Source organism: Mycobacteriales bacterium, assembly GCA_030697205.1.
Lineage (GTDB): Bacteria > Actinomycetota > Actinomycetes > Mycobacteriales > SCTD01 > JAUYQP01.
Genome location: JAUYQP010000049.1, coordinates 115343 through 170306, shown reverse-complemented (window position 1 = coordinate 170306; position 54964 = coordinate 115343). Strand labels below are relative to the sequence as shown.

Sequence of the window (54964 nt, the reverse complement as noted above, 5' to 3'; positions counted from 1 at the left end):
TCGGTCTCGCCCGCCTCGACCTTGCCGCCGGGGAACTCCCACATCCCGGCCAGCCTCGGCGGAGCGGTCCGCCGCGAGGCCAGGACCCGCCCGTCGCGCAACAGCGCGCCACCCACGACCGAGACCCTCACCCGGGTGACGCTAATTGCCGGGACCGCCGTCCTGGGGCACGCTGGGCCCGACGGGGCGACGGGAAGGCGGCACACGTGCGCGATCTCCTCGACGGCGAGGGCCTGGCAGCCGCGCTCTCCCTGCTCCCGGACTGGCACGGCGACACCGGACACATCAGCCGCACGATCCACCTCAAGCCCCACGACGACGAGGTGCTGCGCACGCAGATCGACCTGGTCGCGGCCGAGATCGACCACCACCCCGTCGTCGAGGACACCGCCGAGGGGACCCGCTTCGTGCTGTGGACCCACAGCCGCGGTGGCGTCACCGAGATGGACGTCGCCCTCGCGGCCCGCATCGACGCCCTCCACGCGGAGCTGCACTGAGCGAGCACCGGGCCCTCGAGGACCTCGGGGGCCGCGGCCTTGCCCACCGGGTCCTGCGGCACGGGCCCGTCCGCTCGCTCGCGGAGGCCGCAGCAGCCCGTGGGGTCGAGCCCGTCGACGTGGTCAAGACCATGCTCCTACGCCGGGGGCAGGGCGACCACCTGCTCGTCCTGGTGCCCGGTGACCGCGTCATCTCCTGGCCCAAGCTGCGGGCGCTGCTCGGCGTGACGCGGCTGTCGATGCCCGACGCGTCGACGGCCCGCGACGTCACCGGCTACGAGCGCGGCACCATCACACCGCTCGGCCTCGCCCTCGAGGTGGTCGCCGACGAACGGGTCGTCGGCCGCGAGATCACCCTCGGCGCAGGCGCCCACGGGGTCGCCGTGGCGGTCGACGCCGACGCGGTCCTGGCGAGCTTCGCGGCCACCGTCGCCGACGTCACCGACCCCGAACCGACCCCCGAGCCCGAGCCGCAGCCGTGAGCGACCTCGAGCCCGATCCCGCAGACCCGGCGGCGGGCGACGTGAGGCCCACCGACGGACCGGTCCTCGAGCTCCTGCGCGGCCGCGACGTGCGCCTCGGCGACGACACCGTCGTACGACGACTGCTGCCCACCCGCCTGCGCCGCACCGTCGGCGCGTGGTGCTTCGTGGACCACTACGGCCCCGACGACGTCACCGGCCGCCCGGGGATGCAGGTGCCGCCGCACCCGCACATCGGGCTGCAGACCGTGAGCTGGCTGCTCGAGGGCGAGATCGTGCACCGCGACAGCCTGGGCAGCCACGCCCGCGTCGGCCCCGGCGAGCTGTCGCTGATGACCGCCGGGCACGGCATCAGCCACTCCGAGGAGTCACCCCCTGATCGCCCGGCGACCCTGCACGGCGTGCAGCTGTGGGTCGCCCTGCCCGACGAGGTGCGTGACGGCGAGGCGTCCTACGCGCACCACCGCGACCTGCCGGTCGTCAGCCACGACGGCCTCACCGTCACCGTCGTCCTCGGCAGCCACGACGGGGTCACCAGCCCCGGCACCACCCACACGCCGCTGACCTGCCTCGACGTGCGCGGCACAGGTCGGCTCCCCCTCGACGCGACCCACGAGCACGCCGCCCTGGCTCTCACCGGCACCGCCACCGTCGAGGGCACCGAGGTCGAGGTCGGCTCCCTGCTCCTCCTGGGCCGTGGCCGCGACTCCGTCGACGTCGACGGGCACCTCCTGGTGCTCGGCGGCGAGCCGCTCGACGCGCCGCTGCTGATGTGGTGGAACTTCGTCGCGCGGACCTACGAAGAGGTCGTGCAGGCCCGCGCCGACTGGCAGGACGGCGACCGCTTCGGCACCGTCGTCGGCTACGACGGACCGCCGCTGCCCGCCCCGGCGCTCGGGCCGACGCGGCTGCTGCCGCGCAGCTGAGGTGGGCGCGCAGGCCGCGGAGCTGCTGTCCCGCGGTGGACCGATCGGCGACGTCCCCGACGAGTGGCGACCCGTCGACGGGCTGCGACTCGAGGCACCCCGGCCCTACGAGCTGCGCCGCGTCGCGCTCTCGCACGGCGCGGTCGGGCTGTCCCCCACGGGCTTCGACGGCCGGAGCCTCCACCTGCGCCTGCGCGGACCGCGCGGCCGGCCCACGCGCGTCGTCGTACACCCCTCTCTCGAGGTCGAGGCCGACGCCCCGCTCAGCCCGGCGACCGTCCGCGACCTGCGGGTCGTGCTCGACCTCGACACCGACCTCAGCGCGCTGTGGGAGACCACCGACACCGACCCGCGCTGGCGGTGGGTCCGCGCGTCGGGCGCGGGCCGCCTGCTGCGCTCGCCGACCGTGTGGCAGGACGCCGTCGGCGTCCTCGCGTCGACCAACACGTCGTACGCCGCGACACGCGCGATGGTCGGCGCGCTCGTCGGCGCGGGCGCCTTCCCCGCCCCCGAGGAGGTCCTGGCCCTGGGCCAGCCCGAGCTGCGCCGCCGCGGCTGGGGCTACCGCGCGCCGCACCTGCTGGCGCTCGCCGAGCGCGTCGACGAGTCGTGGCGCGACCTCGCGCGACCCGACGACGAGGTGGTGCGGGAGGTCGCGACGCTGCCCGGGTTCGGGCCGTTCGCCACGGCGCAGCTGCTGCCGCTGCTCGGCCGACCCCGCCCGCTCGTCACCGACGGCTGGCTGGCCGGACTGGTCGACGTCGACGACTACCGGCCACTCGGCCGCTGGGCCGGGTCGGTGCTGTGGCTCGACGTGAGCGCGCGCTGGCTCGGCCGGACCTGACCGGTCAGTCCGGGAGCGCGGCTGCCTCGGCCTCGTAGGCCCGCGCCGCGGCGTCGGCCATCGCGGTCCGGAAGGACGCCAGCAGCGCCTGGGCCGCGAGCGGCTGCAGGCGCTCGACCGCCTCGGTGACGCGGTCCCACTCCTCGGCGGGCACCCCGCGGGAGACGAAGTCGGCCCACAACGTCGACTGGAACATCTCGACGTAGATGTGCGCGGCCTCCTCGACCAGCTCGATGACCTTGCGCTGCGCGTGGACGACGGCGGCCGGGTCGATGCCGAGCCTCATCACCTGCAGGCCGGCCGCGACCAGCGCCGGGTCGAGGACCCGCACCCGCTCGTCGTCGAGCAGCTCGACCACACCCATGTCGGCGAGCTCGGCGAGCAGGCCCGGGCCGGTCTCGACCCCGACCCGTGCGGCCAGTGCTGCGACCGTCGTCTCCTCCGGCTGCTCGGGCAGGAAGGGCGTCAGCAGCGACTTGTGCAGCGCGAGGACGGTCGGGGACGCGGCGTGCGCGGCACCGGCGAGGGAGCGCTCGACGGCGGCCAGGGTGTAGCCCTCGGCGAGCATCTCGCGCACCAGCTTGAGCCGGGCGACGTGGTCGGGGCCGTAGAAGCCGGTGCGGCCGACGAGACGTGGTGGCGGCAGCAGGCCGCGCGCGGAGTAGGCGCGCACGTTGCGGACCGTCATGCCCACCTCGGCGGCCAGCTGGTCGACGGTGAGCTCCACCGCCCCATCCTCGCGGGTGCGGGAGAGCAGCGGCAGCCTCACCCCTCGTCGGAGGGGTGAGTGCGCCGGTCGCGCACCACGATGCCGACGAGCAGCAGCGCCATGACGACCGCCGGGATGACCAGCGGGAGGGCGGTGACGAGGGGGTGGTGGGCGAGGATCACCGGGCGACCAGCTCGCTGTCGGCGACGCGGTCCGACGCCACGGCAGCGCGGGCCCGGCTGACCCGAGAGACGCCCCAGGCGAGCGCGAGCACCAGCACCAAGGTGCACACCAGGACGATCGACGAGGACGCAGCCCAGACCCAGCCGGGGACGTCGAGCTTGCGCTCGCGCTGCAGCAGGACGTTCTCGGCGATGAAGGTCCGCGTCGCATCGACGGCGGGCACCTCCTCGGCGCTGATCCCGGGGTCGGCCGCCATGTAGACCGGCAGGGCCGCGAGGGTCCGGCCGTCGTGCAGGCGCAGCAGCGTCTTCCACTGGCCGGCGACCGGCACCGGCTCCTCCGACGCCCAGCTCCCGTCGGCCTGCTCGACCAGCGGCACGACCTTCAGACCGTCGGGGACGGCCCCCTGCCAGGCCGTGACCTGCAGCCACGACGGGTCGTCGACCGCCTCGGAGAAGCGGGCCGTCACGACCGCCCTGCCGTCGGTGACCGGGCCGAGTGCGAGGTCGGCGGTCATCCCCGACGGCACGGTGGCGATCAGTCCGTTGCCGACCACGACGGCGATCGCCACCAGCGACGCGGCGAACAACGGCCGTGCGGTCCGCGGCGACGGCAGCTCGCCGCGCAGGCCGAGCGCCAGCAGCGCGCCGATGACACCACCGGCGAGGCCGACGACCGCGCTGCCCAGCACGCCCTCGACGAGCATGTCGGAGCCCCAGGGCAGCGTCATGGCGACCTGCGACCAGGCGTACTCCGTGGCGGTGCCGACCGTGCCCACCAGCACGCCCGCGACGGCGCCGAGCAGCAGCGGGCGCCGGGCGAGCAGGACCGCGACGACCTCGACGACGAGCGCCGAGCCGAGGTAGAGCGGCAGGCTCGGCATCGGCTCGTCGAGGCCCACGCCCACGATGAGGCCGACGACACCGCGGATGGCGAGAAAGAAGCCGACCGCGCCCAGAGCGGCACCGCGACCGGACCACATCCGGGTCGCGACGAGGGTGATGGCGGCGGCGCCCGCGATGAGCGCCGGCTGCTCGACGAGGCGGAACTGCGGGACGCCGAAGTCGAACTCGCCCTGGAAGACCGACAGCCCGATGAGCATGCCGCCGGCGGCGGAGGCCCGGCGCAGCTTGGCGATGAGCAGCTGGCGCCCCGCGGGCGAGCCACCCCGGTGGCGGGCCTCCTGCTCGAGCACCAGCAGGCCGATGAGCGACAGGCCCGCCCCGCCGATGAGCATGAGGTGGGTCGGGCCCCACAGCGTGACGTCCTGCCCGAAGATGCGGTGCCAGACGTCGTCGAGCGGGAAGCCCATCAGCGCGTAGAGCCCGGCGCCCGCGAGGAGAAGCCCACCGACGGGCGCGTGCCAGTCGCGGGTGATCCGGACGCTCGCCGACCCGGGTTTCTCGTCGAGCGGCATGACGATCGCGAGCACGCCGGCGGCGAAGACGCCGAACAGCCCGAACAGGATGAAGTAGTGCGCCGGGTTGGCCAGCGGGCCCTCGTCACGCCCCTGGCCGATGTGCAGGCTGATGTCCCAGTACATCCCGAACAGCGCCGTGAGCAGGCTGGTCGTGCAGAACAGCGTCGGCAGGGCCACCCAGCCGGGCACGCCGGTCGAGCGGCCGAGCGCCGTGCCGGCGCGGGTCAGCAGCGTCGTACGCCGGGTGCGGTGCGCCCAGGCGACCGCCAGCAGTGCGGCGGTGAGCCCGCCACCGAGGGCGGACGCGACGGCGACCTCACCGAGGGCGGCACCGCCGCCCTCCTCGGCAGCGGTCACGACCGCGAGCACGGAGTTCGTCATGGACGTATGAGACACCATGAGATGTCACATGGCAAGTGTCACGCACGTCACGTCTAGGGTTCCCGCGCATGACGCCCGACGCGCTCGCCGCCCGCTTCGCCGACCTGTGCTCGCGCGCCGGGGAGGTCGTCATGGCGGTCTACGCCACCGACTTCGAGGTCCGCGCCAAGGGCGACACCTCGCCGGTCACCGAGGCCGACGAGCGCGCCGAGGCCGTCCTGCTCGCCGGCCTCGCCGAGCTCCTCCCCGGGGTCACCGTCGTCGCCGAGGAGGCCGTTGCCGCCGGCGGCCTGCCCGAGGTGCCCAGCGAGTTCCTGCTCGTCGACCCGCTCGACGGCACCCGCGAGTTCACCTCCCGCAACGGCGACTTCACCGTCAACGTCGCCCTCGTCCGCGACGGCTCCCCCGTGGCCGGCGCGGTCTACGCCCCCGCCCGCTCCCGCGCGTTCTTCGGGGGTACGACGGCCAAGCAGGCCCCGTGCGAGCCCGGCGCGGCCCTGGGCGAGGCGACCGCGATCCGGACGCGGGCCTACCCCGCCGACGGCCTCGTCGCCGTCGCCAGCAAGAGCCACCTCGACGCCGACACCGCCGCCTTCCTCGACCGGCTCCCGCTGGCCGACCGGCGCAGCGCCGGCTCCTCGCTCAAGCTCTGCCTGGTGGCCGCCGGGGAGGCCGACGTCTACCCGCGCTTCGGCCCGACCATGGAGTGGGACATCGCCGCCGGCCACGCCGTCCTGTCGGCCGCCGGCGGGCAGGTCCTCACCCCGGCCGGCGACCCGTTCCGCTACGGCAAGGTCGAGTCCGGTCTGCGTAACGGCCCCTTCGTCGCCTGGGGCCGCACCCCCCTGCTCTGACCCACCACCCCACAGCGACCCCGCCGCCCGCCCACCCCGCCCCGCCGCGCCCGCCCCGCCCCGCCGCGCCCGCCCCGCCACACCCCTCCCTGTCGCGCTGATCTTCGCCCCGTTGCGATTCCCCACGCTCAACCGCCCGCAAGAGGGCGAAGATCGTCGGGGGTAGGGGTGCGCCGGGAGGGCGGGCGGGGAGCGGGTCAGGTGCCACGGAGCGGGACGGGAGCCTTCCCGTCGTACCCGCTCTGGTGGTAGAACACGTTCCACTCACGGCGGCGTGGGGCGGGAGGTGGGCATGGACGCGGAGAACCAGGCGGCACAGGCGGTCCTCACCGGGCAGGCGTGGCACGACTTCTGCCAGGCCCTCGAGAAGGCCGGCGAGGTGGTCCTGCGCGAGACCGCCCCCGCGACGCCGCTCGACCGCGCCGAGGGGTTCCGCTACCTCGCGCGACTGACCCGCAACGCGCTCTACTCGACCATCGAGAACTCCGACCCGACCCGCCCTCGGATGCAGGGCCTCGACCTCGTCAAGATCGGCGCGGACAACCCGGACAACGTCTACCACTCGGCGCCGGTCACAGGGCGCGAGTCCTACGTCATCACCGGCACCCGCGGGTCGATCGCGCAGACGACCTTCGGCAGCAAGGCCAACCGCTACGCCAAGGACGGCACGATGGCGTCCACCGGCGAGCTGCGCAACGACGACCTCGTGGTCGAGGCCGACGGGACGCTCACGATCCACGTCGCGACCGACAAGCCCGAAGGGGCGGTCAACTGGCTGCCGCTGGCCGACGACTCCACGATGATCGTGCTGCGCGAGAGCTACCTCGACCGCACGTCGGAGGTCGCCGGGGCCTACCGCATCGAGCGGGTCGGCGGCCATGCCCAGCCCGAGCCGCTCGACCCGAAGCACCTGGTGCGCTCGCTGCAGCGCGCGGCGCTCGGAGTGCACGGGACCGCGGCGACCTTCGCGGCCTGGACCGAGTTGTTCATGACGCGCCCCAACGAGCTGCCCGACTGGGGCCAGGAGATGTTCCAGAAGGCCGGCGGCGACCCCGAGATCTTCTACCTGCACGGCTACTGGACCCTCGAGCCCGGCCAGGCCTGGGTGATCGAGACCGATGTGCCGGACGCGCCCTACTGGAACTTCCAGCTCTCCAACTGGTGGATGGAGTCGCTCGATTGGGAGCGCCGCATCACCGTCAACAAGCACACCGCGCGGCTCGACGACGACGGCCGGCTCGTCCTCGTCGTCGCGGGCGAGGACCCGGGCTGGGGCAACTGGATCGACACCGCCGGCCACACCACCGGCACCGCGCTGCTGCGCTGGGTCGGCACCGACCACCACCCCCTGCCGTCCTGCCGCGTCGTGGAGCTCTAGATGACCCTGAAGGTCGACGACCTGCTCGCCGCGGCCCGCGCCAAGGCCGGCCGGGCGGACTTCGGGGACACCTGGTTCCTCGAGCCGCTGGGGGTCCTCGTCGACGCCCTCAACGACGAGGCGCAGCTGTCGGAGATGGGCCACTCGATGACCGAGCGGCGGCTCACCGCGCTGCTCGTCGACCGGCTCCGGCTCCGCGACTACCAGGACGCCCACCCCGAGGCGCTCTCGATCCAGCCCGTCGTCGCCGCCGAGATCTGCGGGCTCCCCCGCACCGGGAGCACGCTGCTGCACCGGCTCCTCGCGGCCTCGCCGCAGCTGACCAGCACGCTGTCGTGGGAGTGCTCCTACCCGCTGCCCTTCCCCAGCGAGTCACCCGACGCCGAGGTCCGCAAGGGCAAGGCCAAGAAGATGATGGAGATGTTCCTCGAGCTCTCCCCCGACTTCGGCGACATCCACACCGTCGTCTGGGACGGGCCGGAGGAGGACGTCCTGCTGCTCGACCGGTCCTTCACCGCGATGAGCTGGGACAGCTTCTACTGGGTGCCGTCCTACGGCGTGTGGCTGCGCTCCTTCGACCAGAGCAAGGCGTACGACGAGCTGCGCCAGTGGCTGCAGGTGCTCGAGCACCAGGACGCCTCCCGGGCCGGGCGCCAGTGGGTGCTGAAGTCGCCGCACCACCTCACCGCGGCCGACACCGTCCTCGACGCCTTCCCCGAGTGCAAGATCGTCATGACGCACCGCTCGCCCACGGCCGCCGTCCCGTCGTACGCCTCGATGGTGTCGGCGATGACCGCGCAGTACAGCGACAACGGCGACCCCGTGCAGATCGGGCGCTACTGGAGCGAGCGGTTCCGCGAGTGCCTGCAGGGCTTCGACGAGGTGCGCGCGCGCCGGCCGGAGCGCTTCGTCGACGTGCCCTTCCGCGACTCCGTCGCGCAGCCGCTCGAGACCGCGACCCGCGTGCTCGGCGAGCTCGGGCTGACGGTGACGGAGTCCGACACCGCGGCCTTCGAGGACTACCTCCGGGTCAACCGCGAGGAGAAGCACGGCGCACACAGCTACACCGCAGAGGAGTTCGGGCTCTCGGAGGAGCAGCTCGCGACAGACTTCGACTTCTACGAGAGGGCCTACCTGTGATCCTGACCGACGAGGTCGTCGTCATCACCGGCGTCGGTGCCGGGCTCGGCGCCAAGCTCGCCCAGCGCGCCGTCGCGGAGGGCGCGAAGGTCGTCATGGCCGCGCGCTCCGACACCGTGACCTCGGTCATCGAGAAGGAGACCGACGGCGCCGCGGTGGCCGTGCAGTGCGACGTGCGCAAGGAGGAGGACTGCGCGCGCGTCATCGACACCGCCGTCGAGCGCTTCGGCAAGGTCACCGGCCTGGTCAACAGCGCCTACGCGCACCCCGGTTTCCACGACCTGCTCGAGACCCCCGACAAGGGCCTGCGCCGCTCGATGGACGTCATCCTGTTCGGTGCGCTGCAGATGGCCCGCCTCGCGGTGCCGCACATGAAGGCGGCAGGCGGCGGCTCGATCGTCAACGTCGGCACGATGACGACCCGCAAGCCGATGCAGGGCGAGGGCGGCTACGCCGTCGCGAAGGCCGCGATGACGTGCGCGACGCAGTTCCTCGCGCTCGAGCTCGGCGGCTCCGGCATCCGCGTCAACCAGGCCATCATGGGCTGGCTCGACGGCCCGGGCGTGCGCTTCTACCTCGAGATGACCTCCCAGCAGAAGGGCATCACCGAGCAGGAGGTCTACGACGACATCGCCGGTCGCAACCCACTCGGTCGGATCCCCACCGACGAGGCCTGCGCCGGGGCGATCCTCATGCTGCTGTCGTCCTACACCTCCGAGGTCACCGGCGCGATCCTCGACGTCAACGGCGGGGAGTACATGCCGGCATGACCGCCGACACCACCATCCGGTCCCTGCTCGTCGAGATCGACGCGCCGGCCCACGTCGTCTGGGCGGTCGTCACGGACTTCGCGTCGTACGCCTCCTGGAACCCCTTCACCGTCCGGGTCGACACCGGCGGCGAGGTCGGCGACGAGGTGCTACTGCACCTGCCCGACCCGGCTGACGCGGACAAGACCTTCACGACGCTCGAGCACCTGCGGGTCACGCGGCCGCCGACCGACGAGGTGCCGGGTCTGCTGCAGTACGACACCGGGGACTCGATCCCCGGGATGCTCGCGGTCCGCGACCAGGTCGTCACCTCGCTCGGCGCCGAGCGGTCGTCCTACGCGACCACCGACGCCTTCACCGGCGACATCGCCGCGGTCGTCTACGAGATGCAGGCGGAGTGGGTGAAGGCCGGCTTCGACGCGACCGCGCTGGCGCTCAAGGACCGTGCCGAGAAGCTCTGGGCCGACCAGTCGTGATGGACCTGCAGGAGATGAGCGACCGGCTCGAGGTCTACGACCTGCTGGCCCGCTACTCCTGGTGCATCGACAGCCGCGACTGGGACGGGCTCACCGCGCTGTTCACCGACGACGCGTTCCTCGACTACACCTCGACCGGCGGCATCGCGGGCACGCTGCCCGAGCAGCAGGCCTACTTCGCCAAGGTGCTGCCGATGTTCAAGGGGTCCCAGCACCTGTCCGGGACGACGACCTTCGACGTCAGCGACGGGCCTGACCTGCTGCGCACCCGCACCATCTGCCTCAACCCGATGGTCTGCGACGACGCCGACACCTACTTCGTCGGGCTCTGGTACGTCGACGAGCTCCGTCGGGTGGACGGCTCCTGGCGCTTCGCGCGCCGCGTGGAGGAGCAGTCCTGGACCTTCCACACCGCCCACCGCTGACCCAGCGCTCCGCCCCCCTGACCTCCGCCCCCCCTCACCGCGCTGATCTTCGCCTCCTTGCGATTCCGCACGCTCAACGAGCCGAACGAGGGCGAAGATCACCGCCAGTGAGGCGCGGGCGCGCGGGCGGGTAGGTGCTCCGGGCGGGCGGACGCGACGACGGCCCGCTCCCCCCTGCAGGAGCGGGCCGTCGTCGTGCGGTGCGCGGGTGTGGCCGCGCGGCGTACTAGTCCTTGTTCTTGCCCTTGCCCTTGCCCTTGCCGGGGTTCTCCTTCTTGGCCTTCTTCTCCTTGGCGGGCTTGGCCTCGTCGGCGTCCTCGGCCTCCGGCGCCTCGGTCTCCTCGACCTCGGCGGTCTCGGCGGTCTCGGCGGCCTCGTCGGCGGCGACCTCCTCGGGGGTGGAGATGCCCGGGCGCAGCGGGCCGCCCTTGACCGGCTTGACCTTCACCCGCACCGAGTCGCCGTGGACCTTCACCTTGACGGTCTCGCCGGTCTCGAGGACCAGGAAGATCGTGTGCGGGGTGGACTTCACCAGCGTGGCCGCGCCGGCGGCGACGACCGCGTCGGTGACCTTGCCCTGCTCGTCGAGGGTGTAGCCGACGGAGACGCCGGTGCCGGCGACCTCGATGGCGACCGTCGTCGCGCCCGCCTCACCGGTGGTCAGCACGAACGGGTAGCTGTAGGCGCCGTTGCCACCGATGGTCGGGGTCGCGCTGGGGGTCGCGGTGTCCACCGACTCCGCGGCGGGCAGCTCGCTCGCGGTGGCGGTCGTCGCGGACTCGGTTGGGGTCACCGACGCGCTCGGGTCCACGACGACCTCCTCAGCGACGGTGGTGGAGGCCTCCACCGGGGCAGTGGGGTCGGCCGGCGGCAGCGTCTCCGCGGCGACGGTGGTCTCGCTCGCGGACGGGGTCGGCGTCGCGTCGTCGGCGAGGCCGGGCGCGGCCGCGGACAGCGAGAGCGCGACGGCGGCGACGCCGCCGACAGCGAGGCGGGAGAGCGCGGGACGACGCATGCGGGCTGCTCCTGGGTTGAGGGGATCAGGTCGGGGGCCGACCGGTTCCCCTGTGATGTCGGCGGCGGAGACCCCGATCTGGTGGGCCGAACGGGTGAGACCGGCCAACCACCCTGTTGGGCCGAGCCGACGCGGCGCCTTCAGGCGGGGCTCGCGGGTGCCGACCCTCTCGTCGTACTCGCCCTGCCCTGGAAGGACCTCCTGTGCTCCGCACCGCCGCCGCCCTGCTCCCCCTGGCGCTCGTCGCCGGCTGCGCGAGCGGCGGGAGCGCGACGCCCGAAGCCACCGCGCAGGACCGGCTGGCCGACGCGCGGGCGCAGGCGGCGGCGCTGTCGAGCTTCGCCTTCCGGTCCGTCACCGAGCTGCCGGGGAAGACTGCGCTGCAGCGCACCGTGATCGACGGACGCGCGGCCGTGCCGGACCGGGTCGCCTACACCGTGACGATCGGCGGCACGAAGGCCGACGTGGTGCGCATCGCGGACAAGGGCTACAGCCGCACGCTGCCCAACGGGCGCTGGGCACCCGAGACGGGCACAGCGAAGGCCGCCGTCCCCGCCGTCGTCCTGCAGAGGGTGCTCGCGGCCGCCGACGACCCGGTCGACAAGGGCGATGTCGTCTTCGACGGGCGCACCGGCCGCATGGTCGAGGTCACCCTCACCGCCGAGGAGGTCCGCACGACCGGGCTGCTCGACGCCCAGGGCGGCAGCGACGTCCCCGTGACGCTGGCGCTCGACCCGCAGGGCCGGGTGCTGCGCCTCGCCGTCGAGCTGCCGCTGCAGGCTGGCGCCACGCAGGGGGTGCTGCGTCAGGTCACGACCTACGGCAGCTTCGGCACCGCGCCGGAGATCACTGCGCCGGTCTAGCGCCGGTCTAGCGCCGGTCTAGCGCAGGACGTGCCGCCACAGCGGGCGGCTGCTCATGTCGGCCTGGTCGCCGTAGAGCGGCAGCTCGTCCATCGTCACCTGCAACGCCTCGCGCGAGCCGAACAGCCGGGCCGGGTCGGTGTAGTCCTCGACCTCGGGAAAGTGCTCCGACACGATCGCCCGCACCGGCGGCGCACCAGGCGTCAGGGCCCGGGCGACGGCGTCGCGGACGTAGCCGTCGCGGCGCGGGTGCAGCGCGAACGACGACGGCGTGTGCACGTCGTGCCAGCCGTGGAAGAACTCCTCGTCGGTGAGCCGCGCGGGCTTCGGGAACCACGTCAGGTGGGTGAGGCCCGGGCTGCGCACCCCCACCGGTGCGGCGACCGGCTCGGCCTGCGGCACGGACTCGGTGACGAGGTAGCCGTCCGCCTCGCCGAGCAGTGCCTCGACCGCTGCCCGCTCGTCGACGGAGTCGAGCCACACCTCGACCAGGGCCGCGAGCTCGTCGCCCCGGCCCATCAGCAGCAGCGGTCGCGGTACCTCGCCGGACGTGTCCGCCGTCGAGACCGTCAGGCGGCGTACGACGGGCAGCAGCAGCGAGCCGTCGAGCAGCGCCGCGACCTGCGCATCGAGGTCGCCGGACCGCCAGACCAGGTAGTCGAGCTTCTCCACCTCGCGGACGCTACTGGAGCAGCTCGAACAGCTCCGCCGGGCCGTAGGTCAGGCACACCCCGCCGGCCGTCACGGTGACGAGCATGACGAGCAGCACCACTGCCGACACCCGTCGCCAGCGCGACTGCGGCCCGCCCATCGTCGGGGGGAGATAGGCCAGGGGTACGCCGGAGGGCGACTGCTGCAGCTCCGACCAGTGGGGGTCGAGCTCGGCGTCGCGCGGTGCCGCAGGGATGTCGTCGTACACGTGGTGAAGCGTCGCACGGCAGCGCGCCCGAGCAGGTGACGGAGCGGTGACTACTCCCGCGCGAGGACCGAGCGCAGCACCGGTCGGGTCTCGATGCCGGTGACGCCCTCGACCATCCGCAGCGCGTTGACGGTGTCGACGAGCTCGCGCTGCGTGGAGTAGCGCACCCGCACCTGGTAGTCGACGTTGCCGGCGAGGTCGAGGACCTCGGTGACCGACGGGATCGCGGCGATGGCCGACTCGAAGGCGGCCGCGTCGACGTCGGGGGCGGCCCGCAGGTGGACGAGCGCGGTGAGGCCCTCGTCGTCGAGGCCCGGGTCGAGCACGGTGGTGTACCCGAGGACCCACCCGTCGGTCTCGAGCCGCTTGACCCGCTGCGCCACGGCGTTGGCCGACAGCCCCACCTCGTCGCCCACGTCACGCCACGACAGACGGGCGTTCCTCACGAGCAGACGGAGGATCCGCTCGTCCGTGGCGTCCGGACGGCGCTTGCTCATCCTTGCGGCTCCGATCTTTGAAGTCCCTCCGAGCCGTCCCGAGACTCGGTGACGTGACTCTGACAGACCGCACCTCCGTGACCCCGTCCACCCTCGCCCTGGCCGGGCTGCTCGCCGTGACCGCAGCCTGGGGCTCGACCTTCTTCATGCTCAAGGGCGTGCTGGAGCGGGTGCCCGCCGCCGACTTCCTCGCGGTCCGCTTCGCCATCGCGACCCTCGTGCTCGCCGCGATCGCGCCGCACGCCGTGCGCCGGCTGACCCCGCGCGCCCGTCGCCAGGGCGTCGCGCTCGGCCTCGTCTTCGGCGCCGGCCAGCTGCTGCAGACCGTCGGCCTCGAGACGACCAGCGCGTCGGTGTCGGGCTTCGTCACGGGCATGTACGTCGTCTTCACCCCCCTGCTCGGCGCCCTGCTGCTCGGCGCCCGGCTGCCCGCCAGCGCCTGGAGCGCCGTCGGCCTCGCCACCGTCGGCCTGGGTGTGCTGTCCCTGCAGGGGCTCGCGGTCGGCACCGGCGAGGCGCTCACCCTGCTCGGGGCCCTGGCCTACGCCGCTCACATCGTCGGCCTCGGCCGCTGGAGCTCGGCCGGCGACACCGTCGGGCTCGCCATCGTGCAGCTCGCGACGACCGCTGTCGTCTGCACGGTTGGCGCCCTGCCCGGCGGCGTCGTCGTCCCGTCGACCACCGGTGACTGGATGGTGCTGCTCCACATGGCGCTCGTCGCCGGCGCGCTCGCGATGATCGTGCAGACCTGGGCGCAGGCCCGCCTCGCACCGACCCGCGCGGCCGTCGTCATGACGATGGAGCCGGTCTGGGCCGCGGGCTTCGCGGTCGCCTTCGGTGGCGAGCACCTCGGCCCGCGGGTCGCGGTCGGCGGCGTCCTCGTGATGGTCGCGATGTGGCTCGTCGAGCGCGGCGCGGCCGAGTCGGTCGAGGACCTCCAGGACCTCCAGGAGCTCCAGGACCTCCGGGCGTACGACGCCGACGTCCCCGTCCCGCGCCACCCCGTCCTCGAGCCCGTCTGAGCCCGACCGCCTCGTGGGATGTGGCGATCACGCGCGCTCACCCTCGCGACCGTGATCGCCACTTCTCCGCGGGAGCCGGGCGGGCGGCGGGCGGGCGGCGGGCGGGACGGGGCGGGGCGGTCAGTACCAGGGGACCTTGCGGGTGGACTTCCGGAAGGGCCCGCGTACCTCGAAGGTGACGCCCCCGGTCGAGCGGCCCGTCGTGCCGCGCTGCGAGGAGAAGTAGAGCCGGGTCCCGTCGGGACTGAACGCCGGCCCGGTGATCTCCGAGCCGTCGTGGCCGACGACCTGCAGGAACGGTGCGACAGTGCCCTCCGGGGTGAGCACGCAGACCTGCATGTCGCCGCCGTCCTCCGCGACGAACAGGTCGTCCGACCTCGACCCGACGACGTTGTCGACGCCGGTGAGGGGCTGTCCGCCCGACCAGGCGACGTCGAGGCGGCCGGCTGTCACGTCGTACCTCCAGACCCTGCCGTCGCCCTTCGTCGTGAACCAGCAGACGCCCCGCGCCCACCAGCAGCCCTCGCCGCCGCGGAAGACCCGCGCCCCCGGGACCTGCATCCGGGTCGGCGTCGAGGCCGCTGAGGGATCGGGGACGCGCAACCACGCGACGCCGGTGCCGGAGCCGGCCATCACCTCGAGGACGCCGGCGGAGAGGTCCGGCCAGCGGGTGGGGCGGAAGCGGTAGAAGCAGCCGTCGGTGGCGTCCTCGGTGAGGTAGACCACCTGACGGGCGGTGTCGACGGCGGCGGCCTCGTGGACGAAGCGACCCATCGCGGGCCGCACGACCGCGGCCCGGCTGCCGGTCGGGTCGCACTCCCAGACCCGGCCGCGGGCGGTCTCCTCGCACGACAGCCAGGTCCCCCACGGGGTCGCGCCCCCGGCGCAGTTGCTGCTCGTGCCCGACAGGATCCGGCGGCCGCCCAGGATCCGCCCCTCGCTGTCGAAGCGGACGACCCCGGCGCCACCACCGGAGACCAGCTCGGAGTTGGAGGCGTAGACCCAGCCGCCGTCACCGGTGCTGAAGCAGGCACCGCCGTCGGGCGCGCCGTGCCAGGTGTAGGTGCCGACCCGCTGGCCGGTGCGGGCCACGACCCGCGAACGGAAGCGCTCGGGCAGGCGCACGCCGTTGCCGTCGGCGGCGCGCAGCGGGCCGTAGGGGCTGTCGCCGGCGACCGCCGCGAAGCCGTCGCGCCACAGCGACCCACCGAGCGCGGTCGCGCCGGCGGCCACCACACCGGCCCGCAGGAAGTCCCGTCTGTCCACAGCCCGGAGTCTGCCTCCACAAGGGTCGCCCGGGCCAGCCCCGCGACCGGCAGCGTCGCCTAGCGTCGTCGTCGTGCCCGAGACCGCCGCCCGCCGCGACTCCCAGCGCTCCCGCGTCTACGCGGCCGAGGACGCCTGGGCGCAGCGCCTCGATGCCGCGCGGCAGGGCGCCGAGCTCGCGACCATCGCCGGCAGCAGCGTGCTCCTCCCGGGCGAGCGACGCTTCGGCACGCTCGCCGGGGCGCAGGACTACGCCGCCGCGGTGCTCGCCCAGCCGGCTGTCGTGGCCGTGGCCGGCCGGCTCCCGGCTCCCGGGCTGCGCACCCGGCGCGGCGTGACCGCTGCCCACTGGGAGCCACCGGGGGTGATCGCGCTGCCGGTGCCGGCGCACGGCGAGCCGTGGGCGCTGCGCGAGCACGTGCTGCTGCACGAGCTCGCCCACCACGTCGCGGAGACCACCGGCCTCGCGCACCAGCACAGCGCGCCCTTCCCGGCGGTGGTGCTGCTGCTGACCGGCGCGGCCCTGGGAGAGGCAGCGGTGCTGGCGCTGCGGGTGAGCTACGGAGAGCACGACGTGGAGGTGGGGGTCCTGTGACCGACGCAGACGACAAGCTCGTCGACCGGGTGGGCAAGCTGCTCGCCCAGGCCGAGGGCACCGACAACGAGCACGAGGCCGCGGCCTTCGTGGAGCGCGCGCAGCAGCTCGCCACGGCCCACGCCGTCGACCTGGAGCTGGCGCGCCGGCGCCAGCAGGAGCGGCACGCGCGCGGCACCCAGGAGCCCGTCGTGCAGGAGCGGCTCGTCGTCGGTGCCGCTGGCAAGCGCGGCAACCGGCACCGGGTGCTGCTCTACCTCGCGGTCGCGACCCCCAACGACGTGCGGGCCGACGTCTCCCGCGACTCCGCGTGGGTCCTCGGCTACGGCCACCGCTCCGACCTCGAGGTCGTGGAGCGTCTGTGGGCCTCGCTGGTCGTGCAGATGACCGCCGCCGCGGACCGCCGGATCGCCCGCGGCGAGCACCGCGACGAGGGGTTGGCGGCGCTGTCGTGGCGGCTGTCGTTCTACGACGGGTGGGTGGCCGAGGTGGGCCGGCGCCTCGACGAGGCCCGCGTGCGCGCGCTCGCCGCCCTCGACGAGGCCCGCGCGGCCGCCCGGGCCGCCGACCCGGCGACAACCGCGACGTCCGGCCCGTCCACGTCGTCGGAGCTGGTGCTGCGCGAGAAGGCGGTGCGGGTCTCGGACTTCTACCGGGAGGCCTCGCAGGCGCGCGGGTCGTGGCGCGGCGCCTTCGACGGCCGCACCCGGGTCAGCGGGTCAGCCCGTCGCTCGGGGGCGTCGGACGGTGCGCGGGCCGACCTCGGCCAGCCGGGGCTCCGGCAGCGCGGGCAGCTCGGCGCGTGAGCGCCTGACCCGACGCGGGCGTGCCTCGACCGGGGGTGCCAGGACCGGGGGTGCCAGCCGCGCCCGCACCGAGGCGAGCGCCACGTCGAGGGCCGGACCGAAGCGCCCGGCCGACAGCACGAGCCCGGCGTGGCCGGCGTCGACCTCGACGACATCGGCTCCCGGGATGCTCGCGGCCAGGCGGTGCTGGCGGCGTACGGGGATGGTGTGGTCCTTGCCCATGGCGACCACCGCGGTCGGGACGTCGACGCCGGCGATCCACGACGAGGAGTCGAAGCGGCCGAGCGCGTCGAGGACGTGCGGCATCGTCCAGGCGCTGGTCGAGCGGAACTGCGCGAGCCCCCACTGCGGGTCGTGCGAGGTCGTCGTCGGCAGGGCGGGCAGCGCGTCAGCGAGGCGGGTGACGCGCTCGCGGCTGTAGCGGGCGAGCGGCCGCAGCACCGCGCCGACGGCCGGGAAGAACAGCTTCTCCTTCGCGGTGCCGCGGAAGTTGCGGGCGGTGGCGCACAGCACCAGCCCCTCGACCCGCTGCGGGTGGCGCTGCCAGACGAGCTGGGCGACGGCGCCGCCCATGGAGTAGCCGACCGGGATGCAGCGGTCGACGCCGAGGGCGTCGAGCAGCGCGACGACGTCGTCGGCGCAGTCCTCGAGGGAGAAGCGCTCGGAGCGGATGCCGCGGCCGTGCCAGCGCTGGTCGAGCACGACGACGCGGTGGTCCTCGGCGAGGCCCGCGATCACGGGGTACCACGACAGGTAGCCGGTGCAGCCGAGCGCGTGCAGCAGGACCAGCACCGGGGCGCCGGGCGGGCCGGGGACGTCGACGACGAAGGTCCGGCCGCGACCGGGCAGCTCGACCACCCGGCCCTCGGGCACCGCCTCGACCCGCGGCGCGTGCAGCACCCGACCCAGCCCCTTGCTGATCACGGCAGCGCGTCCCATGACCGGAGCGTTCCACCCGCTCCGCCCCCTCATCGACAAATCCCGGTGCGCGGGACGCAGGGGCGTGTCGGCCCGTGACACCCGTCTGAGAGGCTGGGCGCTCCGCAGCACCCGTCTTCCGGAGGTTCCTCAGGTGTCGAGCAAGGGCGAGAGCGCGTTCGCGCTGTACGAGGCGGCCATCGGTCAGTCGGAGGGCACGGGCGAGTGGTTCGAGGTCGACCAGGCCCGCATCGACGCCTTCGCCGAGGTCACCGAGGACCGCCAGTTCATCCACGTCGACCCGGAGGCCTGCGCGCAGATGTCGCCGTGGGGCGTGCCGATCGCGCACGGCTTCCTCACGCTGTCGATGCTGACCCACCTGTGCGGCTCGATCCCGCAGGATCCGGCCCGTCTCGACGGCATCCTCATGGGCGTCAACTACGGCTTCGACAAGGTCCGCTTCGTCAACCCGGTGAAGGTCGGCCAGAAGGTCCGCGCCTCGTCGGTCGTCTCCGCGGTCGAGCAGAAGGACCCGAGCACGCTGCAGGTCACGCAGACCGTCACCGTCGAGATCGAGGGCGAGGCCAAGCCGGCCCTCGTCGCCGAGTGGGTCACCCGCCGCGTCTACGGCTGAGTACCTGACGAGGGGCGCGCTTGCCGCGCTCCTCGTCGTCGGGTGCACAGGACCAGGGGGTACGCCGGGGGCGTCACCGCGCGTGACCGCGCCGTCCACCGCGCCGTCCACCGCACCAGCCTCCGCGCCGGCGTCCCCGACGGCTCGGGTCCCCGCAACAGCGGCGGCGTCCGTGCTGTGCTCCTTCGTCGACCCGCGCATCACCGAGTCGAGCGGCCTGGCCGTGCTGGGCGACCGGATCTGGACCCACGACGACAGCGGTGACGGGCCGCGGCTGTTCGGCCTCGACCGACGGTGCCGCACCGTCGCCGTGCTGACGCTCGCCGGCACCGACGCCCGCGACTGGGAGGACCTGGCAGCGACGACCCCCGGCACGCTGTGGGTCGCCGACATCGGCGACAACCGGGCAGTGCGCGACCGCGGGGTGCTCGTGCACCGGGTGCCCGTACCCGACCGGAGCGGCTCGCGCACGGTGACGCCGACGTCGTACAGGTTGAGGTTCGAGGACTCACCGCGCGACGCCGAGGCGCTGCTCGTCCACCCCCGCACCGGCCAGCTGCTCGTCGTGGAGAAGGTCCGCTTCGGCGGGGCGGGGGTCTACGCCGCGCCACAGCCGATGGCGGCAGGCACGCTGAGGCGGGTCGGCGAGGTCCGCGTCGGTGCGGTCACGGGCGGTGCGGTCAGCCCCCGCGGCGACCGGGTCGTGCTGCGCACCTACACGGCCGCCTACGAGTGGGCCGTCACCGGGGACGACCTCGCGGCCGCACTGGCCGGCACCCCCGAGCGGGTCGCGCTGCCGGCGAGCGAGCAGGGCGAGGGCATCTCCTACGACACCGACGGCCGCAGCTGGCTGCTGTCCTCGGAAGGCGAGTCGGCCCCCGTCCACCGCGTCGCGAGATGATCACCACCGTTGCGTGATGGTGATCGTCTCGCGGGCCGTCCCGGCGTGTCGTCACGCGACGATCAGACACCCGGCGGCCACCCGGCGACGAGCTGCCGGTCACCGGGGCGTCGTACGGTCAGGGCTCGACCGAGGAGAGCGCGTGAGCGACGTCATCAGGGCCGAGGGGCTCGTCAAGAGGTACTCCAGTCGCAGCGGCGACGTCCGCGCGCTGGACGGGCTGGACCTCACCGTGGCCGAGGGCACCGTGCTGGGACTGCTCGGGCCCAACGGCGCCGGCAAGACCACCGCCGTCCGCATCCTCACCACGCTGCTCGAGCCCGACGAGGGCAGCGCCACGGTGGCCGGCATCGACCTCCGCAAGGACCCCAAGGGCGTGCGCCAGCGCATCGGCCTGTCGGGGCAGTACGCCGCCGTCGACGAGTACCTCACCGGCTTCGAGAACCTCGACATGATCGGCCGCCTCTACAAGCTCGGGCGTACGACGTCCAAGGCCCGTGCGCGCGAGCTCCTCGAGCGCTTCGACCTGGTGGAGTCCGGCGACCGACCGGTCAAGGGCTACTCCGGCGGCATGCGCCGCCGGCTCGACCTCGCCGGGGCCCTGGTCGCCCAGCCGCAGGTGCTCTTCCTCGACGAGCCGACGACGGGCCTCGACCCGCGCAGCCGCACCGGCATGTGGGACGTCATCCGCGAGCTCGTCTCCGGCGGCACGACCCTGCTGCTCACGACGCAGTACCTCGAGGAGGCCGACCGGCTCGCCGACGAGATCGTCGTCATCGACCACGGCAGGGCGATCGCGCACGGCACCGCCGACGAGCTCAAGCGCCAGGTCGGCGGCGAGCGCATCGAGGTCGTCGTCGTGGACGAGGCCGACGCCGCGACAGCCCGCGACGTGCTGCAGCGCCTCGCCGTCAGCGAGGTCTCGGTCGACGGCCGGTCGATGACCGCGCCCGTCAGCGGTGGGGCCGCCGACCTGCGCACCGCCCTCACCGCGCTGCACAGGGCGGGCATCGAGGTCAGCGACGTCGGCCTGCGGCGACCGACCCTCGACGACGTCTTCCTGACCCTGACCGGCCATGCCGCGGTCGACGGGAAGACGGAGGACGCAGCATGAGCGAGCTGACCGCCGCGCTCGGAGACGGCGCGATCGTCGTCAAGCGCAACCTCATCAAGATCATGCGCGTCCCCGAGCTGCTGGTCTTCACACTCATCTCGCCCATCATGTTCGTGCTGCTGTTCGCCTACGTCTTCGGCAGCTCCATCACGCTCGAGGGCACCAACTACCGCGAGTTCCTCATCGCCGGGATCTTCGCGCAGACCGTCATCTTCGGCGCGACCTACACCGGCGCGGGCATCGCCGAGGACATGCAGAAGGGCGTCATCGACCGCTTCCGCTCGCTGCCGATGTCGCGGTCGGCGGTGCTGGTGGGCCGCACCGCGAGCGACGTGCTCATCAACGTCATCAGCATCGTCGTGATGGCGGGCACGGGATTGGCTGTCGGCTGGCGGATCCGCACGTCGTTCCTGGAGGCGCTCGCCGGCTTCCTGCTCCTGCTGTTCTTCGCCTACACGTTCTCGTGGGTCATGGCGTGGGTCGGGCTGCTCGTCCCGAGCCCCGAGGTCGTCAACAACGCCAGCTTCATCGTGATCTTCCCGCTAACCTTCATCGCCAACACCTTCGTTCCCTTGGAGAACCTCCCCACGGCGCTCAGGGTGTTCGCCGAGTGGAACCCCGTGTCCTCGGTGACGCAGGCGACCCGGGAGTTGTTCGGCAACACCGCCGGCGTCGCCCGAGTCTCCGACGCCTGGCCGATCCAGCACCCGGTGCTCTACACGGTCCTGTGGGGCTTCGCGATCCTCGCGGTCTTCGTGCCGCTGTCGACGCGGCTCTACAAGCGCGCCGCCTCGCGGTAGAGCAGGTACGCCGAAGGGCCCGCTGCTCCGGGGAGCGGCGGGCCCTTCGGGCGTGCGGCGTGGGTCAGTCGACGACCACGTCACCGAGCTTGATGCGCTGGCCGCGCTTGACGACGATCCGCTTGCTGATGCCGGAGCCCTTGGGCCCGGTGATCGCGAGCACGTAGGACTCGGTCTTCTTCGCGGCGACCTTGGCCGGGCGGGTCGACGGGTTGACGTGCCACTCGAACTTCCCGTCCGTGCCCGTCTCCATCGAGGTGTCGAGGAACTCGCGGTAGACCTTCTGCTCCAGCGGGTTCTTCGCGCCCTGCAGCCACAGGTCGGTGTCGAAGGTCTTGGTGATCGACAGCTTTGCCGCGACCGGCTTGCCCGAGCGGTTGACGGCGCGGCCCGAGAGGATCGCGTGGGAGAGCCGCTTGGATGTGATCTTCTCGTCCTTGAGCTCCTGCGCCGCGTCGGCGTCGAGCTTGAGGTCCGGGCGCTTCTCCGGCGCGATGCAGCCGTAGGTCGCGAGCAGGATGAAGGCCTCGCGGTTCTTGGCGTACATCGCGGGGACGGTCGTCGGGTAGGGCGGGTGGAACGACGACCCGGCGTGCTCGAAGGTGTAGCCGATCGAGCCGAGCGCACCGTAGGCGTAGTCCGACGTGGTGCCGGTCGTGACGTAGAGGTCGATCGACTTCTGCGGGCGGTAGCCGTTGTAGACGGCCATCGCCCGACCGAGGCCCTCGAGCAGGTCGTTGTCGGGGGCGTCGTCGCGGGTGTCGCCCCACGCCCACAGCAGCAGGTCCCCGGAGGTGTGGTGGCTGATCATCGCCGTCACCTGGTGGCTCTTGAGCACGTGCGCGACGTTGCGCGACTCGGCCTCGGAGAACGGGTCGGTGCCCCGGTAGGTCTGGTCGGTCATCGACGGGGACGAGCCGCCCTCGTCGTCGCCCCACTGGTAGGCGTAGTTGCGGTTCGGGTCGACGCCGAGGTAGCCCTGCAGCTCCTTCGGGATCTCCGTCTCGGCCAGGCCGAGGCCCTCGCTGATGTGCGTGGAGCCGATCGGCCTGCGGTTCTTGCGGGTGTACGCGCCCTGCCCGCCCAGGACGATGCCCTCGAGCCCGCCGGGCGTCTCGACCGGGACCGACCGGGTGAAGTGGAAGCTGTCGACGTTGACGACCGGCACGATGATCGTGCGGACGTTGTCGACGATCGCCTTGATCCGCTTGTCCTTGGCGTAGTTCTCCAGCAGGTCGTAGGCCCACATGATCGGGACCTCGGAGGCCGGCCACTCGCGGGCGTGGTGGCAGCCGTCCTGGTAAAAGACCGGCCGACCGTCGCGCTTGCTGACGTTGGTGCAGATCTCCAGGCCGTAGACGGTGCGGCCCTCCATCGTCCGGTGCGGCAGCTCGATGAGCTTGGCCTTGGTGGGGTACTTCTTGGCCAGCGCGCGCATGTCGCGCTCGTAGTCGGCGAGCACGCGGTAGTCGCCGGTCTTCGTCTCGCCGGGCTGCACGGCGAGCGACCGCACGGCGGTCTTCGCCTTGGCGGCCTCGAGCGCGTCGGCGAGCGCGAGGTCGGGGACCTCGATCACGAAGCGCAGGCCGAGGTCCTTGAGCCGGGCGAGGTCACCGGGCCAGAGCAGGTACTGCACCGAGCCGTCCTCGTAGACCGTGTGGGTGTCGTCGAAGCCGACCATCGCCTTGCGCTGCTTGGCGGTCGTCGCCCACACGCGTGCCAGCTGCATGAGCGCCCGGCCTCCGGCACCCGCGACAGGCGAGGCGACGCTCGACGAGGTGGCCGCTCCCGACGGGAGCGCCGTGGCGACGACGCCGGCGGCAGCGACCGCACCGGCGGTGCGCAGCAGCGCGCGACGGCTGACGCCGGTCTCGCTGGTCTCGACAGGAACCGGGGCAGTGGTCACAGGAGCGCTCCAAGCACGAGGCGTACGACGGGGGATGGTTGTGAATTCGACAGGACAACGAATTCTCCTGCCGCGAGTGACGGGCGTCACCCGATCGTGTCCGGCGGGCTGGCCGGCTACTGCAGGACGGCGACCGCGGGATCGTCATAGGTCTTGTCGACGAAGCCGACGGCGATCTTGCCGTCGGGCAGGATCGCGACGGTGGCGACGTCGAAGCGGTTGGACTTCGCGCCCGAGACCACGCCGCTGACGTCGAGGCCGGCGGTGAAGGCCATGTCGCCCTTGCCGACGAGCAGCGCGTCCTTGTGGACGGCCTTGCCCGTGCGGGTGTCGAGGCGCAGCACCAGGGCCTGGTTGTTGCCGTCGTCCTTCGTGACGTGCGGCGCGACCGCCGACACGCCGAGCTTGCCGTGGGCCTTGTCGTCCATCGACGATGTTGGCCTCGCCCGGGACGGCGATCGTCGTGGCCGTCCAGCTGCGCCCGCCGTCGCGCGAGATGCGGTAGGTGACCGCGTCACCGGCCGCCTTCACGTCGTGCAGCCACCCGCGGGAGTCGCTGTGCAGCGCACCCTCGACCTCCAGCGAGCCGTCGCCGCCGAAGCACGACCAGGTCGCGTCGCTGTTGAGGGCCTGCTTCTCGCAGCCCGTGGACCCGACGGCGTTGAGCGAGATCGCGCCACCCCCGGGCAGCGGGGTGATGCGGGTCTCGGCGTGCTCCTGCATGTAGTCGAGGTCCGGGTCAGCTGCGACCGGTAGCGCACTGGCGGTGCCGCCGGCGATCGCCTCGACGTCGGTCCTGCTCGGCCGCAGGTAGGTGATGCCGTCGGTGCTGATCAGCACGACGCGGCGGTTGAAGTTCGAGAGCACCATCGAGACCCATGGGACGGTCTGACCGGCGATCGCGAACGGACCCTTCGCCACGGCCATCCACTGGCGGTCGTAGAACGGCTCGTGCAGCGGCATCTCGCCCTAGGAGCAGGGCTTGGTGTCCGCCTCGTAGAGGAAGGACTGGAGCCGGTCGCCGCTGTAGGGGTCCCACCCGACCCCGACGATGTCGCCACCGGGTGCCATGACGATGGTGCCCTCGCCTCCACCGACCGCCCGCGGCGACGCGTCGTCGAGCTGGCTGGTCACCGGAGTCAGCGTGCGGATCTCGGTCCAGCTCTTGCTCTTGTCGTCGGAGTAGGCGGGGAACTGCCCGCCGAACTCCACGAGCCGGCCGGTACGGGTCGCTGCGACGAGCACCTCGCAGCAGGTGCCACCCGCCGTCGTGACGGTCCACTTCGCGGTCCCGCGCTTCTTGCCCTTGCCGTCGAGCACGCCGTAGGCCCGGGTCACGGGCGTGTCGGCGAGCTTGGCCGAGGTCGTGGCAGCGCGCCGGGCGGCGCGGACAGCGCGGCGGTGGCGGCCGCGACGACCCCCAGGGCGACGAGCGCAGCGGCGGTACGACGACGAGGGGTGCGGGGCACGGGGGTCTCCCGCGGCGGGCGGGACGGCCCGGGGTCCCCGGGTCGCCTGCTCGTTTCGCCACCGATCTGTGCACCTCCTGCCGGAAGCACCCGGATGGCCGGTTGACGCCCGGTCCCCGAGGGTTTGCACTGAAGGCGAGGAGGTGCCCATGGGGTCGCGCGCAACGACGGTCTGCGCCACCGCCTCCGGCCGTGTCGTGACGGTGCAGCCGGTCGGCGACCTCGACCTCGCCACCTCGGACGACCTGCGGGCGCGGCTCTCCGAGGCCGCCACGCTCTCGGCGTACCTCGTCGTGCTCGACCTCGCCCAGGTCGACTTCCTCGACAGCACCGCGGTGGGCGTCGTGGTGGGTGCGCACAAGCACCTCGCGGCCGACGGCCGGCACCTCGTGCTGTGCCACGTCGGCGCGATGCCGGCCCGTGTGCTCCAGATCACAGGGCTGCTCGACCTTCTCGACGTGCGCGAGGACAGCCCTGCGCTCGATGACGAGTCGCTCCGGCACTGATCAGCGCGCAGGAGTCCGGGCGTCGGCGGAGAAGAGAGGGCGCATGCGCCTGCGCCCTGTCCTCGCCCCCCTGGCCCTGCTCGCCCTGCCGCTGGCCGCGCCGGCACTGGCCGCGCCGACCTGCACCACGGTCCCGACCGCGGCCTGCGGTGGCCGGGTCGTGGCCGAGCCTGAGCTGTCGACGACCTTCCACCAGTTCGACGGACCGGTGGAGAGCGTCGGGGCCAGCCTCGAGGCCATCGAGGCGCTCGCGCCGCGCTACCTCGAGGTCATGACGATGGCCGAGGCCAACGGCAACGACACCCACATCAGCGCCGGCGGGCGCCCGCTGTGGGTCGTGCGCGTCACCGACGAGGAGGCACCTCGGGCAGGGAAGGCCCAGGTCGCGGTGTCGCTGTCGGTGCACGGCCTCGAGGCGGCGGGCCGCGAGGGCGGACTGCGCTACGTCGAGGACCTCGCCCGGTCGACCCCCGAGACGCTGCTCTACGCCGGCGACACCGGCTTCCCCTTCAGCGAGGTCATGCGGCGCACCGAGACGTGGATCGCCTTCACCAACTCCGACGGGTGGGCCGCCGGTGACCTGACGACGAGCGACCCCGGCCCGGGCTTCCAGCGGGGCAACGCCAACGGCGCCGACCTCAACCGCGACCTCGCCACGGTCGGCTGGTACGACCACTCGGGTGGCCGCGGCCTCGCCGAGTCCGAGCCCGAGACGCGCGCCTGGACGACGCTGGTGAAGTCCTTCCCCAACCTCAAGACGAGCACCGACATCCACGGCGAGCTGACCACGCCCAACGACGCCTTCAGCGACCTGATCATCCCGGCAGGGCAGTGGACCCCGCAGCGCCAGGACCAGGTCAACCAGCTGTCGCTCAACATGATCCGCACCGTGGAGCGCAAGTTCGAGCAGCACGGCGTCATCCTCGACGACGTCTTCGGGCCGCTGCCCAGCGACGGGGCCACCCCGCGCAGGGCGGCCAACGTAGCGGCGGCCTACGACATCGTCGGCTACGACGACAGCGGCTTCATGGGCGACTGGTTCAGCCAGACCCAGGACGCGGTCCACATGGACGTCGAGAACTTCCTCTCCAACCTCGCGCCCAACAACGTGTGGAACGGCGCCGTCGAGCAGGCCCACGTCGCCGCGGTCCGCGGCAACATCGAGGCGACGATCGTCGAGTCGCTCATCACCGACCAGGTCCGGCCGTCGGCCGACTACGGCCGGGTCGCCTACGTCATGGACCCCAACCGCACCAGCTCCGACCCGGCCGTCGACGACGGCGTGCCCGGCACCGGCGCGGACCTCGAGGAGGGCGAGACCCAGACGCCCTACGACGTGAGCCGCATGGACTACTTCCCCGTGCTCGCGGAGGCCTTCGACGCGGAGGTCGCCCCGGTGACGGCCGAGGCCGTCGCCTCGGGCACCGACCTGACGCGCTACGACACCCTCGTCGTCGCCGACATGGAGCTGCCGCGCGGCTCCACCGCCGACCGCACCCGCTACCTCGCGGCGCTGGACGCCTTCGCCAAGGGCGGCGGCCAGCTGCTTCTCACCGACCGCGCGGTGTCGATCGTCGAGGCGCTCGGCATCATCGGCGCCGGCGAGGCGGGCGGCGTCACCGTCAACAAGACCGACGCCGGTCACGTCGACTTCGTCGCGCCGCTCGGCGACCACCCCCTCGAGAAGGGCCTGGTCGGCAAGCCGAGCCAGACCTGGTACGAGGTCATGCTCGGCTACCCGTCGCGCAACCAGGCGCCCAACTACGGCGTCCTGCGCGAGGTGTGGGAGGCCGCGGGCGGCGAGACCGTCGCGACCGTGGGCGACCAGGGCGCGACCGACTCTCCCAACACCGCGCTGGGCAGCATCGAGCGGGGCGCCGGCAAGGTCACCATCTTCGGGTCGATCCTGCCGCAGGCCATCGAGACCCTCGAGGGCATCGAAACCCCGCACCCCTTCGGCCTCGCGTCCTACGCCCCGACCATCACCGGCGGCCAGGTCCTCGACAACATCCTGGCCTTCCGCGGGACCAACCGCACCGGCGCCACCGTGGTCACGCCGCCCGTCGTGACGCCGCCGACCGCGCCCGTCCCCGACACCGGCTCGCTGCCGACCACCGGCCTGCCCGTGCTGCTGCCCCTCGGGGCCGTGCTGCTGCTCGGCTCGGCCGCCGTCGTCCGTCGTCGCCGCTCCGCACAGCCGGCTTCCTAGCCGCACCTCCCCTCCCCTGTCACACCGCTCGGGTTGCATGGTGGCGTGGGCAGCTACCGCTTCGATGCCGAGCTCTGGGAGCACGCGGGCGAGGCCGCCTGGCACTTCGTCACCGTCCCCGCGGAGCTGAGCGAGGACCTGCGCGGTGACGCCGGTCCGCGGCGCGGCTTCGGCTCCGTGCGGGTCCGGGTCACGATCGGCGGGAGCACCTGGTCCACGTCGGTCTTCCCGTCGGCCGCAGGGCCGTTCCTGCTGCCGGTGAAGAAGGCCGTCCGGCGGGCAGAGGAGCTGGAGGCCGGCGACACCGTGGCCGTCGAGCTCGTCGTTGACGAGGCGTCCCGACCCGGATAACGTACAACCCAATGGTTGTAGATACGGACGAGCGCATCGACCAGGTCTTCGCGGCCCTGGCCGACCGGACCCGTCGAGACATCGTCGCCCGCGTCATGGAGCGGGAGGCGTCGGTCTCCGCGCTCGCTGAGGCCTACGACATGTCCTTCGCCGCCGTGCAGAAGCACGTCGCGGTGCTCGAGCGGGCCGGCCTGGTCACGAAGACGGCTCGCGGCCGGGAGCGCCTCGTGTCCGGCGACCTGCACGCCCTTCGAGCAGCTAGCCGGCTGCTCGACCACTACGAGGAGATCTGGCGCGGCCGGCTCGGCCGCATCGACGACCTTCTCAACGAGTCCTCCTAGGAGACCGCCATGCCCGTGATCAGCACCACTCAGGACAGCGAGGCGCTGAGCCTCACCCTCGTCAGCGAGTTTCCCCACCCGCTCGCGCGCGTCTGGCAGGTATGGGCCGACCCGCGCCAACTCGAGCGCTGGTGGGGCCCGCCGACGTGGCCGGCCACCTTCGTGCAGCTAGAGCTCGTGACGGGAGGCCGCGCGTCCTACGTGATGACCGGGCCCGACGGCGCGACGTCGCGCGGCTGGTGGGAGCTCCTCATCGTCGACGAGCCCAAGCGGATCGAGCTCGAGGACGGCTTCTCCGACGACAGCGGCAACCCCAACCGCGACATGCCCACCACGCGCACCGAGGTCGTCCTCCACGAGACCTCCGAGGGCACCCGCATGACGGTGACGTCGCACTTCGCCAGCGCCGAGCAGATGACACAGCTGGTCGAGATGGGCATGGTGGAGGGCATCACGTCGGCCGCCGGCCAGATCGACGCGATCCTCGACGAGACCTGACGGTGCCTACGCTGAGGCGGTGACCACCCTCGCAGCCGTGCGGCTGCACAGCCGCTTCGCGGACGCCCTGCCCGAGCTAGCGGTGCCGTGGCAGGCGGCACCGGCACCCGACCCCCGGCTGCTGGTCCTCAACGAGCCACTGGCCCTCGAACTGGGTCTCGACCTCGAGCTGCTGCGCACCCCGGCCGGGCTCCGGCTGCTCGTCGGCGAGAACGTCCCGCCCGGAGCGAAGCCGGTCGCGCAGGCCTACGCCGGTCACCAGTTCGGCGGCTTCGTGCCCCGGCTCGGTGACGGGCGCGCGTTGCTGCTCGGCGAGCTGGCCGGTCCCGACGGCGCGCTGCGGGACCTGCACCTCAAGGGGTCGGGTCGCACGCCCTTCGCGCGCGGCGGTGACGGCCTGGCTGCGGTCGGGCCGATGCTGCGCGAGCACGTCGTCAGCGAGGCGATGCACGCCCTCGGCATCCCGACGACGCGCTCCCTCGCCGTCGTCGCGACCGGTCGAGGTGTGCAGCGCGAAACCCTGCTCCCGGGAGCCGTGCTGGCGCGCGTCGCCAGCAGCCACCTGCGGGTCGGCTCCTTCCAGTACGCCGCAGCGACCGGCGACGTCGCGCTGCTGCGGCGGCTGGCCGACCACGCGATCGCTCGCCACTACCCGGACGCCACGGAGGCGGCATCGCCGTACCTCGCGCTGTTCGAAGCTGTGCTGGGAGCGCAGGCGTCGCTGGTGGCGCAGTGGGTCCTCGTCGGTTTCGTGCACGGGGTCATGAACACCGACAACACGACGATCTCCGGCGAGACCATCGACTACGGACCGTGCGCGTTCCTCGACGGCTACGACCCGGCAACGGTCTTCAGCTCGATCGACACCCAGGGCCGCTACGCCTTCGGCAGCCAGCCGCTCGTCGCGGAGTGGAACCTCGCGCGGCTCGCGGAGGCACTGCTGCCGCTGCTCGCCGACGACGAGGCCGCCGCCGTCGAGATCGCGGTCGCGTCGCTCGGCGCGTTCCGGGGTCTCTACACGTCGGCGTGGACGGCGGGGATGCGTCGCAAGCTCGGCCTGCGCGACACGGTCACCGACGACCAGGTCGTGGCGCTGACGACCGAGCTGCTCGGGCTCATGCAGGCCGACGGCGTCGACCACACGTCGCTGTTCCGGTCTCTGTCGCACGAGCCGGCCCGCGAGCTGTTCCTCGACCTCGCCGGCGTCGACGCCTGGGTGGCGCGGTGGCGCGCGCTCGACCCGGACCTCAGCGGGCTCGACGCCGTCAACCCGGTCTACGTCCCGCGCAACCACCTCGTCGAGGAGGCACTCGCGGCCGCGACCGACGGCGACCTCGCGCCGCTCGACGGGCTGCTCGAGGCGGTGTCACGCCCCTTCGACGAGCGCGCCGGGCTGGAGCGCTACGCCGAGCCTGCGCCCGAGTCCTTCGGGGCCTACCGGACGTTCTGCGGGACCTGACGTGGACCGCACGACTGCCAGCGCGTTCGACCTGCCCGCACGACTCGCGGCGAAGGCCGACCCTGCGCTCATCGACCGCGACGAGCAGCACTTCGCCGCGATCGCCGCGTCGCTCGCGCACACCATCGCCGACCTGACCGACCGGCTCGACACCGAGCGCAGGCACGCCGGTGGGGCGGGCCAGGCCGCGATGGACCGCGACGCCGAGGTCCACCGGCTGACCGCGCGCCTGCGGGCACTGCGCCGCTTCGGCGTCGACCTCTGCCTCGGCCACGTCGTCGCCGCGGACGGAGAGGAGCTGCTCTACGTCGGGCGGCTCGGGCTCACCGACAGCGCGGGCCGGCGGCTGCTCGTGGACTGGCGCTCCCCCGCGGCCGAGCCGTTCTTCGGTGCCACGCACGCCAACCCGATGGGACTGGCGAGCCGTCGTCGCTACCGCTGGACCCGCGGTCGCATCAGCGACTACTGGGACGAGGTCTTCACCAGCGACGGGTTGGAGGGGCGCGCGGCACTCGACGACCAGTCGGCCTTCATCGCGAGCCTCGGCAGCAACCGGTCGCCGCGGATGCGCGACGTCCTCGGCACCATCCAGGCCGACCAGGACGCCATCATCCGGGCCAGCTCTCGCGGAGCGCTCGTCGTCGACGGCGGACCGGGCACCGGCAAGACGGTCGTCGCGCTGCACCGCGCGGCGTACCTGCTCTACTCCGATCCCCGGCTCGGTCACCACCGCGGCGGAGTGCTGGTGGTCGGTCCGCACCAGCCCTACCTCTCCTACGTCGCCGACGTGCTGCCGAGCCTCGGCGAGGAGGGCGTGCAGACCTGCACCCTGCGCGACCTGCTGCCCGAGGGCCGGTCCGCTGCTGCGGAGGCCGACCCGGCCGTGGCGGCGCTGAAGTCGACCGCCGACATGGTCGGGGCGATCGAGGCGGCGGCGCGCTTCTACGAGGAGCCGCCGACGACGGAGCTCACGGTCAGCACCCCGTGGGCCGACGTGCAGCTGACGGCGGGCGACTGGGCCGAGGCCTTCGAGGCACCGGAGCCGGGCACCGCGCACAACGAGGCGCGCGACCGGGTCTGGGAGGAGCTCGTGACGATCGTGACGGACAAGCACGAGCAGGAGGACGTCTCCCCCGTGCTGCTGCGCCGCGCGCTGCTGCAGGACAAGGAGCTGCTGGCGACCTTCAACGGCGCGTGGCCGCTGCTCGACCCGGCCGACCTGGTCGGCGACCTGTGGTCGGTACCGGCGTACCTGCGCAGGTGCGCGCCGTGGCTCACCGACGACGAGGTCCGGCTCCTGCAGCGACGCGACGCGCAGGCCTGGACGGTCGTCGACCTGCCCCTGCTCGACGCCGCACGCCACCGACTCGGCGACCCCGAGTCGGCCCGTCGCAAGCGCCGCAACGCCGCGACGGTCGCTGCCGAGAGCGAGCGGATGGCCACGGTCGTCGAGAACCTCATCGAGGCCGACGACGACGGCGAGGGGGCGATGACGATGCTGCTGACGCAGGACGTGCCGGTCGACGAGACCGGCATCGTCGCGGTCGACGTCGATCTGCTCGCCGGGCCCTTCGCGCACGTCGTCGTCGACGAGGCGCAGGAGCTCACCGACGCGGAGTGGCAGATGCTGCTGCTGCGCTGCCCGTCACGCAGCTTCACCGTCGTCGGCGACCGCGCGCAGGCCCGGCACGGCTTCACCGAGTCGTGGTCCGACCGGCTCGACCGGGTCGGCCTCGACCGCAGCGCGCTCGCCTCGCTCACGGTCAACTACCGCACGCCGGAGGAGGTCATGGCCGAGGCGGAGCCCGTCATCCGTGCGGTGCTGCCGGATGCCAACGTCCCGACCTCGATCCGCAGCAGCGGGGTGCCGGTGCGCCACGGCTCACGCACGGGGCTCGAGGCGGTGCTGTCGGAGTGGCTGGAGGCGCACGCCGAGGGGGTCGCCTGCGTCGTCGGCGACCCGAGCTTCCCAGCGCGGCCACGTGTCGCGTCGCTCGCGCCGGAGCTGACGAAGGGCCTCGAGTTCGACCTCGTCGTGCTCGTCGACCCCGACTCCTTCGGCACCGGCATCGAGGGCGCCGTCGACCGCTACGTCGCGATGACGCGCGCCACCCAACAGCTCGTGGTCCTCACGAGCTGACGCGCGCCAGACCCCGCGTTGCGGTCGCGCGCCGGATCAGCCCACCAGCAGCGCGAAGGCTTCGGGCAGGACGGGCGGGCTCTTGAGGTAGCCCTGGAACTCGGTGCAGCCGCGCTGCTCCAGCACGGCGAGCTGCTGGAGGGTCTCGACGCCCTCCGCGATGACGTCGAGGTCGAGGGTCCGCGCCAGCCCGATGACCGCGGAGCACAGCGCCTCTCCGTCGCCACCCTCCGCGATGCCCTGCACGAAGGACTGGTCGATCTTCACGCGGTCGACAGGCAGGCTGCGGAGCCGTCCCACGTTGGAGTAGCCGGTGCCGAAGTCGTCGAGGGCGACGTGCACACCGAGCTCGCGCAGCGCGCGCAGGTCGACCACCGCCTCCTCTCCCTCGAGCAGCTCGAGGCTCTCGGTGACCTCGACCTCGACCTGATCAGGATCGAGCCTCGACTCGGCCATCGCGTCGACCACCCAGGACCGGAAGCCCGGGGCTGCCAAGGTGCGGCTCGAGATGTTGACCGCCATCCGCAGCGGAGCCAGGCCGCTGTCGAGCCAGGCCCTCGACTGCCGCAACGCCTCCCGGAGCACCCAGCGGTCGATGTCGACGATGACCCCCGTCGCCTCAGCGGCCGGGATGAAGCGGGCGGGAGTCACCATGCCCGACTCGCGCTGCCACCGGACCAGAGCCTCCGCCCCCACGACGCGCCCGGTCCCGACCTGCACCTGCGGCTGGTAGCGCACATGGAACTCGCCCGCGCCGAGGGCCGCCTGCATCTCTGTCTCCAGCAGCAGCTCCTCGTGGGCTCTCGCAGTGAGCCCAGCGCCGTAGGCGACCAACCCACCTCGCGGACGCCGGAGAGCCTCGCCGAGGGCGGCCTCGGCGTGCTGGAGCAGCAGCGCCGGCGTACCGCCGGCGGGTGCGGTCGCGAGGCCCACCCGGCACGTGCTGCGAACACTGCGGCGACCCACGACCCAGGGCTGCTCCAGCGCGGACACGACCCTGGCAGCAGCATCAGCAGCCGAGCCGGGGGCGCCCTGCACCAGAAGCCCGAAGCCCTGCGGCAGGCGTCCGACCGACCAGCGAGCCGCTCCAGCGGTGATGAGCAGACGTGCGGTCACCTTGCGTGCCAGCTCGTCCGCGACGACCCGACCGAAGCTGCGGGCCACCGACTGCAGCTGGTCGACCGAGACGAGCAGCAGGGTGACCTCGCCGCCCTCGGAGCCGCTGAGGGCATCGGCGATCGCCGCCTCGAAGAGCACGGGTCCGGGCAGGCCCGTCGCGGCGTCGTAGAGCGCGCGACGCTGGAGATGCTCGCCTCGCAGCGCGCGGACGACCTCAGCCAGCGCACTGGCGTGCATCTGGACCACGTCCGGGTCGCGAGGAGTACGCCGGCCGCCATCGTCCTCGACAGCTGCCACGAGGGTGCCGAGCTCGTCCCCTCGTCCGTCCAGCAGCGGGAGCACGAGCAGCGCGGAGCCGCCGACACTCGACAGCACCTGATCTGCCAGGGGGTCGTCGCCGCTGCGCACGAGACGCCCCTCGCCGTCCGCGCTCACCGAGAGCGCAGCCACTGCCCGGGCCAAGCCGGCGTCGGTCCCTGCCGGTGCACCGGAGCTCACACAGCACCGGACATCGCGCGACAGGGGTTCCCACACGGCGAGCACGACACAGGCGGCGTCGAGGCCCAGGCGGCCGGCCTCCGCCATGATGTCGAGCACCCCGCGCACGTCCTGGGCGGCCGACGCCCGTCGGTGCGCGACCAGCAGCAGCTCAGCCGTCGTCGTGGGCGTGCTCATGGCGCGGGGTGACCGCGGACAGGCGTCACGACGTGGACACCCATGCCCGGCCGACGCATCAGGCCAGGGGCCCGCACGAGGGCCTCGACCGCCTCGCGAGACGACTCGCCGTGGGTGGACATCCGACGGGCGACCGCTGCCGCCACCTGCGGGGCCGCGAACGAGGTGCCGCTCCACAGCGCGTTGGGCTCGACGAACTCGTCGTCGTTGCCGTCGCCGTCGGAGTCGGTGGTCGTCGTCCCGATGACGTATGTGCTCCGCAACCGGTCGCCCTCGGCACAGGCATCCACCCAGGGCCCGAAGTTGCTGAAAGCGGCCCTGCGCTTGCGCGTGCCCATCGCAGCGACGCCGACGACCGAGCGGTGCGCCGCAGGGTGGAAGGGCCGGTCGAGCGCGTCGTTGCCGGCCGCCGCCACGACGACCGGCCCCTTGCTGCGTTCGATCTCCTCGAGCACCGCGGTCAGGGCCAGCAGCCCCTCGTCGGAGTGCGTGTAGCCCCCGAAGGACAGGTTGATGACATCGGCGCCCGCGTCCACCGCGTTGCGGACCCGACGCGCGGCCGTGAGGTCGTCGGTCGTGCCGGAAGGGTCGAGCGCCTTGAGCGCGAGCACCTTCGCACCGGGCGCCACCTGCGCGACGATGCCGGCGATGAACGTCCCGTGCCCGGCTTCGAGGTCGAGCCGGCCGTCACCGGGTGAGGTGTCGAGCAGGTCGAGGTCGGCGGGATCGACCACGACGTGACGGCTCATCCACGGGATCGCCAGCGACGACTCGGCCTGACCGGTGTCGACGACCGCGATCAGGACGCCAGCCCCGTCCTTGCCTTCGGCGAGGTCGAGCCCGGCGGCCGGCGCGGGCGGGCGGCCGGGGCAGCCGCGGATCTTCGGCGCCCCGAAGAGCACCGCGTTGGGCGCCACGGCTCGCACCGGTCCTTGCCTGCGCAACGACAGCACGGCCTCGTGGACGTCGGTGCCGCCGGGCAGACCGAAGCGGGTCACTCCGACGGAACGCCCGTCGTCGTCGTACGGCTGGGCTCCCACATCCTTCAACGCGGCTGCGAGATCGGGGACCGCAGCCGTCACGACGAGCAGCTCGTCCGGGCGGCAGAAGTGCTCCTGTCCCGGTTCGCCGTAACGGACGACGCGGCCGCCGGCGAGCAGCTCCTCGGTCGCCTTGGAAAGGCGCTGCCGCCACGCGGTGTCAGCCCTGCCCTCGCGCGGCATGGCGCCTCCCTGGGCGAGTCGAGCAGGATCCCGTGCGGCCAGTTCTAGCATGCGCTCATGCCCCTCGGTCCCGACCACGCACGTGCGTCGAGGACAGATGCTGACCGCTGGGACGGGCTGGTGCACCGCTATGCCGGGCTTGTCTGGTCCGTCCCTCGGGGACACGGCTTCGACCCCGCCACGTCCAGCCAGATCGCGCAGACCTGCTGGCTTCGTCTCGTCGAGCAGGTCGACGACATCGACGGCACCGTCGGTGAGTGGTTGCTGCGTGCTGCTCGTCAGGAGTCGGCCCGCGCCGCCCGTTGGCACGACGGTTCCGGTCGGTCGGCCCTTCAGGTCGAGCCGCCTCTGCAGTCGCTCGCCGAGCTGCCTGCCCGGCTCCGGCTCGCGCTACGGGTGTGGGCCACCGAGGCCGAGCCGTCGACCGCCGAGCTCGCGGCCGCGCTCGACGTCGCCGCCGAGTCGGTGCCGACCGCGCTGGAGCAGGGACTGGAGCGCCTCACCGTCGCCGTGGGTGACGCCTTCGGGGGGTCGGCTGAGATCGCCCACCGGTTGCGCCGCGCGGTTGCCGACCACGACGCGCCACCCGCCGAGCTGTTGGCTGCAGCCAGAGCAGCCTTCTCCTGGCGCACCCTCGATGCCGAGCTCGCACCACTGATCTCCGAGAGCAGCAGCCACGACGACGTGCTGGCGGGGGTCCGGGGCGTGCAGACCCTGCGACGGCTGTCCTTCCGCGCCGACGGGCTGGTCCTCGCCCTCGAGGTGTCCGTCGACGGGCTGCGACGCTGCGTGCTCGGGCAGCTCACTCCCCCGGTCGAGGCTGATGTGACCCTGCGACTCTCCGACGGCACCTCGCTCGACGTCGACGTCGACGACCTGGGCCGCTTCGCCTGCGACGACATGGCGCCCGGACACGTCAGCCTTCGCGTCGTCGAGGCCGCGACCGGGCGACTGCGACACACCGACTGGGTGCTGCTCTGACGGTTGTCAGCGAGGCGGAAGCGGTCTTGCGGCTGGCGGCGCTCGAGCCACGACGAGCCGCCCGAGAGGCGGCGAGCCTCCTGCAACGGGCACGCCTCGGCGCGGAGGCGGCGTCGGTCGCCGAGCGCGCGCTCGGCATCGCCTGTCGCGAGCTGCTCGACGTGCGGGGTGCGGCCCAGCACCTACGTCGGGCCGTACGGCTCGCCGAGACAGGGGCGCTGCCGGTCCGAGCGGGAGAGGCTCGCCTGAGCCTGGCCCTCGAGCTGCTCCAGCAGGGCCGCCCCCGGCTGGCCCTGCGCGAGCTGGACCAGGCCGGGACGTCCCTCGGCGACGACCACGCCCAGGTGCACAACCAGCTCGTGGCGGTCTACGTGCGCCTCGGCCGCTACGAGGTGGCGCTGGCCGCAGCCTCGCGCGCCCTCGCCATCGCCGAGCGGGAGGGCGACCGGTCGCTCACGGCTCTCGTCCTCGGCAACCGCGGTGTCGTCCACGGCTACCGCGGGCACCTCGTCGAGGCCGAGCGGGACCTGCGTCGTGCGGTCGCGCTCAGCCGTGACCTCGGCGAGGCGCTCGGGGCACTCGACGGCCTGCACAACCTCGGCTGGGTGCTGTCTCGGGGTGGTGACCTGCCCGCGGCGCTCGAGCTGTTCGACGAGGCCGAGCGCGGCATCGCCGACCTGGGCGTCCCGTTGGCGGTCTACCAGCTCGACCGCGCGGAAGCACTGCTGGCCGCCGGCCTCGCCACTGAGTCCTTGGTCATCGCCGGGATCGCCGCGGAGGCACTCGACGAGGCGGGCATGGAGGCGACCCTTCCGGAAGCGCTGGTGCTTCGGGCCCGCGCAGCGCTGGCAACCGGCGATGTCGCTGTCGCCGCCGCCGACGCGAGACGCGCCGGACGACTGCTGAAGCGCCAGGGCCGGCGGGGATGGACGGTGCTCGCCCGCGCCCTCGAGCTCGAAGCGGGGGCAGGATCGAGACCCACTCGACGATCCCTACGGATCGCGTGCGAGGTGGCAGACGCGCTGCGCGGCGCCGGGTGGCACGAGGCCGAGCTGCGCACCCGCCTGCATGCGGCTCGGGCCGCAGCCGCCCTCGGCCACGGCGATGAGGAGGAGGGCCAGCTGGCGCGAGTGGCCGACCACCGCACGTCGAGCTCGGCGCAGGCTCGGTTGATGGGGTGGGAAGCAGAGGCCCTGCTCCGGGCTCGGGCCGGCGACGCAGCCGGGGCCATGCGGTCGGCCTCTGCTGGTCTGCGAGCCCTTGCGTCGCACCAGGCAGTCCTCGGAGCGACCGAGCTCCGAGCCGCCGCGGCCGTCGACGCGGGTGACCTCGGGGCGCTGGCTGTGCGACTGGCTCTCGACTCAGGTCGACCTGCGACGGTCCTGGCCTGGACCGAGCGACTCCGCGCGTCAGCGCTGCACCGACCACCGGTCCGGCCGCCGGGGGACCGCGAGCTCGCGGACGACCTCTCAGCGCTGCGGGCCGTGAGCGCCGAGCTGCAGGAGGCGCAGCTGCGCGACGAGCCCGTCATGACCTCCCTGGTCCGACGGCAGCGCGAGCTCGAGGAGTCGGTGCGCCGGCGTGCGCACCACGCTCGCGGGCTCGCCGGTCGGGCGGCCGCGGTCCCGACGATGCGGGACCTGCGAGCCGCCCTGGGCAGTCGGCGCCTCGTCGCGTTCTTCGAGCACGACGGGCGGCTGCGCGCCGTGGTCGTGCACCGGTCGGCGACCGTCGTCGACTGCGGACCGTCGGCGCGGGCGAGCCTCGAGCTGCGGCACCTGTCCTTCGCCCTCCGACGGCAGGTCACCGGCGACGACTCCACAGACGTGCTCACGACCGGGGCTGCTCGCCTCTCCGCACTGCTGGGGCTGGACCGCCTCCCGGGTGGCGGCCACGAGCCGGTCCTCGTCGTGCCCACCGGTCCCTTGCACGCGGTGCCCTGGTCGTTGCTCCCCGGCCTGCGCGAGTGCGTGGTGGAGGTCGCACCGTCGCTCAGCCTCTGGAACCGGCCGATCCTCTCGACGGCAGCGCCGCGCGTCCTCGCCGTCGCAGGTCCCGACCTCCCGGCGGCCCAGAGCGAGGCGGCCGACGTGATCGCGGCGCACGGTCCGCCCGCGACCTCTCTGGTCGGCGCCGACGCGACGTCGGGCCGCGTCCTCGAGCTGCTCGCCACGACCGACCTCGCCCACATCGCCTGTCATGCCGTCTTTCGCGCCGACAACCCTTTGTTCTCAGCACTTCTGCTCGAGGACGGGCCGCTCACCGTCTACGACCTCGAGCGCCTGCCTCGCACGCCCACGCACGTCGTGCTGTCGGCCTGCGACTCAGGACGTCACGGGGTCCGCGCCGGCGACGAGCTGCTGGGTCTGGCAGCGGCCCTGTTCGCCCTGGGCACCCAGACCCTCGTCGCCAGCGTGGTCCCGGTCGACGACGCGGCGACCGCCTCTCTCATGTCGCGGTTCCACCGGGGGTGGGCGGCGGGGGCCGGACCGGCAGAGGCCCTCGCGGCGGCGCAGCGCTCGGCACCGTCGACTCCGGTCGACCGCGCCACCGCAGCCGCCTTCGTCTGCCTACGGGCCGGGCGGGACTGAGGGCGTCGACCCGAACGGCAGCCGATGGGTCAGGTCTCGACGTACGCCGCGAGGTGCTCGCCGGTGAGCGTCGACCGGCTGGCGACGAGGTCCGCCGGCGTGCCCTCGAAGACGACCCGGCCGCCGTCGTGCCCGGCGCCCGGTCCGATTTCCACGATCCAGTCGGCGTGCGCCATCACGGCCTGGTGGTGCTCGAAGGTCGACGGCATCCGCTGGACGCACGTGTCCTTCGAGTCCGGCCTGGCCGTCAACGCGCCTACACGCTGGCGGCCGGGGGCAAGCGCGCCGCCGGCTTCAAGTTCTCCGAGGGCATGGACCCACCGGAGGAGCTCTCGGCCTTCTCGTGGGCTCGCCAGAAGTCGACGCTCGCCGGCGAGATCCGCGGCTCCTACTTCGTTATCAAGGGCGAGTACTGAGGCCTTCGCGCGAACGCACGCCCATCGTCGGCGACGTCACGGGACGAGAACGATCTTCTTCCCGTCGAGTGATCGAAGGACGCCGAAGTGCCGGTGGTCGAGCGTGACGGTCGATCCTTGTGGGACTTGCTGGAAGCGCACCCTGTTCCAGAGCCCGAGACCTTCGGCCCGTCCAAGGACTCGTTCGAGAGCGTGCTGGATCTCGCTTGGCCCGACGACGCCGCCAGCATGCTGCGGCAACTCACAGGTCGCGAGGAGCGGTCCGATGACTACTCGCCCTTGGAACAGGGACGACTGCCGTTGTTCGGCTGCCCGATGTGCGTCGACCTCGCGTGCGGATCCTTGACGGTCGGGGTGGCGGTCTTGGGCGACGCCATCACGTGGAGTGACTTCGTGTCGAAACCGGCTATGCGACAGCGGAGACGACGATCGACCTCGACGGCTTTCCCGACTTGGTCTTCAGTCGCACGCCTACGAGAACGCACTTCTCGAGCCGGTGGCGGCACTCGAGGCGCTGGTCCAGGAGGAACGGCTTCTCAAGTCCGAGTGGCGCCGACATCGCGGCCTCTAGCTAGGGCCTCATCCGCCGCTTCACCCAGTCCGGTTCTCGATAGAGACCAGTGTGTGGTTCTGAGAAAAAGGGGTTGTCCGCTGGCAGTTCGTAGGCGGGCAGAGATCGGGAGGCCTCGGTCGGTGACGTCGGGTCGCGGAGGAAGCGAGGACGACAGGGGAGCTGGGTCAGGGCGCAGAGGACAGGGCGAGTCGTTCGAGCGGTTGACCGGTGATCTCGGCGATCAGCTCGAAGTCCTTGTCGACGTGCAGTACGGCGAGACCGGCGAGCTCCGCCGTCGCGGCCACGATCAGATCGGGGACGGAGGGCGCCCGGTGGTGCCCGCGATCCGCGAGCAGCATCTGGACCTCGAGCGCCCGGTCCTCGATCGCCGGGGTCTGGTACTCCACGGGCATCGCGCCCAGGGGAGCGCGCCGAACTGCCGCGCGAAGATCCGGCCCAGACCGGGCCGAGTAGCCGACCTCCAGACGAGTGACGGTAGCGATGCGCACGGCTCCCTGCTCGATGCGCTCGACCCAAGCGGCGGCGTCCGGGCTGCCGCTTAGCCGGACCAGTGCGGATGTGTCGATGAGCCAACCGCTCACTCCCAGGCGCCCCTCATGACCTCAGGGTCAGCGAGGTCAGCGAACGTGGCCGAGAAGGACTCCAGGTCATCGTGGCTGACGCTCATGGCGCTGGCAGTGGCCTCCTGTGCCAAGCGCCGACGAAGGAACTCGCTGCGGGACAGCCCCAGACGGGCGGCTCGGGCCTCCAACGCGGCGACCACGTCGTCGGGCACATCTCGCACCAGAACGTCGGTCACGGCCACCTCCGATATCTCACGATAGCATCGTGGGCACCACGCGGCAGCCAGGCTCGAGCTGGCGCATGGCCCCGCTAACCTACGACCCTGCCCACGCCTACACGTTGAAGCGGAACTCCACGACGTCGCCGTCCTGCATCACGTAGTCCTTGCCCTCCATGCGGGCCTTGCCGGCGGCCCGTGCGGCGGCGACCGAGCCGAGCTCGACGAGGTCGGCGAAGCCGATGACCTCCGCCTTGATGAAGCCGCGCTCGAAGTCGGTGTGGATGACACCGGCGGCCTGGGGGGCGGTGGCGCCGACCTTGATCGTCCAGGCGCGCGCCTCCTTCGGCCCGGCCGTCAGGTAGGTCTGCAGGCCGAGGGTCGCGAAGCCGATGCGGGCGAGCTGGTTGAGGCCGGACTCCTCCTGACCCATCGACTGGAGCAGCTCGAGGGCGTCGGCCTCATCCATCTCGACGAGTTCCATCTCGACCTTGGCATCGAGGAAGACCGCCTCAGCCGGCGCAACGAGGGATGCCAGGGACGCGCGCAGCGAGGTGTCACCGAGCTGCGCCTCGTCGAGGTTGAAGACGTAGAGGAACGGCTTGGCCGTCAGCAGGTGCAGCTCGCGCAGCGGCTCCCGGTCGAGGCCGGCAGCGAAGACGGTCTGCCCGGAGTCGAGGACCTTCTGCGCCTCGTGCACGGCCTCGAGCTGGGCGACGACGTCCTTCTTGATCCGCGCCTCCTTCTCGAGCCGCGGGATGGCCTTCTCGATGGTCTGCAGGTCGGCGAGGATCAGCTCGGTGTTGATGGTCTCGATGTCGTCCTTGGGCGAGACCTTGCCGTCGACGTGCACGACGTCGCCGTCGTCGAAGACCCGGATGACCTGGCAGATCGCGTCGCTGTCGCGGATGTTGGCGAGGAACTTGTTGCCGAGCCCCTGCCCCTCCGACGCACCCCGCACGATCCCCGCGATGTCGACGAAGTCGACCGTCGCCGGCAGCTGCTTGGCCGAGCCGAAGACCTCGGCGAGCGTGGCGATCCGCGGGTCCGGCACCCCGACGACGCCGACATTGGGCTCGATCGTCGCGAAGGGGTAGTTGGCCGCGAGGACGTCGTTCTTGGTCAACGCGTTGAACAGCGTGCTCTTGCCGACGTTGGGCAGGCCGACGATCCCGATGCTGAGGCTCACGGGGTCAGAGGCTACCGGCGCGCCCAGACGCCCGACTCCCGCTCGCCGACCGGACACGGACGACAGCGTGGCGGGAGCTGCCTGTCGTACCAGCGTGGTTCGGTGCTCAGCATGGAGATCGCTCTCGCCCTGCTCGTCGGTGTCGTCCTCGGCCTCCTGCTCGGCCGGCTGCTCACCAGGCGGGACGAGGCGGTTCTCGCCGCGTCGTTCCAGGGCTTGGCGGCGCAGGCGATGCGCGAGACCGACGGAGAGAGCCGGGCTGCGGTCGGCCGGATGGTCGCCCCGCTCACCGAGCAGCTGCACCGGGTCGAGCAGCAGCTGCAGGGCCTCGAGGTCGACCGGGCCCGCACCATGGGCGAGCTGAGGGCGCAGGTCACAGAGGTCCGGATCACCTCCGAGCAGCTCGGCCGGCAGACCGCGTCGCTCGTCGACGCCCTGCGCAAGCCGCAGGCGCGGGGCCGGTGGGGAGAGGTCCAGCTGCGCCGCGTCGTCGAGATGGCCGGCATGACCGACCGCTGCGACTTCACCGAGCAGACCACCCTGCGCGACGCGAGCCGTCCCGACCTGGTCGTCCGCCTGGCCGGGGGGCGGACCGTCGTCGTCGATGCGAAGGTGACCCTGGCCGCCTACCTCGAGTCGGCCGAGGCCACCGACGAGACCGTCGCTGCGCAGCGGATGGCCGCCCACGCACGGCACCTGCGCGACCACGTCGACCGGCTCGCCGACAAGGCCTACTGGCAGCACCTCGACGACTCCCCCGAGTTCGTCGTGCTCTTCGTCCCCGGGGAGGCCTTCCTCGCCCCGGCCCTCGAGCACGACCCCGCACTGCTCGAGCACGCCTGGTCGCGGGGCGTCCACGTCGCGACGCCCACCACACTGGTGTCGCTGCTCCGCACCGTGGCCCACGCCTGGCGACAGCAGTCGCTCACCGACGACGCCCGCGCGGTCCTGGCTGCCGGCAAGGAGCTGCACGCCCGGCTCGCCACCCTCGGCGGTCACGTCGACAAGCTCGGCCGATCTCTCGGCCGCACCGTCGAGGCCTACAACGCCACGGTCGGCTCGCTGGAGTCACAGGTCCTGCCGAGTGCCCGTCGCATGTCGCAGCGCGAGCTCGCCGATCCGGTCACGATCGACGTCCTGCCTCGGCTCGTCGCCGCACCGGAGGGCCTCGACCAGACCGGATGAACCGTGCGGCGCGCCACACGGCAACGAGGTGGAGCGACCCCGGGTCGGGGGTAGCGTCCGCGAGGTGAGCAGCTGGACCGGTCCTCGCGGCGCGGGCGAACCCCGCCCGGCACCCACCGCGCCTGACGAGCAGGTCGAGTCTGCACCCGGCCACCACCTGCCGGCCGGTGCGCACCTGTCCGACCGACGGGGCCTCACCGCCACCGGTGCAGTCGCGCTCGCCCTCGCGCTCGGCATCGCCGGCGGGCTCGTCGACGTCCTGACCGGCCCAGGGCTGCGGACCGTCTTCGCGGTCTGCTTCGTCGCCGGGTGCGGGCTGGCCGCCCTGCTCGTGCACCGCGAGGACCTCGTCGCCGCAGTGGTCATCCCACCGCTCGTCTACTGCGTGCTGGCCCTGCTCGCGGGAGCGGTGGAGACGACGGTGGGCAGCCAGTCACTGCTCACCCGACAGGCGCTCGAGCTGCTCAACGCGCTCGTGCTCGGCGCCCCGGTGCTGCTTACCGCGACCGGTCTCGCCCTCGCGATCGCGGTCGTGCGCGGCGCACTCGGTCGGCGACCGGCCTAGCCCTCCAGGCCGGCGGCGCGCAGGTCGCGGCGCAGCTCCGGCGGCAGCGCGAACAGCAGGTGCTCCTCGGCGGCGACGACCTCGTCGACGTCGGCGTAGCCGCGCTCAGCGAGCCAAGCCACCACGCCAGCGACGAGATCCTCGGGCACCGAGGCGCCGCTCGTGAGGCCGACCGTCGTGACACCTTCCAGCCAGGCCGCGTCGATCTCCGTGGCGTCGTCGACGAGGTACGACGCGGACGCACCCGCGTCGAGCGCCACCTCGACCAGGCGGACGCTGTTGGAGCTGTTGCGGCTGCCAACGACCAGGACGAGCTCGGAGTCCGCGGCGATCTGCTTGACCGCGACCTGGCGGTTCTGCGTGGCGTAGCAGATGTCCGCCGACGGCGGGCCCTGCAGCGCAGGGAAGCGCTCGCGCAGCGCGTCGACGGTGGTGTTGGTCTCGTCGACAGACAGCGTGGTCTGGGAGAGGTAGGCGACCCGCTCGGGGTCGCGCACGACGACGGCCGCGGCCTCCTCGACACCATCGACGAGATGGATGTGCTCGGGCGCCTGACCGGTCGTCCCGACGACCTCCTCGTGGCCCTCGTGGCCGATGAGGATGATGTCGAGGTCGTCAGCAGCGAACCGCTTGGCCTCCATGTGGACCTTCGTGACCAGCGGGCAGGTGGCGTCGATCGTCTTCAGCTGTCGGGTCGCGGCCTCGGCGTGGACGGTCGGCGCGACGCCGTGGGCGGAGAAGACGACAGTCGCGCCCTCGGGGACCTGCTCGGTCTCCTCGACGAAGACCGCGCCCTTGGCCTCGAGGGTCCGCACGACGTGGGCGTTGTGCACGATCTGCTTGCGGACGTAGACGGGAGCGCCGTAGACCTGCAGGGCCTTCTCCACGGTGATGACGGCGCGGTCGACGCCGGCGCAGTAGCCGCGGGGGGCTGCGACGAGGACCCGCTTGCGCGGGGTCGTGCCGGTGCCGGTCATGCTGTCATCGTAGGTCCCGGTGACACCCCTCACCTGCCGCCCCGACTGCGTGTGAGCGGGCCCACCCCGGGAACGCCGACACCAGCAGCGCTCGCTGCCAACCGCCCGATCCTCGGAGGACCCGTGCCCCCCGCCGTTCCCACCCCCGTCGCCGCCGCGCTCGGCCTCGTCCCCACGGTCGTCCGCTCGGTCCGGCGCCTGCCCGGCAAGGCGGTGCAGCTGCCCGTCCTCGTCGTGAGCCAGGCGCTCGTGACGGCCGAGAGCGTGCGCCGGGAGTACGACGAGCTCGCCGACCGCGGCGAGAAGCTCGTCGCCAAGCTGCGCGGCACGTCCTTCGACGAGATCGAGGACCACGTCGAGGAGCTCGTCGAGAAGACCCCGTTCGCGGGCGCCTACGACAAGGTCGAGGACACGCTCGAGGACGCCGGCGAGGCGGTCTCGGCGAAGGTCCGCGACATCGGCAGCGCCGCGAAGGCCGGAGTCGGCGCGGCGAAGGAGAAGGGCACCAGCCTCGTCGACGACCTGCAGGGGGAGCTCGACGCCGCCGAGGACGTCCCGGACGCCGAGGCCCCCAAGGGCGAGCCGACTCCGAAGGCCACCCAGCCCGACAGCACCCGCGTCGACACCGCGGCCACCCCCGATGTCGTCGCCGTCGTCGAGCAGGTCGCGGCAGCCGTCGACACCGAGGTACCGACCCACGCCGAGCTCCCGCTCGCCGACTACGACCACATGACGCTGGGCTCCCTGCGCGGCCGGCTGCGCTCGCTGTCGCTCGAGCAGCTCGTGCAGGTGCGGGACTACGAGAAGTCCAAGGCCGACCGGCTGCCCGTCGTGACGATGCTCGACAACCGGATCGCCAAGCTCGCGACCGAGACCGCGGCACTTCCCGCGGCCGCTCCGTCGGACGCGCCCGCGCCTGAGCAGGTCGCCACCGCCAAGGCCCCCAAGAAGCCGGGCAAGGTCACCGCGGCCGCCACCGCCAAGACCTCGGCGCCGCGCACCAAGGTCCGCACGACCTGAGCCACCAGGTGAGTCGCTAGGGTCCGCGGATGGCCCTGGACAACAGCGCTGAGGCACCGCTGCCGGTCCGCGTCGTCGCCAAGTCCATCCACGACTGGGTGGGGCGGCTCGGCCGGGTCTGGGTCGAGGGACAGATCACGCAGCTGAGCCGTCGGCCGGGCACGGTCTTCCTCACGCTGCGCGACCCGGTCGCCGACGTCAGCGTCACCGTCACCTGCAGCCGGGCGGTCTGCGAGCAGGCCCAGCTCTCCGAGGGCGCCCGCGTCGTCGTGCACGCCAAGCCCGACTTCTACCTCTCGCGCGGCACGCTGTCGCTGGTCGCCACCGAGATCCGGCCGGTCGGCGTCGGCGAGCTGCTCGCCCGCCTCGACCGGCTCAAGGGCGTGCTGCGCGCCGAGGGCCTGTTCGAGCCGTCGCGCAAGAAGCCGCTGCCGTTCCTGCCGCGCACCGTCGGCCTCGTCACGGGCCGGGCGTCAGCTGCCGAGCGGGACGTCGTCGAGAACGCCACCCGCCGCTGGCCCGCCGTCGTCTTCGACGTCCGCGAGGTCGCCGTCCAGGGGCACCTCGCCGTCGCGCAGGTCGTCGACGCCCTGCGGTCGCTCGACCGCGCGCCGACCGTCGACGTCATCGTCCTGGCCCGTGGCGGCGGCAGCGTCGAGGACCTGCTCCCCTTCTCCGACGAGCTGCTCTGCCGGGCCGTAGCCGACTGCCGCACCCCTGTCGTCAGCGCCATCGGCCACGAGCCCGACTCGCCGCTGGTCGACCTCGTCGCCGACGTCCGCTGCTCGACACCGACCGACGCCGGCAAGCGGGTCGTGCCCGACGTCGTCGAGGAGCTGTCCCGGGTGGCGCAGCTGCGCGACCGGGCCCGCCGGGTCGCGGTCGGCACGGTCCGCACCGAGCTGGCCCGGCTCGAGCACGTCCGCAGCCGGCCCTGCCTGGCCGACCCGCTCTCGCTCGTCGAGGGCCGGGCATCCGACGTCGACGGCCTGCGCGACCGCACCCGACGCTCCCTCGCCTCGGCCCTCGACCGGGCCGCCGACGACCTGCGCCACACCCGCGCCCGCGTCGTCTCCCTGTCGCCGCAGGCCACCCTCGACCGCGGCTACGCCGTGGTGCAGACCGAGGACGGCTCCGTCGTACGACGGGCAGCTGACGTCTCCTCGGGCACCGCGCTGCGACTGCGCCTGGCCGAGGGCGAGGTCGCCGCTACGGCGCAGTAGACCCGGGCATCCCCGGCGAGGAGCCCGGGGCGGTCCAGGCCATGGAGGCGCCGCCCAGGACGCGGAAGCCGAAGCGCTCGTAGAGCCGCCGCCCGTCCTCCGTCGCGCGCAGGTCCACCCGGGACACGCCCTGCTCGGCGAACCACCCCATCAGCGCGGTGAAGACCAGCTCACCGCAGCCCTGCCGCCGCGCCGTCGGCTCGGTCGACATCGACGCGATGTAGCCCTTCCGCCCGTCGAGCTGACGCGGTGACGGCAGGTGCTCCTCGAGCCAGCCGGCGCCGCAGGACACGACCCGGCCGTCGGACTCGACGACGAAGGCGACGAAGCCCGGGCCGGCCAGCCGTCGCGCGAAGGCCTCTTCCGTCACCCGCCACCAGACGGGGTCGCTGGTGTCCGCACCCATCGCGTCGTGCATGAGCGCCCGCAGCCGGGTGAGGTCGTGCGCGTCGGAGACCGTCGCCCGCCGTAGGGTGCCCACGTGGCCGATCCAACACCGTCCTACGAGCAGGCGCGTGACGAGCTCGCCGACGTCGTACGACGTCTCGAGGCCGGGGGCGCGACGCTCGAGGAGTCGCTGGCGCTCTGGGAGCGCGGCGAGGCGCTGGCGCGCACGTGCCAGGAGTGGCTCGACGGCGCGCGGGCAAGGCTCGACGCGGCGCTAGCCCCGGGTCGTGAGGGTGGTCAGGCTGGCGGCGAGGACGCGTAGCTCGTCGAGCGTCGTCGTCGAGCGGATCCCGCCGACGACCACCGTGAGGGTGCCGGCGGTGCGCACCAGCGACACGACGCCCTCGGTGTTGTCGACCTGCTGCCAGGTCGTGCCGCCCACGTCGACGGTGCCCTTCTCGGTCGTCCGGCCGGCGGCCTCGAGCAGGAAGTCGTCGCGGTCACCGGCGGACGCGAAGTACTCGGCATACTCCTTGCTCGGAGTGTTGTAGCCGACCCGCAGCCGGTCGGGCGAGGAGTCGTACGCCGCGACCGTGGGGCGCCACTCCGCGGGAAGCGTGCCGGGCACGACGGCGTCGGGGACGGCGCGGGTGAACGACAGGATCTCGACCGCCGGGTCGATCACACGGATGACGGCCTTGTCGCTGTCGGGCGGCTGGGCGAGCCAGAAGGCCGCGACGACCAGCACCATGACGATGCCGAGCGAGCGGACCATGTCCGCGGCTGTCTCGCGGCCGCGCTTCTTCGCGGGACTGACCTCGGAGCTCACGCGCCACCACCTATCCGCCCGATGAGGGCCAGCACGTCGCCGGCAAGGCGCTCTGCCGACTGCTCGTCCTCGCAGACCGCGACCTCGTGGCCGGCCTCGCTGACGACGGTCGTGAGGACGAGGACGAGCGCGTCGCCCCACGGCTCGGCGCTGTCGTCGGGGCCGGTGCGCAGCAGGGTCGCGTTGCGGCGGGTCCACTCGCGGTAGCGGCGGCGGGCGACCAGCTCGAAGCCGGGAGGGCCGCCGCCGGCGAGGAAGATGCGCGACAGGTCGCGCTCCTGCCAGCAGCCGGCGAGGTAGGCGCGCGAGCCGGCGACGAAGAGGCTGACGGGGTCGCTCTCGGTGGCGCGGGCCGCGCGGACGGCGGCCGCGGCGCGCTCCTCCTGCCGCTGCTGGTGCTCCTCGAACAGCGCGAGGTAGAGGTCGGCCTTGCCGCCGAAGTGGTGGTAGAGGCTGCCGACGCTGGCGCCCGCCTTCGCGACGACGTCGGCGATGGAGGCCTCGGCGAAGCCCGACGCGGTGAAGACCTCACGGGCGGCGGCGAGCAGCGACGTGCGGGTCGACGCCGCGCGGGTCGTCATCGCGGTCACGACACGGCCTCTGCCGAGAGGTCGGTGAAGGGGATCCGCCGGCGCTGCACCACGTCACCGATGGTGGACCACTCCTGCGCGCCCAGGCGCGCCAGGGGGCGCAGGAGCTCGATCTCGGGGCGCCCGTCGCGCAGCACCTCCTCGTCGACGCTGACCCAGACCACCTCACCGAAGACCACCGTCGAGCCGCCCCCGAAGTCGCGCTCCCCGACGACGCGGCACTCGATCGCCACCGGCGACGCCGCGACGCGGGGCGGGGCCACGACGACCGACGCCTCGCGGGTGAGGCCGGCAGCGTCGTACTCGCTCGTGCCTGCGGGGTAGTCGGTGGCGGTGGCGTTGATCTGCTCGAGCAGCGGCTCGGGGCAGAAGCTGACGGTGAACTCACCGGTCGCGCGGGCGTTGCGCAGGGTGTCCTTGGTGCCGACCGAGGTGAACTGCACGACGGGCGGCTGGACCGAGGAGATCGTGAAGAACGAGTGCGGCGCGAGGTTGTCGACCCCGTCGGCGGACCGGGTGGTGACCCAGGCGATCGGGCGGGGGACGACGACGCTGTTGAGGAGCCCGTAGATGTCGGGTCCGAGCGCGGCGGGGTCGTAGTCGCGGCGGGTCACGCGACCAGCCTCTCACCCGGCGACTGGTCGGCCACCGGTGCCGCAGGTTCGGGGGCGCGTCCCCAGATCGTCCGCATCTGCGGAGAACTACCGCGCTAATCTCCGTAGGTGCCCACCTACCGCCTGGCCGCCGCGGCTGCATTGCTGGGTGTGAGTGACGACACGGTCCGGCGGTGGGCCGACACCGGCCGACTGCCCGTCACGACCGACGCCGGCGGGCGGCGCGTGGTCGAGGGGACGGCGCTGGCCGCCTTCGCGGTGGCCCAGGCGGGCGAGCCGGAGGGGTCGCGGCACAGCTCGGCGCGCAACCGCTTCGAGGGGATCGTCACCCGGGTCGTGCGCGGTGACGTCGTGTCGCAGGTCGAGGTGCAGTCCGGGCCGCACCGGCTCGTCTCGATCGTCAGCACCGAGGCCGTCGACGCCCTCGGGCTCGAGCCCGGCGCACCGGCGGTCGCGTCGGTCAAGTCCACCAACGTCGTCGTGGAGCTGCCGTGAGGACGGCGGTCCTGGCGCTCGCCGGCGTGCTGCTGACCGGATGCGGCGGCGCGGCCGACGACCGGGAGCCACTGGTCGTCCTGGCAGCCGCGTCCCTCACGGCCACCTTCACCGAGCTCGAGGCGGTCTACGAGCGCGAGCACTCCGACGTCGACGTGCAGGTGTCCTTCGCGGGGTCGCAGGTGCTCGTCTCGCAGGTCCGCGAGGGTGCCCCCGCCGATGTGGTCGTGACCGCCGACGAGCCGAGCCTGCAGTCGGTCGCCGGGCTCGTCGGCCCACCTGTGGTCGTCGCGCGCAACCGGCTCGCCCTCGTCACCGCGCCGAGCAACCCGAAGGGCCTCACCACCCTTGCCGACCTGGCCCGACCGGGTACGACGGTGGTGCTCGCCGGCCCCAACGTCCCCGTGGGCAAGGCGGCGCGGGCCGCGCTCGCCGCGGCGGAGGTGGTCGTCCGACCGGTCTCGGAGGAGCCCGACGTGAAGGCGGTCGTGGCCCGCGTGCGCCTCGGCGAGGCCGATGCCGGCATCGCCTACGTCACCGACCTGCGCACGCCCGAGATCGCGGGCACGCCCCTGCCGGGCACCAGCAACGCCTACCCGGCCGCAGCGGTCCTCGGCGCCACGCACCAGGAGGAGGGCGAGCGCTTCGTGGCGTTCCTGGTGTCTGCCCCGGCGCAGGCCGTGCTCGCGGCTGCCGGCTTCCTACCGCCACCGTGAGGCGGGCGCCCGCGGCACTGCTCGTCCCGTCCCTCGCCGCCCTCGCCCTGCTGGTGCTGCCGCTCGTCGGCCTGCTCGCGCGCACCCCGTGGACGCGACTGCCCGAGCTGCTCGGCCAGGACCGCGTCCAGCAGGCGCTGCTGCTGTCGCTGCGCTGCTCGCTCGGCGCGCTGCTGCTCGCCGTCGTGCTCGGCGTCCCGCTCGCCTGGCTGCTGGCCCGCGGCGGCCTGCCCGGCACCCGCCTGCTGCGCGCCCTCGTGCTCGTCCCGCTGGTGCTCCCCCCGGTCGTCGGCGGGGTCGCCCTGCTGCTCGCCTTCGGGCGCAACGGGCTGGTCGGCCCGCTGCTCGTCAGCACGGGGACGACACCGGCCTTCACGTCGTACGGCGTGGTGCTGGCCGAGGCCTTCGTCGCCCTGCCCTTCCTCGTCCTCGTCCTGGAGGGCGCGATCGCCGGGCTCGACCCCGCACACGAGGAGGCAGCCGCGATGCTCGGCGCCGGGCGGGTGCGGGTCTTCCTCACCGTGACGCTGCCGCTCGTCGGACCGTCGCTCGCAGCCGGCGCGGCGCTGGCGTGGGCACGCGCGCTCGGGGAGTTCGGCGCGACGATCACCTTCGCCGGGTCGCTGCCCGGCACGACGCAGACCCTTCCGCTCGCCGTCTACGACCTGCTCGTCGACGACCCGGCCGCGGCCTACGCCGTGAGCAGCCTGCTGCTCGCCGTCTCCCTCGGGCTCGTCGTCGCACTGCGCACCAGGCTGCCCCGATGAGGGCGACGGTCGAGGTCCGGGCGGGGGCGTTCACGGTGCGCGCATCGGTGGCCGCCGAGCCCGGGGAGGTGGTCGCGCTGGTCGGCCCGAACGGTGCCGGCAAGACGACCCTGCTGCGCGGCCTCGCCGGCCTCGCGCCCGCGACCGGACCGGTGCTGCTCGACGGAGTCGACGTCGCGGGCCTGCCCCCGGAGCGGCGCGGCATCGGCTGGGTCGCGCAGGGCGGCCTGCTCTTCCCGCACCTGTCCGCGCGCGACAACGTCGCCTACGGGCTGCGCGGTCGCGACCGGCGCGGTCGGGCGCTGCGCGCGCTCGAGGGGCTCGGGATCGCCGACCTCGCGGACCGGCGGCCGGCGCAGCTGTCGGGCGGCCAGGCCGCCCGGGTCGCGCTGGCCCGCGCGCTCGTCACCGCCCCCCGGCTGGTCCTGCTCGACGAGCCGCTGGCCGCGCTGGACGCGACGACCCGAGCAGACGTACGCCGGGTGCTGCGCGCCGCCCTGTCCGGCGGGCCCGCCCCTGCGCTGGTCGTCACCCACGACCCGGTCGACGCGCTCGCCCTCGCTGACCGGGTGGTCGTGCTGGAGGACGGCGCGGTCGTGCAGGACGACGCGGTGGCCGAGGTCGCCCGGCGGCCGAGGACCGCGTGGGTGGCGGGGCTGATGGGGCTCAACGCGTGGCGGGGCGTGTCCGACGGGGTGGGGGTCGCGGTGGGCCCGGGGGTCGTCGTGGGCGAGCCGGTGCTGCCGGCGGGGACGCCGGCGCTCGTGCTCGTCGCGCCATCGGCGGTGTCGCTGCACCGCACCGAGCCGGAGGGCTCGGCCCGCAACCGGCTGCGCGGTCCGGTGACCGACGTGACGTCCCTGGGCGGCAGGGTCCGGGTCACCCTCGACTCGTCCCCGCCGGTTGTGGCCGAGGTGACCCCGGTCGCGGCCGCCACCCTGGGCCTCGGGGACGGCGGCGAGCTGTGGGCGTCGTTCAAGGCGGTGGAGGTGCAGGTGGTCGCGGACGGGGCGGGTGTAGGTGGGGCCTTCGCTGGCTAGGCTCGGGTCATGACCTCCCCCGACGTCCCCTCGGAGCTCTCCGTCCGGGCAGAGGCGCCCGACCGCAACCTCGCCCTCGAGCTCGTCCGCGTGACCGAGGCGGCCGCGATGGCCGCCGGGCGCTGGGTCGGGCGCGGTGACAAGAACGGCGGCGACGGCGCGGCCGTCGACGCGATGCGCCAGCTCATCGGCACCGTCTCGATGAAGGGCGTCGTCGTCATCGGCGAGGGCGAGAAGGACGAGGCGCCGATGCTGTTCAACGGCGAGGAGGTCGGCAACGGCGACGGACCCGAGTGCGACGTCGCGGTCGACCCCATCGACGGCACCACCCTGATGAGCAAGGGCATGCCCAACGCGCTGGCCGTGCTCGCCGTCGCGGAGCGCGGCACGATGTACGACCCGTCGGCCGTGTTCTACATGGAGAAGCTCGTCACCGGCCCGGACGCCGCAGGGGCGGTCGACATCACCGCGCCGGTCGCCTACAACGTGCAGGCCGTCGCGAAGGCCAAGGGCCTGTCGGTCGAGGACGTCACCGTCTGCATCCTCGACCGACCCCGCCACGAGGACCTCGTCCACGAGGTGCGCGCCGCGGGCGCGCGCATCAAGTTCATCTCCGACGGCGACGTCGCGGGCGCGGTGATGGCCACCACCGAGGGCACGGGCGTGGATCTGCTGCTCGGCATCGGCGGCACCCCGGAGGGCATCATCACGGCCTGCGCCGTGAAGTGCCTCGGTGGCGTCATCCAGGGCAAGCTCTGGCCGCAGAAGAAGTCGGAGTTCGCCGCCGCGGCCGAAGCCGGCCTCGACCTCGACGCGATCCTGTCGACCGACGACCTGGTCCGCAGCGACAACGTCTTCTTCGTGGCGACCGGCATCACCGACGGCGAGCTCGTCGACGGCGTCCGCTACCGCGGCGGCGGTGCGACCACGGAGTCGCTCGTCATGCGCTCACGATCCGGCACGATCCGCCGGGTCCGCTCCGAGCACCGCTTCACCAAGCTGCGGGCCTACTCCGCGATCGACTTCGAGCACGCCCGCTAGCGGTGCGGATCGCCACCTGGAACGTCAACTCCGTCGGCGCCCGGCTCCCCCGGCTGCTGGCCTGGCTGGAGGAGACCGCACCTGACGTGGTCTGCCTGCAGGAGACCAAGACCGCGGACTTCCCCTCCAACGCGGTCGGCGAGCTCGGCTACGCCGTCGCCCACAACGGCGACGGCCGGTGGAACGGCGTGGCGATCCTGTCCCGGGTCGGGTTGGACGACGTGGCCCTGGCCTTCCCCGGGCAGCCCGGCTACGCCAACACCGACGAGGGCGCCCTGCTGCAGCCCGACCCGGTCGTGGAGGCGCGGGCCCTCGGCGCGACGTGCGGCGGGCTGCGGATCTGGTCGCTCTACGTCCCCAACGGCCGCGAGCTCGGTCACCCGCACTACGACTACAAGCTGGCCTGGCTCTCCGCGCTGCGGACCGCCCTGGCCCCCGAGGTCGCCGCCGGCCCGTTCGTCGTCGCGGGCGACTTCAACATCGCGCCGACCGACGACGACGTGTGGGACCCGTCGCTGTTCACGACCTCCACCCACGTCACCCCGGCGGAGCGGCGGGCGCTCGCGGACCTGCAGTCGATGGGACTGCGCGACGTCGTACCCACCATCTCCAAGGGGCGGGTCTTCACCTACTGGGACTACCGCGCCGGGATGTTCCACAAGGGCAACGGGATGCGCATCGACCTCGTCTACGCCAACGGCGGCGTGACCGTGCAGGACGCCTGGGTCGACCGCGAGGCCCGCAAGGGCACCGGCCCGAGCGACCACGCCCCCGTCGTCGTCGACCTCACCCTCTCACCCTTGCGTCATAGCCCGTGAGCGTGGGCCTCTCCTGAGAGGTGATGACGCAACGGGCGGGGGCTAGGCGCACGACCGTTGCGTCATAGCCCGTGAGCGTGGGCGTCTCCTGAGAGGTGATGACGCAACGGCGACCGGACCCGACGGGTGCCTAGGCTGACGGGACGTCCCGTCGTACCTCGTCTGGAGCCCCGCCGTGCCCGAGTTCACCTACACCGACCTGCTGCCGCTGGGTGCGGACGAGACGCCGTACCGGCTACTGACGAGCGAGGGCGTCTCGGTGGTGCCCGGACCGGACGGGCGCGAGTTCCTGAAGGTCGAGCCCGAGGCGCTCACCCTGCTCGCGCGGACCGCGATGCGCGACATCGCCCACCTGCTGCGACCGGCCCACCTCGCGCAGCTGCGGCGGATCCTCGACGACCCGGAGGCGTCGGCCAACGACCGCTTCGTCGCGC

General features: G+C 73.1%; 65 protein-coding genes and 1 pseudogene (2 of these 66 cut by a window edge). 41 read left to right on the top strand and 25 right to left on the bottom strand.

Annotated elements, in window-relative coordinates:
- On the bottom strand, nucleotides 1–131 hold the 5' end (the start) of the coding sequence (locus tag Q8R60_16800) for a (deoxy)nucleoside triphosphate pyrophosphohydrolase (GenBank protein ID MDP3714133.1). The gene continues 301 nt to the left of window position 1, outside the view; 131 of the gene's 432 nt are visible here — the first part of the coding sequence; its start codon is at nucleotides 129–131; its stop codon lies beyond the left edge, outside the window.
- A 75-nt stretch (nucleotides 132–206) separates the two neighbouring features.
- Here Q8R60_16800 and Q8R60_16795 point away from each other — a divergent pair, with 75 nt between their 5' ends.
- From Q8R60_16795 to Q8R60_16780, 4 genes are read left to right on the top strand one after another with little or no spacing between them, the layout of a single operon-like run.
- Nucleotides 207–497, top strand: coding sequence for a 4a-hydroxytetrahydrobiopterin dehydratase (locus Q8R60_16795; GenBank protein MDP3714132.1), 291 nt, complete (start codon nucleotides 207–209; stop codon nucleotides 495–497).
- Nucleotides 413–979: a YbaK/EbsC family protein gene (locus tag Q8R60_16790; GenBank protein ID MDP3714131.1), complete on the top strand. Its 567-nt coding sequence runs from the start codon at nucleotides 413–415 to the stop codon at nucleotides 977–979. The genes Q8R60_16795 and Q8R60_16790 overlap by 85 nt, the downstream gene beginning before the upstream one ends.
- Nucleotides 976–1905, top strand: a complete 930-nt coding sequence (locus Q8R60_16785; protein ID MDP3714130.1) for a pirin family protein — start codon at nucleotides 976–978, stop codon at nucleotides 1903–1905. Before Q8R60_16790 ends, Q8R60_16785 begins: the two co-directional genes overlap by 4 nt.
- A 1-nt stretch (nucleotide 1906) precedes the next feature.
- Complete coding sequence (locus Q8R60_16780; protein MDP3714129.1) at nucleotides 1907–2749, top strand: hypothetical protein; 843 nt, start codon at nucleotides 1907–1909, stop codon at nucleotides 2747–2749.
- Between the two features lie 4 nt (nucleotides 2750–2753).
- On the opposite strand, the gene Q8R60_16775 is transcribed toward Q8R60_16780, so the two are convergent.
- From Q8R60_16775 to Q8R60_16765, 3 genes are read right to left on the bottom strand one after another with little or no spacing between them, the layout of a single operon-like run.
- Nucleotides 2754–3518, bottom strand: a complete 765-nt coding sequence (locus Q8R60_16775) for a MerR family transcriptional regulator (GenBank protein ID MDP3714128.1) — start codon at nucleotides 3516–3518, stop codon at nucleotides 2754–2756.
- Nucleotides 3515–3640, bottom strand: coding sequence for a hypothetical protein (locus Q8R60_16770; protein MDP3714127.1), 126 nt, complete (start codon nucleotides 3638–3640; stop codon nucleotides 3515–3517). The genes Q8R60_16775 and Q8R60_16770 overlap by 4 nt, the downstream gene beginning before the upstream one ends.
- Complete coding sequence (locus Q8R60_16765; protein ID MDP3714126.1) at nucleotides 3637–5442, bottom strand: hypothetical protein; 1806 nt, start codon at nucleotides 5440–5442, stop codon at nucleotides 3637–3639. The genes Q8R60_16770 and Q8R60_16765 overlap by 4 nt, the downstream gene beginning before the upstream one ends.
- Nucleotides 5443–5510: 68 nt before the next feature.
- On the opposite strand from Q8R60_16765, the gene cysQ reads away from it, so the two are divergent.
- The 6 genes from cysQ to Q8R60_16735 all read left to right on the top strand — a co-directional run bounded on the left by cysQ (nucleotide 5511) and on the right by Q8R60_16735 (nucleotide 10485).
- Nucleotides 5511–6296 (top strand): 3'(2'),5'-bisphosphate nucleotidase CysQ, encoded by a 786-nt coding sequence (gene cysQ, locus Q8R60_16760; GenBank protein ID MDP3714125.1) that lies wholly within the window; start codon nucleotides 5511–5513, stop codon nucleotides 6294–6296.
- Between the two features lie 292 nt (nucleotides 6297–6588).
- Nucleotides 6589–7674, top strand: coding sequence for a DUF1214 domain-containing protein (locus tag Q8R60_16755; protein MDP3714124.1), 1086 nt, complete (start codon nucleotides 6589–6591; stop codon nucleotides 7672–7674).
- On the top strand, nucleotides 7675–8814 hold the full coding sequence (locus Q8R60_16750) for a sulfotransferase (protein ID MDP3714123.1): 1140 nt from the start codon (nucleotides 7675–7677) through the stop codon (nucleotides 8812–8814).
- Nucleotides 8811–9584, top strand: coding sequence for an SDR family oxidoreductase (locus Q8R60_16745; protein MDP3714122.1), 774 nt, complete (start codon nucleotides 8811–8813; stop codon nucleotides 9582–9584). The genes Q8R60_16750 and Q8R60_16745 overlap by 4 nt, the downstream gene beginning before the upstream one ends.
- Nucleotides 9581–10060 (top strand): SRPBCC domain-containing protein, encoded by a 480-nt coding sequence (locus tag Q8R60_16740; GenBank protein ID MDP3714121.1) that lies wholly within the window; start codon nucleotides 9581–9583, stop codon nucleotides 10058–10060. The genes Q8R60_16745 and Q8R60_16740 overlap by 4 nt, the downstream gene beginning before the upstream one ends.
- Complete coding sequence (locus Q8R60_16735; protein MDP3714120.1) at nucleotides 10060–10485, top strand: nuclear transport factor 2 family protein; 426 nt, start codon at nucleotides 10060–10062, stop codon at nucleotides 10483–10485. The genes Q8R60_16740 and Q8R60_16735 overlap by 1 nt, the downstream gene beginning before the upstream one ends.
- Nucleotides 10486–10711: 226 nt before the next feature.
- Here the strand turns inward: Q8R60_16735 and Q8R60_16730 are convergent, their stop codons facing one another.
- Nucleotides 10712–11500, bottom strand: a complete 789-nt coding sequence (locus Q8R60_16730; protein MDP3714119.1) for a hypothetical protein — start codon at nucleotides 11498–11500, stop codon at nucleotides 10712–10714.
- Between the two features lie 203 nt (nucleotides 11501–11703).
- On the opposite strand from Q8R60_16730, the gene Q8R60_16725 reads away from it, so the two are divergent.
- Nucleotides 11704–12363 (top strand): hypothetical protein, encoded by a 660-nt coding sequence (locus tag Q8R60_16725; protein ID MDP3714118.1) that lies wholly within the window; start codon nucleotides 11704–11706, stop codon nucleotides 12361–12363.
- 18 nt (nucleotides 12364–12381) lie between these two features.
- On the opposite strand, the gene Q8R60_16720 is transcribed toward Q8R60_16725, so the two are convergent.
- From Q8R60_16720 to Q8R60_16710, 3 genes are read right to left on the bottom strand one after another with little or no spacing between them, the layout of a single operon-like run.
- A complete protein-coding gene (locus tag Q8R60_16720) occupies nucleotides 12382–13035 on the bottom strand; it encodes an EthD domain-containing protein (protein ID MDP3714117.1) in 654 nt (217 codons plus the stop codon).
- 10 nt (nucleotides 13036–13045) lie between these two features.
- Nucleotides 13046–13282 carry a hypothetical protein gene (locus Q8R60_16715; GenBank protein MDP3714116.1) on the bottom strand — a complete coding sequence of 79 codons (237 nt, stop codon included), beginning with the start codon at nucleotides 13280–13282 and terminating at the stop codon, nucleotides 13046–13048.
- Nucleotides 13283–13332: 50 nt separating this feature from the next.
- Nucleotides 13333–13779, bottom strand: a complete 447-nt coding sequence (locus Q8R60_16710; protein ID MDP3714115.1) for an Lrp/AsnC family transcriptional regulator — start codon at nucleotides 13777–13779, stop codon at nucleotides 13333–13335.
- 53 nt (nucleotides 13780–13832) lie between these two features.
- Between Q8R60_16710 and Q8R60_16705 the strand changes: the two genes are divergently transcribed.
- Nucleotides 13833–14801, top strand: a complete 969-nt coding sequence (locus Q8R60_16705; GenBank protein ID MDP3714114.1) for a DMT family transporter — start codon at nucleotides 13833–13835, stop codon at nucleotides 14799–14801.
- 120 nt (nucleotides 14802–14921) lie between these two features.
- Here Q8R60_16705 and Q8R60_16700 read toward each other — a convergent pair whose 3' ends face one another.
- A complete protein-coding gene (locus Q8R60_16700; GenBank protein ID MDP3714113.1) occupies nucleotides 14922–16067 on the bottom strand; it encodes a DUF839 domain-containing protein in 1146 nt (381 codons plus the stop codon).
- Between the two features lie 73 nt (nucleotides 16068–16140).
- On the opposite strand from Q8R60_16700, the gene Q8R60_16695 reads away from it, so the two are divergent.
- Both Q8R60_16695 and Q8R60_16690 read left to right on the top strand, forming a co-directional pair.
- Entirely contained in the window at nucleotides 16141–16662 is a 522-nt protein-coding gene (locus Q8R60_16695; GenBank protein MDP3714112.1) for a TIGR04338 family metallohydrolase, read from the top strand.
- Nucleotides 16659–17468: a DUF2786 domain-containing protein gene (locus Q8R60_16690; GenBank protein ID MDP3714111.1), complete on the top strand. Its 810-nt coding sequence runs from the start codon at nucleotides 16659–16661 to the stop codon at nucleotides 17466–17468. Before Q8R60_16695 ends, Q8R60_16690 begins: the two co-directional genes overlap by 4 nt.
- On the opposite strand, the gene Q8R60_16685 is transcribed toward Q8R60_16690, so the two are convergent.
- Entirely contained in the window at nucleotides 17382–18407 is a 1026-nt protein-coding gene (locus Q8R60_16685) for an alpha/beta fold hydrolase (GenBank protein ID MDP3714110.1), read from the bottom strand. The genes Q8R60_16690 and Q8R60_16685 overlap by 87 nt on opposite strands.
- Nucleotides 18408–18540: 133 nt before the next feature.
- Between Q8R60_16685 and Q8R60_16680 the strand changes: the two genes are divergently transcribed.
- From Q8R60_16680 to Q8R60_16665, 4 genes are all read left to right on the top strand, one after another.
- A complete protein-coding gene (locus tag Q8R60_16680) occupies nucleotides 18541–19020 on the top strand; it encodes a MaoC family dehydratase (protein MDP3714109.1) in 480 nt (159 codons plus the stop codon).
- A gap of 82 nt (nucleotides 19021–19102) precedes the next feature.
- The gene (locus Q8R60_16675; GenBank protein MDP3714108.1) at nucleotides 19103–19921 is read left to right on the top strand and encodes a hypothetical protein; all 819 of its coding nucleotides are present in this window, start codon (nucleotides 19103–19105) and stop codon (nucleotides 19919–19921) included.
- 142 nt (nucleotides 19922–20063) lie between these two features.
- Complete coding sequence (locus tag Q8R60_16670; GenBank protein ID MDP3714107.1) at nucleotides 20064–21035, top strand: ATP-binding cassette domain-containing protein; 972 nt, start codon at nucleotides 20064–20066, stop codon at nucleotides 21033–21035.
- Nucleotides 21032–21835 (top strand): ABC transporter permease, encoded by an 804-nt coding sequence (locus tag Q8R60_16665; GenBank protein MDP3714106.1) that lies wholly within the window; start codon nucleotides 21032–21034, stop codon nucleotides 21833–21835. The genes Q8R60_16670 and Q8R60_16665 overlap by 4 nt, the downstream gene beginning before the upstream one ends.
- A gap of 64 nt (nucleotides 21836–21899) precedes the next feature.
- On the opposite strand, the gene Q8R60_16660 is transcribed toward Q8R60_16665, so the two are convergent.
- Together Q8R60_16660 and Q8R60_16655 are read right to left on the bottom strand one after the other, a co-directional pair.
- Nucleotides 21900–23741: a M14 family metallopeptidase gene (locus tag Q8R60_16660; protein ID MDP3714105.1), complete on the bottom strand. Its 1842-nt coding sequence runs from the start codon at nucleotides 23739–23741 to the stop codon at nucleotides 21900–21902.
- A gap of 116 nt (nucleotides 23742–23857) precedes the next feature.
- Complete coding sequence (locus Q8R60_16655; GenBank protein MDP3714104.1) at nucleotides 23858–24169, bottom strand: hypothetical protein; 312 nt, start codon at nucleotides 24167–24169, stop codon at nucleotides 23858–23860.
- Between the two features lie 77 nt (nucleotides 24170–24246).
- Between Q8R60_16655 and Q8R60_16650 the strand changes: the two genes are divergently transcribed.
- A complete protein-coding gene (locus tag Q8R60_16650; GenBank protein MDP3714103.1) occupies nucleotides 24247–24468 on the top strand; it encodes a hypothetical protein in 222 nt (73 codons plus the stop codon).
- Nucleotides 24469–24710: 242 nt separating this feature from the next.
- Here Q8R60_16650 and Q8R60_16645 read toward each other — a convergent pair whose 3' ends face one another.
- Together Q8R60_16645 and Q8R60_16640 are read right to left on the bottom strand one after the other, a co-directional pair.
- Nucleotides 24711–25079 carry a hypothetical protein gene (locus tag Q8R60_16645; GenBank protein ID MDP3714102.1) on the bottom strand — a complete coding sequence of 123 codons (369 nt, stop codon included), beginning with the start codon at nucleotides 25077–25079 and terminating at the stop codon, nucleotides 24711–24713.
- Nucleotides 25076–25210: a hypothetical protein gene (locus tag Q8R60_16640; protein MDP3714101.1), complete on the bottom strand. Its 135-nt coding sequence runs from the start codon at nucleotides 25208–25210 to the stop codon at nucleotides 25076–25078. The genes Q8R60_16645 and Q8R60_16640 overlap by 4 nt, the downstream gene beginning before the upstream one ends.
- Before the next feature lie 149 nt (nucleotides 25211–25359).
- On the opposite strand from Q8R60_16640, the gene Q8R60_16635 reads away from it, so the two are divergent.
- The 7 genes from Q8R60_16635 to helR are packed head-to-tail and all read left to right on the top strand — an operon-like array spanning nucleotide 25360 to nucleotide 32714.
- Nucleotides 25360–25716: an STAS domain-containing protein gene (locus tag Q8R60_16635; GenBank protein MDP3714100.1), complete on the top strand. Its 357-nt coding sequence runs from the start codon at nucleotides 25360–25362 to the stop codon at nucleotides 25714–25716.
- Between the two features lie 43 nt (nucleotides 25717–25759).
- On the top strand, nucleotides 25760–27925 hold the full coding sequence (locus Q8R60_16630; protein ID MDP3714099.1) for a M14 family zinc carboxypeptidase: 2166 nt from the start codon (nucleotides 25760–25762) through the stop codon (nucleotides 27923–27925).
- A 45-nt stretch (nucleotides 27926–27970) separates the two neighbouring features.
- A complete protein-coding gene (locus tag Q8R60_16625) occupies nucleotides 27971–28276 on the top strand; it encodes a DUF1905 domain-containing protein (GenBank protein ID MDP3714098.1) in 306 nt (101 codons plus the stop codon).
- Between the two features lie 11 nt (nucleotides 28277–28287).
- The gene (locus tag Q8R60_16620; protein MDP3714097.1) at nucleotides 28288–28617 is read left to right on the top strand and encodes a metalloregulator ArsR/SmtB family transcription factor; all 330 of its coding nucleotides are present in this window, start codon (nucleotides 28288–28290) and stop codon (nucleotides 28615–28617) included.
- Nucleotides 28618–28626: 9 nt separating this feature from the next.
- Nucleotides 28627–29115: an SRPBCC domain-containing protein gene (locus tag Q8R60_16615; protein ID MDP3714096.1), complete on the top strand. Its 489-nt coding sequence runs from the start codon at nucleotides 28627–28629 to the stop codon at nucleotides 29113–29115.
- A gap of 19 nt (nucleotides 29116–29134) precedes the next feature.
- Complete coding sequence (locus tag Q8R60_16610; GenBank protein MDP3714095.1) at nucleotides 29135–30574, top strand: YdiU family protein; 1440 nt, start codon at nucleotides 29135–29137, stop codon at nucleotides 30572–30574.
- Between the two features lies 1 nt (nucleotide 30575).
- Nucleotides 30576–32714 (top strand): RNA polymerase recycling motor ATPase HelR, encoded by a 2139-nt coding sequence (gene helR / locus Q8R60_16605; protein MDP3714094.1) that lies wholly within the window; start codon nucleotides 30576–30578, stop codon nucleotides 32712–32714.
- 36 nt (nucleotides 32715–32750) lie between these two features.
- On the opposite strand, the gene Q8R60_16600 is transcribed toward helR, so the two are convergent.
- Complete coding sequence (locus Q8R60_16600) at nucleotides 32751–34508, bottom strand: GGDEF domain-containing phosphodiesterase (protein ID MDP3714093.1); 1758 nt, start codon at nucleotides 34506–34508, stop codon at nucleotides 32751–32753.
- Nucleotides 34505–35731 (bottom strand): S8 family serine peptidase, encoded by a 1227-nt coding sequence (locus tag Q8R60_16595; protein ID MDP3714092.1) that lies wholly within the window; start codon nucleotides 35729–35731, stop codon nucleotides 34505–34507. The genes Q8R60_16600 and Q8R60_16595 overlap by 4 nt, the downstream gene beginning before the upstream one ends.
- 57 nt (nucleotides 35732–35788) lie before the next feature.
- On the opposite strand from Q8R60_16595, the gene Q8R60_16590 reads away from it, so the two are divergent.
- Nucleotides 35789–36712, top strand: coding sequence for a hypothetical protein (locus Q8R60_16590; GenBank protein ID MDP3714091.1), 924 nt, complete (start codon nucleotides 35789–35791; stop codon nucleotides 36710–36712).
- 26 nt (nucleotides 36713–36738) lie between these two features.
- Complete coding sequence (locus Q8R60_16585) at nucleotides 36739–39303, top strand: CHAT domain-containing tetratricopeptide repeat protein (GenBank protein ID MDP3714090.1); 2565 nt, start codon at nucleotides 36739–36741, stop codon at nucleotides 39301–39303.
- A 29-nt stretch (nucleotides 39304–39332) separates the two neighbouring features.
- Here Q8R60_16585 and Q8R60_16580 read toward each other — a convergent pair whose 3' ends face one another.
- The gene (locus Q8R60_16580; GenBank protein MDP3714089.1) at nucleotides 39333–39554 is read right to left on the bottom strand and encodes a hypothetical protein; all 222 of its coding nucleotides are present in this window, start codon (nucleotides 39552–39554) and stop codon (nucleotides 39333–39335) included.
- On the opposite strand from Q8R60_16580, the pseudogene Q8R60_16575 reads away from it, so the two are divergent.
- Nucleotides 39499–39719 (top strand): annotated as a pseudogene (locus Q8R60_16575) (phage tail protein). The gene Q8R60_16580 and the pseudogene Q8R60_16575 sit on opposite strands and share 56 nt — an antisense overlap.
- A gap of 738 nt (nucleotides 39720–40457) precedes the next feature.
- Here Q8R60_16575 and Q8R60_16570 read toward each other — a convergent pair.
- The 3 genes from Q8R60_16570 to ychF all read right to left on the bottom strand — a co-directional run bounded on the left by Q8R60_16570 (nucleotide 40458) and on the right by ychF (nucleotide 42263).
- Nucleotides 40458–40880 carry a PIN domain nuclease gene (locus tag Q8R60_16570; protein ID MDP3714088.1) on the bottom strand — a complete coding sequence of 141 codons (423 nt, stop codon included), beginning with the start codon at nucleotides 40878–40880 and terminating at the stop codon, nucleotides 40458–40460.
- Nucleotides 40871–41092: a ribbon-helix-helix protein, CopG family gene (locus Q8R60_16565; protein ID MDP3714087.1), complete on the bottom strand. Its 222-nt coding sequence runs from the start codon at nucleotides 41090–41092 to the stop codon at nucleotides 40871–40873. The genes Q8R60_16570 and Q8R60_16565 overlap by 10 nt, the downstream gene beginning before the upstream one ends.
- Nucleotides 41093–41189: 97 nt before the next feature.
- Nucleotides 41190–42263 (bottom strand): redox-regulated ATPase YchF, encoded by a 1074-nt coding sequence (ychF, locus tag Q8R60_16560; GenBank protein MDP3714086.1) that lies wholly within the window; start codon nucleotides 42261–42263, stop codon nucleotides 41190–41192.
- Between the two features lie 111 nt (nucleotides 42264–42374).
- On the opposite strand from ychF, the gene Q8R60_16555 reads away from it, so the two are divergent.
- Both Q8R60_16555 and Q8R60_16550 read left to right on the top strand, forming a co-directional pair.
- A complete protein-coding gene (locus Q8R60_16555; protein ID MDP3714085.1) occupies nucleotides 42375–43448 on the top strand; it encodes a DNA recombination protein RmuC in 1074 nt (357 codons plus the stop codon).
- 64 nt (nucleotides 43449–43512) lie between these two features.
- Nucleotides 43513–44013, top strand: coding sequence for a hypothetical protein (locus tag Q8R60_16550; GenBank protein ID MDP3714084.1), 501 nt, complete (start codon nucleotides 43513–43515; stop codon nucleotides 44011–44013).
- Here the strand turns inward: Q8R60_16550 and Q8R60_16545 are convergent.
- Entirely contained in the window at nucleotides 44010–44990 is a 981-nt protein-coding gene (locus tag Q8R60_16545) for a 4-hydroxy-3-methylbut-2-enyl diphosphate reductase (protein ID MDP3714083.1), read from the bottom strand. The genes Q8R60_16550 and Q8R60_16545 overlap by 4 nt on opposite strands.
- 123 nt (nucleotides 44991–45113) lie before the next feature.
- On the opposite strand from Q8R60_16545, the gene Q8R60_16540 reads away from it, so the two are divergent.
- Both Q8R60_16540 and xseA read left to right on the top strand, forming a co-directional pair.
- Nucleotides 45114–46010: a hypothetical protein gene (locus Q8R60_16540; protein ID MDP3714082.1), complete on the top strand. Its 897-nt coding sequence runs from the start codon at nucleotides 45114–45116 to the stop codon at nucleotides 46008–46010.
- Between the two features lie 29 nt (nucleotides 46011–46039).
- Nucleotides 46040–47233, top strand: a complete 1194-nt coding sequence (xseA, locus tag Q8R60_16535; GenBank protein MDP3714081.1) for an exodeoxyribonuclease VII large subunit — start codon at nucleotides 46040–46042, stop codon at nucleotides 47231–47233.
- Here xseA and Q8R60_16530 read toward each other — a convergent pair.
- A complete protein-coding gene (locus tag Q8R60_16530) occupies nucleotides 47220–47714 on the bottom strand; it encodes a GNAT family N-acetyltransferase (protein MDP3714080.1) in 495 nt (164 codons plus the stop codon). The genes xseA and Q8R60_16530 overlap by 14 nt on opposite strands.
- On the opposite strand from Q8R60_16530, the gene Q8R60_16525 reads away from it, so the two are divergent.
- Complete coding sequence (locus Q8R60_16525; GenBank protein ID MDP3714079.1) at nucleotides 47715–47942, top strand: exodeoxyribonuclease VII small subunit; 228 nt, start codon at nucleotides 47715–47717, stop codon at nucleotides 47940–47942.
- Here the strand turns inward: Q8R60_16525 and Q8R60_16520 are convergent.
- Genes Q8R60_16520 through Q8R60_16510 form a run of 3 tightly spaced genes read right to left on the bottom strand, consistent with a single transcriptional unit; the run spans nucleotide 47895 to nucleotide 49653 of the window.
- Nucleotides 47895–48449 (bottom strand): DUF4245 domain-containing protein, encoded by a 555-nt coding sequence (locus Q8R60_16520; GenBank protein MDP3714078.1) that lies wholly within the window; start codon nucleotides 48447–48449, stop codon nucleotides 47895–47897. The genes Q8R60_16525 and Q8R60_16520 overlap by 48 nt on opposite strands.
- A complete protein-coding gene (locus tag Q8R60_16515; protein MDP3714077.1) occupies nucleotides 48446–49030 on the bottom strand; it encodes a TetR/AcrR family transcriptional regulator in 585 nt (194 codons plus the stop codon). Before Q8R60_16515 ends, Q8R60_16520 begins: the two co-directional genes overlap by 4 nt.
- A gap of 5 nt (nucleotides 49031–49035) precedes the next feature.
- A complete protein-coding gene (locus tag Q8R60_16510) occupies nucleotides 49036–49653 on the bottom strand; it encodes a flavin reductase family protein (protein ID MDP3714076.1) in 618 nt (205 codons plus the stop codon).
- A 108-nt stretch (nucleotides 49654–49761) separates the two neighbouring features.
- Here Q8R60_16510 and Q8R60_16505 point away from each other — a divergent pair, with 108 nt between their 5' ends.
- The 7 genes from Q8R60_16505 to Q8R60_16475 all read left to right on the top strand — a co-directional run.
- Nucleotides 49762–50148, top strand: coding sequence for a TOBE domain-containing protein (locus tag Q8R60_16505; protein MDP3714075.1), 387 nt, complete (start codon nucleotides 49762–49764; stop codon nucleotides 50146–50148).
- Nucleotides 50145–50864 (top strand): molybdate ABC transporter substrate-binding protein, encoded by a 720-nt coding sequence (gene modA / locus Q8R60_16500; protein MDP3714074.1) that lies wholly within the window; start codon nucleotides 50145–50147, stop codon nucleotides 50862–50864. The genes Q8R60_16505 and modA overlap by 4 nt, the downstream gene beginning before the upstream one ends.
- Nucleotides 50861–51631, top strand: coding sequence for an ABC transporter permease (locus Q8R60_16495; protein MDP3714073.1), 771 nt, complete (start codon nucleotides 50861–50863; stop codon nucleotides 51629–51631). Before modA ends, Q8R60_16495 begins: the two co-directional genes overlap by 4 nt.
- Complete coding sequence (locus Q8R60_16490) at nucleotides 51628–52671, top strand: ABC transporter ATP-binding protein (protein ID MDP3714072.1); 1044 nt, start codon at nucleotides 51628–51630, stop codon at nucleotides 52669–52671. Before Q8R60_16495 ends, Q8R60_16490 begins: the two co-directional genes overlap by 4 nt.
- A 9-nt stretch (nucleotides 52672–52680) precedes the next feature.
- Entirely contained in the window at nucleotides 52681–53712 is a 1032-nt protein-coding gene (gene glpX / locus Q8R60_16485; protein MDP3714071.1) for a class II fructose-bisphosphatase, read from the top strand.
- A 2-nt stretch (nucleotides 53713–53714) separates the two neighbouring features.
- Nucleotides 53715–54530 (top strand): exodeoxyribonuclease III, encoded by an 816-nt coding sequence (locus Q8R60_16480; GenBank protein ID MDP3714070.1) that lies wholly within the window; start codon nucleotides 53715–53717, stop codon nucleotides 54528–54530.
- A gap of 175 nt (nucleotides 54531–54705) precedes the next feature.
- Nucleotides 54706–54964, top strand: the beginning of a protein-coding gene (locus Q8R60_16475; GenBank protein ID MDP3714069.1) for a fumarate hydratase. The gene runs 1409 nt beyond the window's last position; 259 of the gene's 1668 nt are visible here — the first part of the coding sequence; it begins with the start codon at nucleotides 54706–54708; its stop codon lies beyond the right edge, outside the window.

Excerpts from the sequence above, each read along its gene's own strand:
- Q8R60_16765 (MDP3714126.1), bottom strand. The coding sequence starts at position 5,442 with ATGACGAACTCCGTGCTCGCGGTCGTGACCGCTGCCGAGGAGGGCGGC.
- cysQ (MDP3714125.1), top strand. The coding sequence starts at position 5,511 with ATGACGCCCGACGCGCTCGCCGCCCGCTTCGCCGACCTGTGCTCGCGC.
- Q8R60_16755 (MDP3714124.1), top strand. The coding sequence starts at position 6,589 with ATGGACGCGGAGAACCAGGCGGCACAGGCGGTCCTCACCGGGCAGGCG.
- Q8R60_16750 (MDP3714123.1), top strand. The coding sequence starts at position 7,675 with ATGACCCTGAAGGTCGACGACCTGCTCGCCGCGGCCCGCGCCAAGGCC.
- Q8R60_16740 (MDP3714121.1), top strand. The coding sequence starts at position 9,581 with ATGACCGCCGACACCACCATCCGGTCCCTGCTCGTCGAGATCGACGCG.
- Q8R60_16735 (MDP3714120.1), top strand. The coding sequence starts at position 10,060 with ATGGACCTGCAGGAGATGAGCGACCGGCTCGAGGTCTACGACCTGCTG.
- Q8R60_16730 (MDP3714119.1), bottom strand. The coding sequence starts at position 11,500 with ATGCGTCGTCCCGCGCTCTCCCGCCTCGCTGTCGGCGGCGTCGCCGCC.
- Q8R60_16710 (MDP3714115.1), bottom strand. The coding sequence starts at position 13,779 with ATGAGCAAGCGCCGTCCGGACGCCACGGACGAGCGGATCCTCCGTCTG.
- Q8R60_16685 (MDP3714110.1), bottom strand. The coding sequence starts at position 18,407 with ATGGGACGCGCTGCCGTGATCAGCAAGGGGCTGGGTCGGGTGCTGCAC.
- Q8R60_16665 (MDP3714106.1), top strand. The coding sequence starts at position 21,032 with ATGAGCGAGCTGACCGCCGCGCTCGGAGACGGCGCGATCGTCGTCAAG.
- Q8R60_16655 (MDP3714104.1), bottom strand. The coding sequence starts at position 24,169 with ATGGACGACAAGGCCCACGGCAAGCTCGGCGTGTCGGCGGTCGCGCCG.
- Q8R60_16635 (MDP3714100.1), top strand. The coding sequence starts at position 25,360 with ATGGGGTCGCGCGCAACGACGGTCTGCGCCACCGCCTCCGGCCGTGTC.
- Q8R60_16630 (MDP3714099.1), top strand. The coding sequence starts at position 25,760 with ATGCGCCTGCGCCCTGTCCTCGCCCCCCTGGCCCTGCTCGCCCTGCCG.
- Q8R60_16620 (MDP3714097.1), top strand. The coding sequence starts at position 28,288 with ATGGTTGTAGATACGGACGAGCGCATCGACCAGGTCTTCGCGGCCCTG.
- Q8R60_16615 (MDP3714096.1), top strand. The coding sequence starts at position 28,627 with ATGCCCGTGATCAGCACCACTCAGGACAGCGAGGCGCTGAGCCTCACC.
- Q8R60_16600 (MDP3714093.1), bottom strand. The coding sequence starts at position 34,508 with ATGAGCACGCCCACGACGACGGCTGAGCTGCTGCTGGTCGCGCACCGA.
- Q8R60_16595 (MDP3714092.1), bottom strand. The coding sequence starts at position 35,731 with ATGCCGCGCGAGGGCAGGGCTGACACCGCGTGGCGGCAGCGCCTTTCC.
- Q8R60_16590 (MDP3714091.1), top strand. The coding sequence starts at position 35,789 with ATGCCCCTCGGTCCCGACCACGCACGTGCGTCGAGGACAGATGCTGAC.
- Q8R60_16555 (MDP3714085.1), top strand. The coding sequence starts at position 42,375 with ATGGAGATCGCTCTCGCCCTGCTCGTCGGTGTCGTCCTCGGCCTCCTG.
- Q8R60_16545 (MDP3714083.1), bottom strand. The coding sequence starts at position 44,990 with ATGACCGGCACCGGCACGACCCCGCGCAAGCGGGTCCTCGTCGCAGCC.
- xseA (MDP3714081.1), top strand. The coding sequence starts at position 46,040 with ATGGCCCTGGACAACAGCGCTGAGGCACCGCTGCCGGTCCGCGTCGTC.
- Q8R60_16515 (MDP3714077.1), bottom strand. The coding sequence starts at position 49,030 with ATGACGACCCGCGCGGCGTCGACCCGCACGTCGCTGCTCGCCGCCGCC.
- Q8R60_16490 (MDP3714072.1), top strand. The coding sequence starts at position 51,628 with ATGAGGGCGACGGTCGAGGTCCGGGCGGGGGCGTTCACGGTGCGCGCA.
- glpX (MDP3714071.1), top strand. The coding sequence starts at position 52,681 with ATGACCTCCCCCGACGTCCCCTCGGAGCTCTCCGTCCGGGCAGAGGCG.